The 57,671-nt window shown below is 36.5% G+C and carries 56 protein-coding genes (2 of these 56 running past the window's edge); 32 read left to right on the top strand and 24 right to left on the bottom strand.

Annotated features, from left to right (window positions below; genetic code table 11):
- The 4 genes from clpA to argC all read right to left on the bottom strand — a co-directional run.
- Window positions 1-200, bottom strand: partial view of an ATP-dependent Clp protease ATP-binding subunit ClpA gene (gene clpA / locus JGE69_RS09030; RefSeq protein ID WP_005073979.1) — the beginning only. 2,077 nt of this gene lie to the left of the window's left edge; 200 of the gene's 2,277 nt are visible here — the first part of the coding sequence; its start codon is at window positions 198-200; the stop codon falls past the left edge of the window.
- A 9-nt stretch (window positions 201-209) separates the two neighbouring features.
- Window positions 210-623: an ATP-dependent Clp protease adapter ClpS gene (clpS, locus tag JGE69_RS09025; protein ID WP_002121129.1), complete on the bottom strand. Its 414-nt coding sequence runs from the start codon at window positions 621-623 to the stop codon at window positions 210-212.
- Window positions 624-632: 9 nt separating this feature from the next.
- On the bottom strand, window positions 633-1,391 hold the full coding sequence (locus JGE69_RS09020; RefSeq protein ID WP_014206946.1) for a DUF6776 family protein: 759 nt from the start codon (window positions 1,389-1,391) through the stop codon (window positions 633-635).
- A gap of 75 nt (window positions 1,392-1,466) precedes the next feature.
- Window positions 1,467-2,522, bottom strand: a complete 1,056-nt coding sequence (gene argC / locus JGE69_RS09015) for an N-acetyl-gamma-glutamyl-phosphate reductase (protein ID WP_199112717.1) — start codon at window positions 2,520-2,522, stop codon at window positions 1,467-1,469.
- Window positions 2,523-2,706: 184 nt separating this feature from the next.
- On the opposite strand from argC, the gene JGE69_RS09010 reads away from it, so the two are divergent.
- Window positions 2,707-4,227, top strand: a complete 1,521-nt coding sequence (locus JGE69_RS09010; protein ID WP_199112719.1) for a hypothetical protein — start codon at window positions 2,707-2,709, stop codon at window positions 4,225-4,227.
- Here the strand turns inward: JGE69_RS09010 and JGE69_RS09005 are convergent.
- Together JGE69_RS09005 and rpiA are read right to left on the bottom strand one after the other, a co-directional pair.
- Complete coding sequence (locus JGE69_RS09005; RefSeq protein ID WP_199112721.1) at window positions 4,224-4,904, bottom strand: SprT family zinc-dependent metalloprotease; 681 nt, start codon at window positions 4,902-4,904, stop codon at window positions 4,224-4,226. The two genes, JGE69_RS09010 and JGE69_RS09005, sit on opposite strands and share 4 nt — an antisense overlap.
- A complete protein-coding gene (rpiA, locus tag JGE69_RS09000) occupies window positions 4,904-5,575 on the bottom strand; it encodes a ribose-5-phosphate isomerase RpiA (RefSeq protein ID WP_002046900.1) in 672 nt (223 codons plus the stop codon). Before rpiA ends, JGE69_RS09005 begins: the two co-directional genes overlap by 1 nt.
- A gap of 101 nt (window positions 5,576-5,676) precedes the next feature.
- Here rpiA and ilvA point away from each other — a divergent pair, with 101 nt between their 5' ends.
- The 3 genes from ilvA to JGE69_RS08985 all read left to right on the top strand — a co-directional run bounded on the left by ilvA (window position 5,677) and on the right by JGE69_RS08985 (window position 9,377).
- Window positions 5,677-7,224, top strand: a complete 1,548-nt coding sequence (gene ilvA, locus JGE69_RS08995; protein WP_170814121.1) for a threonine ammonia-lyase, biosynthetic — start codon at window positions 5,677-5,679, stop codon at window positions 7,222-7,224.
- A gap of 146 nt (window positions 7,225-7,370) precedes the next feature.
- Entirely contained in the window at window positions 7,371-8,021 is a 651-nt protein-coding gene (locus JGE69_RS08990; RefSeq protein WP_199112723.1) for a potassium channel family protein, read from the top strand.
- Between the two features lie 18 nt (window positions 8,022-8,039).
- Window positions 8,040-9,377 carry a TrkH family potassium uptake protein gene (locus JGE69_RS08985; RefSeq protein WP_063098971.1) on the top strand — a complete coding sequence of 446 codons (1,338 nt, stop codon included), beginning with the start codon at window positions 8,040-8,042 and terminating at the stop codon, window positions 9,375-9,377.
- A gap of 39 nt (window positions 9,378-9,416) precedes the next feature.
- Here JGE69_RS08985 and JGE69_RS08980 read toward each other — a convergent pair whose 3' ends face one another.
- The 3 genes from JGE69_RS08980 to JGE69_RS08970 form a co-directional block, all read right to left on the bottom strand.
- Window positions 9,417-10,568 carry a phospholipase A gene (locus JGE69_RS08980; protein WP_199112725.1) on the bottom strand — a complete coding sequence of 384 codons (1,152 nt, stop codon included), beginning with the start codon at window positions 10,566-10,568 and terminating at the stop codon, window positions 9,417-9,419.
- Between the two features lie 21 nt (window positions 10,569-10,589).
- Window positions 10,590-13,529: an insulinase family protein gene (locus tag JGE69_RS08975; RefSeq protein WP_199112727.1), complete on the bottom strand. Its 2,940-nt coding sequence runs from the start codon at window positions 13,527-13,529 to the stop codon at window positions 10,590-10,592.
- 251 nt (window positions 13,530-13,780) lie between these two features.
- A complete protein-coding gene (locus JGE69_RS08970) occupies window positions 13,781-15,874 on the bottom strand; it encodes a TonB-dependent receptor (protein WP_199112728.1) in 2,094 nt (697 codons plus the stop codon).
- Window positions 15,875-16,112: 238 nt separating this feature from the next.
- Here JGE69_RS08970 and JGE69_RS08965 point away from each other — a divergent pair, with 238 nt between their 5' ends.
- The 8 genes from JGE69_RS08965 (at window position 16,113) to JGE69_RS08930 (ending at window position 21,789) form a co-directional block, all read left to right on the top strand.
- Window positions 16,113-17,117: an adenosine kinase gene (locus tag JGE69_RS08965; protein WP_017480985.1), complete on the top strand. Its 1,005-nt coding sequence runs from the start codon at window positions 16,113-16,115 to the stop codon at window positions 17,115-17,117.
- Between the two features lie 16 nt (window positions 17,118-17,133).
- On the top strand, window positions 17,134-17,442 hold the full coding sequence (locus JGE69_RS08960; protein WP_002121079.1) for a Rieske (2Fe-2S) protein: 309 nt from the start codon (window positions 17,134-17,136) through the stop codon (window positions 17,440-17,442).
- A 25-nt stretch (window positions 17,443-17,467) separates the two neighbouring features.
- Complete coding sequence (locus tag JGE69_RS08955) at window positions 17,468-18,076, top strand: OB-fold-containig protein (protein WP_002121106.1); 609 nt, start codon at window positions 17,468-17,470, stop codon at window positions 18,074-18,076.
- A gap of 378 nt (window positions 18,077-18,454) precedes the next feature.
- Entirely contained in the window at window positions 18,455-18,649 is a 195-nt protein-coding gene (gene cydP / locus JGE69_RS08950) for a cytochrome oxidase putative small subunit CydP (protein WP_005073962.1), read from the top strand.
- Window positions 18,649-20,235: a cytochrome ubiquinol oxidase subunit I gene (locus JGE69_RS08945; protein ID WP_005068987.1), complete on the top strand. Its 1,587-nt coding sequence runs from the start codon at window positions 18,649-18,651 to the stop codon at window positions 20,233-20,235. The genes cydP and JGE69_RS08945 overlap by 1 nt, the downstream gene beginning before the upstream one ends.
- Window positions 20,232-21,377: a cytochrome d ubiquinol oxidase subunit II gene (cydB, locus tag JGE69_RS08940; RefSeq protein WP_199112729.1), complete on the top strand. Its 1,146-nt coding sequence runs from the start codon at window positions 20,232-20,234 to the stop codon at window positions 21,375-21,377. The genes JGE69_RS08945 and cydB overlap by 4 nt, the downstream gene beginning before the upstream one ends.
- A 10-nt stretch (window positions 21,378-21,387) precedes the next feature.
- Entirely contained in the window at window positions 21,388-21,489 is a 102-nt protein-coding gene (gene cydX / locus JGE69_RS08935; RefSeq protein WP_002120988.1) for a cytochrome bd-I oxidase subunit CydX, read from the top strand.
- Entirely contained in the window at window positions 21,490-21,789 is a 300-nt protein-coding gene (locus tag JGE69_RS08930) for a cyd operon YbgE family protein (protein WP_004791954.1), read from the top strand. It abuts the gene before it with no gap.
- Window positions 21,790-21,853: 64 nt separating this feature from the next.
- Here JGE69_RS08930 and JGE69_RS08925 read toward each other — a convergent pair whose 3' ends face one another.
- From JGE69_RS08925 to JGE69_RS08905, 5 genes are all read right to left on the bottom strand, one after another.
- A complete protein-coding gene (locus JGE69_RS08925) occupies window positions 21,854-22,525 on the bottom strand; it encodes a DUF2057 domain-containing protein (protein ID WP_125740060.1) in 672 nt (223 codons plus the stop codon).
- Between the two features lie 220 nt (window positions 22,526-22,745).
- Window positions 22,746-23,342: a nitroreductase family protein gene (locus JGE69_RS08920; protein ID WP_002121011.1), complete on the bottom strand. Its 597-nt coding sequence runs from the start codon at window positions 23,340-23,342 to the stop codon at window positions 22,746-22,748.
- Between the two features lie 189 nt (window positions 23,343-23,531).
- On the bottom strand, window positions 23,532-24,644 hold the full coding sequence (gene ftsY, locus JGE69_RS08915) for a signal recognition particle-docking protein FtsY (RefSeq protein ID WP_002121114.1): 1,113 nt from the start codon (window positions 24,642-24,644) through the stop codon (window positions 23,532-23,534).
- A gap of 120 nt (window positions 24,645-24,764) precedes the next feature.
- The gene (locus tag JGE69_RS08910; protein WP_002120920.1) at window positions 24,765-25,091 is read right to left on the bottom strand and encodes a hypothetical protein; all 327 of its coding nucleotides are present in this window, start codon (window positions 25,089-25,091) and stop codon (window positions 24,765-24,767) included.
- 99 nt (window positions 25,092-25,190) lie between these two features.
- A complete protein-coding gene (locus JGE69_RS08905; RefSeq protein WP_002120892.1) occupies window positions 25,191-25,550 on the bottom strand; it encodes a hypothetical protein in 360 nt (119 codons plus the stop codon).
- A 216-nt stretch (window positions 25,551-25,766) separates the two neighbouring features.
- Between JGE69_RS08905 and JGE69_RS08900 the strand changes: the two genes are divergently transcribed.
- The 3 genes from JGE69_RS08900 to JGE69_RS08890 all read left to right on the top strand — a co-directional run bounded on the left by JGE69_RS08900 (window position 25,767) and on the right by JGE69_RS08890 (window position 27,150).
- A complete protein-coding gene (locus tag JGE69_RS08900; protein WP_002121063.1) occupies window positions 25,767-26,000 on the top strand; it encodes a hypothetical protein in 234 nt (77 codons plus the stop codon).
- Window positions 26,001-26,199: 199 nt separating this feature from the next.
- A complete protein-coding gene (locus JGE69_RS08895) occupies window positions 26,200-26,574 on the top strand; it encodes a DUF2750 domain-containing protein (protein WP_005802084.1) in 375 nt (124 codons plus the stop codon).
- Between the two features lie 144 nt (window positions 26,575-26,718).
- Window positions 26,719-27,150 carry a CBS domain-containing protein gene (locus JGE69_RS08890; protein WP_002121094.1) on the top strand — a complete coding sequence of 144 codons (432 nt, stop codon included), beginning with the start codon at window positions 26,719-26,721 and terminating at the stop codon, window positions 27,148-27,150.
- A 54-nt stretch (window positions 27,151-27,204) separates the two neighbouring features.
- On the opposite strand, the gene JGE69_RS08885 is transcribed toward JGE69_RS08890, so the two are convergent.
- A complete protein-coding gene (locus JGE69_RS08885; RefSeq protein ID WP_002121101.1) occupies window positions 27,205-28,413 on the bottom strand; it encodes an aspartate aminotransferase family protein in 1,209 nt (402 codons plus the stop codon).
- A gap of 227 nt (window positions 28,414-28,640) precedes the next feature.
- Here JGE69_RS08885 and grxD point away from each other — a divergent pair, with 227 nt between their 5' ends.
- Entirely contained in the window at window positions 28,641-28,982 is a 342-nt protein-coding gene (gene grxD / locus JGE69_RS08880) for a Grx4 family monothiol glutaredoxin (RefSeq protein ID WP_002120913.1), read from the top strand.
- A gap of 47 nt (window positions 28,983-29,029) precedes the next feature.
- On the opposite strand, the gene JGE69_RS08875 is transcribed toward grxD, so the two are convergent.
- Window positions 29,030-29,353 carry a hypothetical protein gene (locus JGE69_RS08875; RefSeq protein WP_005073949.1) on the bottom strand — a complete coding sequence of 108 codons (324 nt, stop codon included), beginning with the start codon at window positions 29,351-29,353 and terminating at the stop codon, window positions 29,030-29,032.
- A 241-nt stretch (window positions 29,354-29,594) separates the two neighbouring features.
- On the opposite strand from JGE69_RS08875, the gene JGE69_RS08870 reads away from it, so the two are divergent.
- Complete coding sequence (locus JGE69_RS08870) at window positions 29,595-30,494, top strand: LysR family transcriptional regulator (RefSeq protein WP_002120927.1); 900 nt, start codon at window positions 29,595-29,597, stop codon at window positions 30,492-30,494.
- A gap of 44 nt (window positions 30,495-30,538) precedes the next feature.
- Here the strand turns inward: JGE69_RS08870 and map are convergent, their stop codons facing one another.
- On the bottom strand, window positions 30,539-31,333 hold the full coding sequence (map, locus tag JGE69_RS08865) for a type I methionyl aminopeptidase (RefSeq protein ID WP_032003794.1): 795 nt from the start codon (window positions 31,331-31,333) through the stop codon (window positions 30,539-30,541).
- Between the two features lie 352 nt (window positions 31,334-31,685).
- Here map and brnQ point away from each other — a divergent pair, with 352 nt between their 5' ends.
- From brnQ to JGE69_RS08850, 3 genes are all read left to right on the top strand, one after another.
- Entirely contained in the window at window positions 31,686-32,987 is a 1,302-nt protein-coding gene (gene brnQ, locus JGE69_RS08860) for a branched-chain amino acid transport system II carrier protein (RefSeq protein ID WP_005073945.1), read from the top strand.
- A 189-nt stretch (window positions 32,988-33,176) separates the two neighbouring features.
- Entirely contained in the window at window positions 33,177-33,596 is a 420-nt protein-coding gene (locus JGE69_RS08855; protein ID WP_014206963.1) for a GlcG/HbpS family heme-binding protein, read from the top strand.
- A gap of 259 nt (window positions 33,597-33,855) precedes the next feature.
- Window positions 33,856-34,110, top strand: coding sequence for a hypothetical protein (locus JGE69_RS08850; protein ID WP_005068965.1), 255 nt, complete (start codon window positions 33,856-33,858; stop codon window positions 34,108-34,110).
- Window positions 34,111-34,135: 25 nt separating this feature from the next.
- Here the strand turns inward: JGE69_RS08850 and JGE69_RS08845 are convergent, their stop codons facing one another.
- Window positions 34,136-34,591 carry a hypothetical protein gene (locus JGE69_RS08845; protein WP_032003796.1) on the bottom strand — a complete coding sequence of 152 codons (456 nt, stop codon included), beginning with the start codon at window positions 34,589-34,591 and terminating at the stop codon, window positions 34,136-34,138.
- Between the two features lie 141 nt (window positions 34,592-34,732).
- On the opposite strand from JGE69_RS08845, the gene JGE69_RS08840 reads away from it, so the two are divergent.
- The 8 genes from JGE69_RS08840 to JGE69_RS08805 all read left to right on the top strand — a co-directional run bounded on the left by JGE69_RS08840 (window position 34,733) and on the right by JGE69_RS08805 (window position 46,402).
- A complete protein-coding gene (locus JGE69_RS08840; protein ID WP_005068960.1) occupies window positions 34,733-35,593 on the top strand; it encodes an alpha/beta fold hydrolase in 861 nt (286 codons plus the stop codon).
- 316 nt (window positions 35,594-35,909) lie between these two features.
- Window positions 35,910-38,762 (top strand): phosphoenolpyruvate--protein phosphotransferase, encoded by a 2,853-nt coding sequence (ptsP, locus tag JGE69_RS08835; RefSeq protein ID WP_199112730.1) that lies wholly within the window; start codon window positions 35,910-35,912, stop codon window positions 38,760-38,762.
- A gap of 15 nt (window positions 38,763-38,777) precedes the next feature.
- Window positions 38,778-39,725, top strand: coding sequence for a 1-phosphofructokinase (gene pfkB, locus JGE69_RS08830; RefSeq protein WP_016145539.1), 948 nt, complete (start codon window positions 38,778-38,780; stop codon window positions 39,723-39,725).
- Window positions 39,712-41,430 (top strand): fructose-specific PTS transporter subunit EIIC, encoded by a 1,719-nt coding sequence (locus tag JGE69_RS08825; RefSeq protein ID WP_199112731.1) that lies wholly within the window; start codon window positions 39,712-39,714, stop codon window positions 41,428-41,430. Before pfkB ends, JGE69_RS08825 begins: the two co-directional genes overlap by 14 nt.
- A gap of 836 nt (window positions 41,431-42,266) precedes the next feature.
- The gene (locus tag JGE69_RS08820; RefSeq protein WP_002121027.1) at window positions 42,267-42,731 is read left to right on the top strand and encodes a MarR family winged helix-turn-helix transcriptional regulator; all 465 of its coding nucleotides are present in this window, start codon (window positions 42,267-42,269) and stop codon (window positions 42,729-42,731) included.
- A gap of 194 nt (window positions 42,732-42,925) precedes the next feature.
- Window positions 42,926-43,141, top strand: coding sequence for a hypothetical protein (locus tag JGE69_RS08815; RefSeq protein ID WP_002120955.1), 216 nt, complete (start codon window positions 42,926-42,928; stop codon window positions 43,139-43,141).
- A 579-nt stretch (window positions 43,142-43,720) separates the two neighbouring features.
- Window positions 43,721-45,811, top strand: a complete 2,091-nt coding sequence (locus JGE69_RS08810; protein ID WP_199112732.1) for an EAL domain-containing protein — start codon at window positions 43,721-43,723, stop codon at window positions 45,809-45,811.
- Between the two features lie 147 nt (window positions 45,812-45,958).
- Complete coding sequence (locus JGE69_RS08805) at window positions 45,959-46,402, top strand: universal stress protein (protein ID WP_002120966.1); 444 nt, start codon at window positions 45,959-45,961, stop codon at window positions 46,400-46,402.
- Window positions 46,403-46,456: 54 nt separating this feature from the next.
- Here the strand turns inward: JGE69_RS08805 and JGE69_RS08800 are convergent, their stop codons facing one another.
- Entirely contained in the window at window positions 46,457-47,893 is a 1,437-nt protein-coding gene (locus tag JGE69_RS08800; protein WP_199112733.1) for a glucose/sorbosone family PQQ-dependent dehydrogenase, read from the bottom strand.
- A gap of 393 nt (window positions 47,894-48,286) precedes the next feature.
- Here JGE69_RS08800 and JGE69_RS08795 point away from each other — a divergent pair, with 393 nt between their 5' ends.
- Both JGE69_RS08795 and JGE69_RS08790 read left to right on the top strand, forming a co-directional pair.
- The gene (locus JGE69_RS08795; protein ID WP_032062764.1) at window positions 48,287-48,919 is read left to right on the top strand and encodes an SOS response-associated peptidase family protein; all 633 of its coding nucleotides are present in this window, start codon (window positions 48,287-48,289) and stop codon (window positions 48,917-48,919) included.
- A gap of 224 nt (window positions 48,920-49,143) precedes the next feature.
- Window positions 49,144-50,598, top strand: a complete 1,455-nt coding sequence (locus JGE69_RS08790) for a SulP family inorganic anion transporter (RefSeq protein ID WP_199112735.1) — start codon at window positions 49,144-49,146, stop codon at window positions 50,596-50,598.
- Window positions 50,599-50,643: 45 nt separating this feature from the next.
- Here the strand turns inward: JGE69_RS08790 and JGE69_RS08785 are convergent, their stop codons facing one another.
- From JGE69_RS08785 to kynU, 5 genes are all read right to left on the bottom strand, one after another.
- Window positions 50,644-51,822 (bottom strand): S8 family peptidase, encoded by a 1,179-nt coding sequence (locus JGE69_RS08785; RefSeq protein ID WP_199112737.1) that lies wholly within the window; start codon window positions 51,820-51,822, stop codon window positions 50,644-50,646.
- A gap of 561 nt (window positions 51,823-52,383) precedes the next feature.
- On the bottom strand, window positions 52,384-52,665 hold the full coding sequence (locus JGE69_RS08780; RefSeq protein ID WP_005073920.1) for a DUF6527 family protein: 282 nt from the start codon (window positions 52,663-52,665) through the stop codon (window positions 52,384-52,386).
- A gap of 592 nt (window positions 52,666-53,257) precedes the next feature.
- A complete protein-coding gene (locus JGE69_RS08775; RefSeq protein WP_199112739.1) occupies window positions 53,258-54,004 on the bottom strand; it encodes an alpha/beta hydrolase in 747 nt (248 codons plus the stop codon).
- A 7-nt stretch (window positions 54,005-54,011) separates the two neighbouring features.
- Entirely contained in the window at window positions 54,012-55,418 is a 1,407-nt protein-coding gene (locus tag JGE69_RS08770; protein ID WP_199112741.1) for an amino acid permease, read from the bottom strand.
- A gap of 40 nt (window positions 55,419-55,458) precedes the next feature.
- Window positions 55,459-56,709 carry a kynureninase gene (kynU, locus tag JGE69_RS08765; RefSeq protein WP_199112743.1) on the bottom strand — a complete coding sequence of 417 codons (1,251 nt, stop codon included), beginning with the start codon at window positions 56,707-56,709 and terminating at the stop codon, window positions 55,459-55,461.
- A 147-nt stretch (window positions 56,710-56,856) separates the two neighbouring features.
- On the opposite strand from kynU, the gene gigD reads away from it, so the two are divergent.
- Together gigD and JGE69_RS08755 are read left to right on the top strand one after the other, a co-directional pair.
- Window positions 56,857-57,306: an Lrp/AsnC family transcriptional regulator GigD gene (gigD, locus tag JGE69_RS08760; RefSeq protein ID WP_199112744.1), complete on the top strand. Its 450-nt coding sequence runs from the start codon at window positions 56,857-56,859 to the stop codon at window positions 57,304-57,306.
- Between the two features lie 29 nt (window positions 57,307-57,335).
- On the top strand, window positions 57,336-57,671 hold the 5' portion of the coding sequence (locus JGE69_RS08755; protein ID WP_199112745.1) for a GNAT family N-acetyltransferase. The gene runs 201 nt beyond the window's last position; 336 of the gene's 537 nt are visible here — the first part of the coding sequence; the start codon lies at window positions 57,336-57,338; its stop codon lies beyond the right edge, outside the window.

Raw genomic sequence — 57,671 nt, 5'->3', positions numbered from 1 at the left:
GGAGTATGTTGTTCTACATATTCTTCTAATTCTTTACGCAAAGAAACTATATCAGCCCCGCATGCTTTTAATGCATTCACGGCTGAATCGTTGTCGAGTAATGCTAATAATAAGTGTTCGACTGTAAGAAACTCATGTCTCTTTTGACGAGCCATGCTAACAGCCAAACGTAATGATACTTCTAATTGACGACTGAGCATGTAACCCCCTTATGCTTTAGGCTCAATCTGGCAAAGTAATGGATGACCTTGCGATCGAGCGTAATTATTAACAAGGTTTGCCTTAGTTTCCGCGATGTCTCTTGGATAGACTCCGGCAATACCTTTACCTTCATAGTGTACTGTTAGCATTACTTGAGTTGCTTGGTCAAGATTCATTGCAAAGTATTGTTGTAAAATTTCAATTACAAAGTCCATTGGAGTGTAATCGTCATTCATTAATACGACTGCATATAATGGGGGACGCTTGAGTTCAGGAGGAGCTGTTTGTACAACAACCTCTCCATCATGATCTTCGTTTTGCGAATCACTTAAGCGTGGGTGGAAGTGCCAATCGACATAGCCAGACTGCTGAAAAGAAGCCTTGATATCTTTTAAGTTTGTTTGACGCTTATTTGTTCGCATAGGATGTTACTATTGTGAATTTGCTTCAGCTTGAGGAATTTCTGCCACGAAAGCAGAAGATGTTTCGACAGGTTTACCACGCTGCCAACTAAAACGTTTAATAATCGGTGTATCAGAACCACCAGTTAAACGCACTTCAATAAATTGAGGCGTGAAACCTTTAGGCATTGTCCAACGACCTGTTAAGCGCTCAAAGTCAGTAAAGTTAAAGTTCTTCGCTTCAAGCGGTACGACTAGAACCTCAGTATCTTTGATCAATCTGATTTCAACCGATCCCAAAGCGCGACGCTTACTTGGACTTACTTGTACTAAATCTAGCTGATATTCATAAGCATTTTCAGGTAAAGGCTTAATAGCCAGATTTTGAATCGTTAAGCTTAAACCACCGCGCTGTCTCAAAATCTCACGATAGATATTACTCATACCTTCTTGCTGAGTCTTATCGGCGTTCGCTTGGTTAAGCGCCTCAAATAGATCATTTGCATTGGTCACAGCCACATCACGCTCTTGCACCGCTGCATTAAGGCTTTTGTTAACTGCATCTAAGGCTGTTTTTTGCTTTTGCACCACTTCAACCAATTGCTCCGCATCTGCATCGTACCCAACAACAGTTAAACCTTGACGGTGCCCAATTGTATAGCCGAGCGCAAAACAACCACTCATTAAAATAGCAGCACCAATAAACAAAGGCTTATTGGTGTTTAAAAATTTTTTCTTTTGCAACGAACTTTCTGCTGAAGTCGTCTGTCCAGAGTTTTGCATCGTCATCTCAGTGTTCAAGATCAGAGTCAAGACACACATTTAAATCGAAATTTAAATGTGTGTGAAGCAAAAAAGAGTTTTTTATGGTAATAAACCAATCCCTTGTAAGCCTTCGTCTTCATTAAAGCCAAACATAAGGTTCATATTTTGTACAGCCTGACCAGATGCACCTTTTACAAGGTTATCTTGAGCCGCCAAAATAATCAGTTTATTTGGTTGTGGTTTATACAAAGCAATACGAAGCTCATTTGCACCGCGTACACTACGTGTTTCAGGTGAACTATTTGCAGGCATAACATCTACGAATTTTTCATTAGCATAGAAGTTTTCATACAAAGCTTGTAAGTCTGTCTGCTTACCAGCTTCCGTTAAATCTACATAAATTGTACTCAGCATACCGCGAATCATAGGTACTAGATGAGGAACAAATAAGAGTCCATCAAACCCGCCCTTTTGTCCTGCAATATTTTCTAAGGCTTCTACAATTTCTGGATGGTGACGATGACCTGCAACACCATATGCTTTAAAGTTATCAGCGTTTTCACTATAAATCATGCCCAAGCTTGCTTTACGGCCAGCACCCGAAACACCAGACTTCGCATCAATAATAATATTTTTGGTTTCAATGAGTGCTTGTGCTGATTTTAATAGTGGCGCTAAACCTAATTGAACAGTCGTCGGATAGCAACCAGGGTTACCAATAACTTGAGCTTGTTTAATTTTTTCGCGGTTTAACTCAGTTAGACCATATACAGAATCTTTTAGTACATCTGGGCAAGCATGCTCCATACCATACCATTTTTCAAATTGTTCAAGATCTTGTAAACGAAAGTCTGCTGCTAAATCAATAACTTTAGTTCCAGCTGCAATTAATTCTTTGGCATGTTGCATGGCAACACCATGTGGCGTTGCAAAAAATACAACATCACACTCTTTTAATGCATCAATGTTTAAATCTGAAAATTGAAGATCAGTATGTCCACGTAAATTAGGGAACATATCTGCAACTGGTTTGCCCGCTTCTGTACGTGAAGTAAGAACTCGAACCTGCGCTTTAGGATGTCGTAATAAAATACGTAATAGTTCAACGCCTGTATAACCCGTTCCACCAACAATTCCGACAGAAATCACGTGCATTACCTCAATTTTTGAATCTATACTTGGGCAGTAGTATGACAGGATGTCCAAGCTTACAAAACCATTTCATGCTTGGTAATTTTAATTTTTTTAATTTTAGCGACAATCAGATAGCACTTACTGGACTGTCATAACCACATAAATATCAGCAAATAAATACCAGATTAATTTTTGGAGAGCTAGGATGCTTCAACAATCAAAAGAAACAAAATTACGCACATACCTTGGCTTGAGCTCATTAATTTTAAGTGTAGCCCTTACTGGTTGCGGAGGTGGAGGTAGTAGTGGAGGCAATTCACCCACTACCCCAACGCCTGTTGACCCTACACCTGAAGCAACAACTGATGTCACTTTAAAAACGCCTGTAGAAATGCGTAATATTCAACTTAAGGTATATGACAACACCAACAACGCTGTTCTAGTCGATACTCCAATTGCAAGTTTAAACAGCTTTAATGTCAAAATTCCTACTGCAAAATTGAATCGTTTATATCGCGTAGAAATTATAACTCAAAGCTCATCTCAAGTGTTTGACCCCATTACTCCACAATATCAAAATTTGTCAGGTATTTATCATGCATTTATTACGCCAAACAGTGTAAGTGGCAGAATCCAATTCATTAGCCCAAGCAGTGAAGCAGTTTATCAACGAGCTGTCATACGTTCGGGACAACTCCCTCAAGAAACGGTTGACCCAACCCGTATTGAGCAATTACATGTGGATTTAGCTTCTCAAGATGTCTACAAATCGTTAATGAATGCGTTTAAAGATGGTGATATTCCAAGTTTAAGTCCAGCTAATTCCCTTCTGAATTTAACTTTGTTGCGATACTCAACTACTAAACCTAGTACATATGTAGATAGTTATCTTAGCTTTGGTTACTTACAATATTGGTCAACAATTCATGGCGGAGCAAACACCTATCAGGAACTTGTTAAAAGTTTAGCAACTGATTTAAAAGATGGCTTTTTGGATGGAAAAAAACTTCATGGGGATCAAACATCCTTCACTCCTATTTTCACACCTGCTCCAGATAATATTGATCCACTAAAAAATACGCTGTTAGATATTGCAGCTAATCAAAAAGTAACGCGCGATTACTTTGGAACCAACCTAAAAGCATCTACTTTGCAATTGGCTCAGGCTAATTCACAACAGTCTTTAGATCAGACGGGTTATGAACTTCTACAAAAAAAACAATATACAGGAATTGTTCCTACTGTAAATTCAACAACATTCATTCGCATTGACGGTGCTGGAGATTACCGTAGAGCTGTTGGGTTTACCACCACAGCGACGTGTAATGGATCAACCTACCCATGCAAACAAGGCTTAATCAGCATCAATCTATCAGATCCAAACCTACCAGCTACAGACTATTTAGTGGGTCACTATGAAGACACCTCAACTGGATGTCAGCTTAATTTTCGTGCGAACGGTCAAATCGACTTGAGTAAAGGCTCACAAATTTATCGTGCTGCTTTAAGTGCTGATAGTACCGATAATTTATTGCAAACAGATGCTGCCAGCTCAAGTTATTTACTCAATTCAAGTTCAGCCGAACCAAATAACTCGACGCAACAATACAACTTTATCCAATTATCTATTAAAGCAAATAAGATTATTAGTGCTAAAGCAGGTTTAGATAGCCGGAAAGCACCCGATAGCTTACAAACACCACAACTAGAATGTAGTTTTAGTTAGTTTGAGACATACCACCATGCAGGCAATGGATTTGATTTAAGTTGTCTGCGGTGTTTTTGAAAATATGGATCGTATTTTTCAACTTCTGCCCAAAATGCAGGACTATGGTCAAAATGTTTAGTATGCGCCAACTCATGAATAGCCACATAGCGAGCAATTTCATGTGACATAAGCACCAGCCCTGCATGTAGCATAATATTATGCTGACTACTACAACTTCCCCACCGAGTTTTCGGGCGGCGAATTGTGCATTCCCTATAAGTCAATTGAGTGTGCTCACTTAATTCTTTCAAAAGCTCTGGTAATTCTTGTTTCGCATAAGCAATAACTGCGTTTTGCAATGCCAAATATGGCTGTGTGTCTTTAATAAATAAAGAATTGTTTTCCCAGTCGAATTGAAAAACACGATGCTGCTTTTGAACAACGACTTGAAATGGCTGTTCTTTATTAAAGAAATAAATTTCTGAAGGAATATCAATAGATGCCGATTGGACGTTTTGTTGCTTATTCCATGTCTCGGTTAACCATTGTTCAGATTGTGCTAAAAAATGCTGAATTTGTTTTTTACTACAAAATAAAGGAACCGTAAGACGGATTGAAGCAGGCTCAACACGTAAGCGCAATTTTCGTGCTCTTACGTGTCGAACGATTTTAATCTCTGGCATTTTTGCAGACATTACTGTGCTGTACGCTCTTCAATACCATTATTCGTTGCAACAATTGCAATCGTTGCAGGATTTAAGGCGAAGATACCGTTAGTTACCACACCAGGAATATTGTTAATTGTTTTTTCCAGTTCAATAGCATTTAAAATATTAAGATTGAAAACATCCAAAATAACATTCCCGTTATCTGTAACTACACCCTCACGATAAACTGGGTCACCACCTAAACTTACCAATTTACGAGCTACAGCCGAACGCGCCATTGGAATAACTTCTACTGGAAGTGGAAAATCACGTCCAAGTTGATCAACCCATTTTGAATCATCAACAATACACACAAACTTCTTAGCAATTGATGCAACAATTTTCTCACGTGTTAATGCAGCACCGCCACCTTTAATCATATGCATATGACGGTCGATCTCATCTGCACCATCAACATAAGCATCTAGGCTACCTACATGGTTCATATCAACCACTTCAATACCAAGTTTTTTAAGACGATCAGCAGTTGCTTGAGAACTTGCCACAGCTGCTTCTAATTGTAATTCTGGGAGTAAATCAATTAGAAAATTTACGGTACTTCCAGTCCCAACACCCAAAATGCCACCTTTGGGTAAGTGTTTTAAAGCAGCTTTAGCAGCAGCTTGTTTCTTTTCATCTTGGGTTGCATATAGGCTCATTACATCACTCAACTATTTTTTGACATTTATGCGCCAATAAACGGCGCAAATGCACAAGGGTTTGCTACAATAATTTCCTATTTTAAACTGTTATAGGGAAGATGAACATGCTGTCTCGTGTGGTACGACAAATTTTACAAGCAACGGTTTATGATGTTGCAATTGAAACACCTCTCGAAGCAGCTCCACGAATTAGTCAAAAATTAAACAATACAATTCGTTTTAAGCGTGAAGATTTACAACCCGTTTTTTCTTTTAAATTACGCGGTGCCTATAACCGTATTAGTCAATTACCAAAAGAACAACTTGAACGCGGAGTAATTTGCGCCTCTGCTGGTAACCATGCTCAAGGCGTAGCATTGTCAGGACAAAGATTAGGAATTCCCGCTATTATTGTTATGCCGAGCACAACACCTGACATTAAAGTTCAGGCTGTTAAACGCTTAGGTGGTCAAGTCGTATTACATGGCGATAGCTTTGATATCGCAAATAAATATGCTCAACAACGTGCAGAAGTTGAAGGTCTTGTATTTATTCCACCTTATGACGATGAACTTGTCATTGCAGGTCAAGGCACAATTGCCAATGAAATTTTACGTCAATGGCGTGATGTAGAATACGTGTTTGTTGCCGTAGGTGGTGGTGGTCTTATTTCAGGCGTAGCAGCTTACCTTGGTGAAGTTGCACCGCACGTAAAAGTTATTGGCGTTGAATATGAAGAGTCTGCTTGTTTAAAAGCAGCTTTAGAAGCAAATGAACGTGTAATTTTGCCACACGTGGGCTTATTTGCAGATGGTACAGCTGTTGCCCAAATTGGTGCTTTACCTTTTGATATTATTCGTTTGCGCAAATCTGATAACTCAGGCCCGATTGTTGATCCTGATATTGTCACTGTAAATACAGATGAAATCTGTGCAGCAATTAAAGACACATTTGATGAAAACCGCAGTATTGTTGAACCTTCTGGAGCAATGGCTTTAGCGGGTATCAAAAAATATATTCACGAACATAAAATCAGCAATAAAAATATGGTGTCGATTGTGTGCGGTGCCAATATGAATTTTGACCGCCTACGTTATATTGCTGAACGCACCGAGTTAGGTGAGCAACGTGAAGCGATTTATGCAGTTACCTTATCTGAAGAAAAAGGCGCATTCTTAGGCTTCTGCCGTGCTTTACAAGGTCGCAATATCACTGAGTTTAACTACCGCGCAAACAATACAGACGAAGCGCAAGTATTCGTCGGTATTAGTTTAAAAGGCGGAGATGCAGAGCGTCATGAAATTTTGGAACAATTAAAACAACAAAATTATGTAGTTGATGATCTCTCTGATGATGAAGTTGCCAAATTACATATTCGTTATTTAATTGGTGGTCACGCAAATCTAGATGATGAAAGATTGTTCCGTGTTGAGTTCCCTGAACGTCCAGGTGCGCTCTTAACCTTCTTAACTCGTTTAGGTCCAACTCACAACATTACCCTCTTCCATTACCGTAACCACGGCGCTGCTGAAGGTCGTGTACTAGTTGGCTTACAAGCAACAGATGCTAAACAAAACCCTGATGGATTGATTGAGACACTCGAGCAGATTAATTATCCGTATGCAGAAATTACTGATAATGTTGGCTATAAACGTTTCTTGAAATAATCTTTAGTTTTGATGAGGAAGCCGACATAGTTGTCGGCTTTTTTTATACAATTCTTTTTATATTTCTAGCATCTTTACATTGCTTCTCTTTATCTTAAAGAAAATATCCTTAAAAATAATGATCTAACTCGGAAAAAAGGAACAACATGGCACAGTTTGCAGTCATTGGCTTAGGTAGTTTTGGAGCAACAGTTGCTCAAGAACTCACAAAATTGAATCATGATGTTATTGGCATCGATACGTTAAAAAAGAATGTCGAAAATCTTGCCGACGTTTTAACTCATGCCGTCATTGCTGATGCTACTGACGAACATGTGCTTGATGAATTAAACATTCAGAACTGTGATGCGGTCGTTGTTGCAATTGGTGAAGATATTGAAGCCAGTATTTTGTGTGTACTGAACTTAAAAAATCTCGGCATTGATAAAATTTGGGTAAAGGCAAAAACCAAAGCTCATCACACCATTTTGTCACATCTCAATATCAATAAGATTATTCATCCTGAAGAAGATATGGGGGTAAGAGTTGCTCAAGCCCTGAATTACCCAATGGTAAGTCGCTATATGTCTTTAGAAGATGATCATTACATTATCAAAATTGAGATCCCAGATAAGCTTAATGGCATCAATTTATATGGCATTATGCAGCAAGCTCCTCAAGTCAAAACATTGCTCGTGAAAAGACAGCAACAAATTTTGTTTGAGACTGAAGAAAATTTCACTTTGCAAACACATGATATTCTTATTTTAGAAGGTCATTTATCACAGTTAAAGAAACTTTCTAATTGCTTCTTATAAGAAAACGAACTCTAGAATATGTCCATATATCCCAAGCCTCATAAAACGTTAAATTTAAGCCCTCCTTCACTTTTAGCGCTAGGGTTTTTAGGCTTTATTACTTTTGGCACTTTATTGCTTAAATTGCCATTTGCGAATACAGGCAATGTCAGTTGGATGGATGCGCTTTTTACAGCCACCTCAGCAGTTACAATTACCGGTCTATCTGTTTTAAATATTCATGAATCTTTTACCCTCTTTGGGCAAACTATTATTTTATTACTGATCCAGTCTGGCGGTTTGGGCTTTATGACTTTTGCGATATTGGCTGCATTAAGTTTGTCACCAAAAGTTGGTCTTAAACAGCAAATGATGGCTCAAGATAGTCTCGGGCAAACAAGCCTATCAAAAGTTACTTTTGTTGCTAAAGGAGTTGTCACTTACACCCTTATTTTTGAGCTGATTGGTACAGTTATTCTTACTGCCGCTTTTGCACCAACATATGGGTTTGCACGCGGTTTATATTATGCAGCTTTTTACAGTATTTCCTCATTTAACAATGCTGGTTTTTCATTGTTTTCAAATAGCTTAATGAATTTCCAAAGCAACTATATTATTTGTATTACCATTAGCATCCTTTATACCTTAGGTGGTCTTGGTTTTTTAGTACTCATGGATATTAAGCAAAACAAAAGATGGAAAAAACTAACACCTAATAGCAAGCTTATTCTTACCACCATTGCAATTATTAACCTCGTTGCGTTTATTTTAATATGGGCTTTAGAAGCTCAAAATCCCGCGACTTTAGGGATGTTAAACTCAGGTGAACAAGCATTAAATGCTTGGTTTCAGGCAACAGTTCCACGATCTTCAGGCTTTAATACTATTGATACAGGTGCAATGACCAACAGTAGCTCACTACTGATGATGTTACTAATGTTTATTGGTGGTGGCTCACTGAGTACAGCGGGTGGAATCAAAGTTGGCACCTTTGTCATTTTAGTGCTTAGTGTAATTTCATTTTTACGCCGGACAGATGAAATTAGGATATTTAATCACTCTGTATCTCATGAAACGACCTATAAAGCATTAGCGGTAACTGCTATTACGAGCATCCTCATCTTCATGGGCTTCTTTATTCTTTTACTTTTAGAACCTAAAGCAGATTTTATGAATTTGCTTTTTGAGGTTGTTTCTGCCGCATGTACAGTGGGTCTCTCTCGTGGAATCACACCAGATTTACATAACGGTAGTTTATTTATTTTAAGCCTACTCATGTTTGCTGGAAGGCTTGGACCTTTAACACTCGCCTATTTAATCGCTACTCCTAAAAAGAGCCGGCTTAAACATCCTCAAGCCAACATCCAAATTGGATAATAAAAAAGCCGCTTTAAAAGCGGCTTTTCTTATAGCGTCTTAGTACCAATTCAAGAGCGATACCCCCAAACCAGCATAAGTTGCTCGATGGTTATAATCAATCAAGCTTTCACCATAACCATTAAACAACTGGAAATGTCCGCGTAACTTGCCACTGATTGGAAAAGCCCAATCAAATTGCACAGCACCATGAGAGTCATCACCACCTTTCAATGAATGACGCAGCATTAAAGAGAAGTCATTCTGCTTCCACTTATAAAACGCTGTTAAATCACCACGACCAATGTAATCTTCCATATCCGGATTATTATCATCTTTACTATCTTCTTCAAGACGAATCCATGGACGAAGCATTAAAGCAAAATTACCACGCTCCAATCCAACATTAAAAATTACACGGTTCCAGCTACGAGATAATGGATCTGAACGACCATTTGACTGATGGTTTAACGTAACTCCAAGCAAACGCCCATCTAAACCAAGCAACTCGTAGTTCGTTCTAAACATTAAACTTGCTTCTGGCTCATAGTTCGTTTCACGGAATGGGCGAGATTCTTCAGCATTGAACGTCTGCCAGCGTGAAGATTGTGTATACCCTACCCACAAATCACCATTATTTCCAAAAATATTTTCCCAAGCTTTGGTTTTCAAAGAAATCTGAAACTTACTTTCTGTGGATTTCAGGTTTTGGGCGGTATTTTCTACATTGTTTGGATTTGGACTAGTAGGTAATTCATTCTTGTCACTGGTCCAAAATACAGGTAGTAAATAGACTGGCTGATAAGCACGAATATTCCAAACACCGAGTTTACTTTTTTCAGATAATTCCCAACGTTGATCAAGCAAAGAAGTAGTAGGCTCAAGTGTAGGCGCTTTACCAATCACTTTAATATTACTAACCGTATCTACAACCTTCTCTTTAAATGTTTCTGGTTGAACAGCGGGCTGATCGATTTTTTTAACAGGCTCACGTACTACCGCGGCTTGTACAACAGGTAGAGTTGCTGGCTTAAATACAGAGTCGTAACAAGCCAGACGATCGGCATTCGAAGCAAGAGCAACACATGCATCAACTGTGGCAGGGGTTGCTGGAGCTAAGGTATCAGCATATGTTACAGACGCACATAAACAGCTAAGCACGATTCCCATGCTTAGCTGTAAAGATGTGCGTTCAAATTGTTTGAACGCCATGTTCAATCTCCAATTTTTATTTTAATTAACTTGTTGAATGGTAAAACCTAATTGCTGCAATTCATCACGTTTAGCAAATGGCGCAACTACAGCTTTTACAGGAGTTTGCTCTACTAAATATTGACGAGCAACACGTTTTAAATCATCCAATGTTACATGCAATAATCTTTCACGCAAAGTACGGCGGAAAGCTGGAGTTCTCGCATGCAACAATGCATAACATGCTGTAATCGCTTCACCTGCTGGAGAGCCTGGTTTATCCATGCTTGCCACTAAACCAAGAATTGCTTCTTCAAGCTGATGAGGTTGTTGCTCTGTATTTAATAACCATTGCACGCTTGCTTCAAAGTCTTTAAACGTCTCTGCTAAACGTGGGTCACGGTAGCTAAAGAAACGGAATGAACAAGCATTTCCATCATAACTAGCACCGCCGCCATAAGCACCACCTTTTTCACGGATAGCACTGTGCAAGAATCCGTTACGTAAATAAGCTGCCAATACCATTAATGGAGCCGCATCTGGATGTGATACTTCTACGGCTTGATATGCAGACGCACAGAATTGAACGTTTGCCTGAATTAACCATGCTTCATGATTATTATCATTAGCTTGTTCTACTTGAGTTAACTCAGTTGTAGCTGTATCAACATTCAACTTATCCCAAACATTCTGGATTTCTTCAACCAAACGTTCAGATTGATGTTCTTCACACACTAATAAGAACTGTTTAGGTGCTTGCAACAACTTACTATGAATACGTTTTAATTCTGCAATCAGCTCATCGTAAGCGGCATCATCTTGGGTAATTTTAGTAACAAGCTCACCCAACCAATTCAATGCACCTAAACCCGTGTTTTGATAGTCACGTTGAGCCAAGGCACTCATGTTACGAGAAGCAATCTGCATCGCATAGCTGTGACCTGAACCAGATAAACGAGATTGCCAACGTGTTTTACGTTGTTGCAGTAACTCGATAATTCGTTCTTTCTCATCAAATCGGAGCTGTTCAAATGCTAATTTTAATAAATGAATTGCATCAAATTTCTGAGTCAACGATTTAGTCGTTAAAGTCAGCCAAGCACTAATTTTATCTTTATCATCAACTTTACTACGTAAAGAAGCGCCCATTCCTAAACCACCACTTACAGCGGTTTGCAAGTTTTGTAGTTCAAGATAGCCATATTCGCCTGCACCCACTTCACCCATCAAAATAGAAAGCAAATTGAAGTAAGGTGACTTCACAATATCTTCAGGGATCTGGATAAGTACTTGTTGATAGTAAATGCCGTTAGTACCCGCATGGTACAAGTTCAACGGCGTATCCATACGATTACAAATAATTTCGCGTAACTGACCTTGCACAATATGCAAGTCAGCAGGTACATCTTCCAAACCTACTTTTGGCAATAACTCAAGATTATCAGGAGTGTCCTGACGTTCCTCTAAAGCCTTAGTCTTAGCAATGATTTCAGCCTTATCAGCATCAGTTAGCTTTTCACCAATAGCTGCTAAGCGTGCTTTTTCAGCTTCTTGCTCTTTTACAGACTTGGTTGGGTCTGGAACTAAAGTCATCTGTACGCGATGAGGGTTGTCGAGCAAATGTGTTTGAATCAGATTTGATAACCACATTGGGTCCTTCAACTCTTCTTTAACTTGTGCAATTGCGCTGTCAACATCCCAAATTTGGATTGGATCATTATGGTGAATCGCACCACTTAAGCCATTTAAAATTAAACTTAAGCCATAAGGTGTACCGTCGCCATTAATTTCACGTTGATGTAACTCGATTTGATGCAAAATTGCATCGACTAAATTACTATCAATTGGTTTAGCAGCAACATCACGCAGAATATTTAAAACACCCTCTCTAAAGCTTTGCGCATGTTCAGGATTTGAACCTTGAACACCACAGTAGAAAGTCATTTCAAAATTACTATCGTCTACGCCCATTAATGGACCTGTAGATTGAGCATAACCACAAGTTTCTAAGTAATGACGGAGTGGCGAAGCTGAATTTTCTAATAAAATTCCTTCAACCAAACGCATTCCTAAACGCAATTTCACATCATTTGCTTCTGGTAATAACCAAGATAAAACATGATAAGTTTTATCTTTTAAATCATCACTATCAACACCATAGTTTTCTGTTACTTCAATTGGTGCAGCTAAACGTTTTTCAGGCTTAGAATATAAAGTTGTTCCTGCCGAAAACTTATGTAGAGCTAGTTTTTCAAATTGCTCTTGTAGTTCATATGCTGTCTGATTACCAAAGGTCATGAATACAGCATTACTTGGATGGTAATGTACTTTATAAAAATCGACTAACTGCTCATACGTTAAATCAGGAATATCTTTCGGGTCACCGCCTGAGTTGTAATGGTAAGTCGTTTCAGGAAATAAATGATGGGCCAACTGATGATAAAGTTGGTCAGACGGCGCACTCATCGCACCTTTCATTTCATTAAAAACAACACCTTTATATACAGGTTGACCATTTTCAAGTTCAATACGAATACCTTCTTGAGCAAAATCAAGTGGATTCAAATTGGCAGCAAATGCCGCATCAAGATAAACAGAAAGTAAGTTTTGAAAATCTTTTTTGTTTTGAGTAGCGAATGGATATGCTGTCCAATCTGCTGCTGTAAATGCGTTCATAAAAGTATTTAAAGAACGACGAATCATTAAAAAGAATGGATCACGTACCGGAAACTTTTCAGATCCACACAAAGCCGTATGTTCTAAAATGTGTGCCGTGCCTTTAGAGTCCATAGGCTGGGTTCTAAAAGCAACAAGAAATACATTTTCATCATAATCAGTTGCCAAGTGATAATGCACCGCACCTGTGACTTTATGCTTATATTCAGACACTAAAATATCTAATGCTTCTACATGGTGCTGTCGTAGCAACTGAAACGCAGGGTGAACAGTTTGAGAAATGGTTTCAGTGACATCTACAGTCATGTGATCTCCTAACATATCGGATAAGTGAATAAGTCTCATTATAGCCTGAGTCAGCTTGAGATTGGCGAACAAAAGCCAAGTAAAATACTATGTTTTTGTTGAGTATTAGTTTTCATTGGCACAGCTTTGATATCAAGCACATAGCCATGAATGTTTTATCCTAACAGAACAAAAGCTTTTAATTCTATTTATATATTAACCAATAAATAAAAAAGCCCATCAAGTTGATGAGCTTTTAGAAAAACGTTTACTTAAAAGCGATAACGAAGTGCAATTTGAGCATTCAGTGGATCGCCCATCATGTTTGAATCATTAGCATTACTATGACCTGAAACAAAGTAATCGCGATCAAACAGGTTATTTAAGTTGAGGTTCACATCGTAACGTTCACTTTGATAACCTAATGCTGCATTTACAACAGTATAGCCTTGTAAAACATTCTTGTTATCTGGCGCACTAAAACGTGATGATTCACCACGACCACCTACAGCCGCATACCAATGATCATTAATTTGATATTTTAACCATAGGTTAGCGGTGTTATTTGGCGTAAGCGCAGAACGATTGCCTGTCAGTCCAATAGCGGATTTTTCAATCTTACCATCCATATACGAATAACCAGCTAATACAGATAATTGATCAGTCAATTGGCCAGTTAATGAAAGCTCAACACCCTTGGTTTTTTGCTCACCTGCTAATACTGCTAGGGTTGAATCTGTAGGGTCTTGATTTTGAATATTTGTTTGGCTCATTTCAAACAAAGCCAAAGTTACATTCAATTGATCACTTACATCCCACTTTGCACCAACTTCAATATTTTCAGTTTTTGTTGGGCTCAAATCATCACTATTTTTATATAAAACAAATGAATCAGCCAAAGGCTGGAAAGATCGATTATAAGAAGTATAGAGTGAAATATTGCTTACTGGCTGATAAACCACCCCGATTCGTGGAGAATAAGTGTTATCAGTTCTATTTAATATTTGAGACTTCACTTTATCATTACGATCTTGCGATAAATTATCATAGCGTAGACCAACTAAAACTTTCAGCTGATCTGTAACTGTCATTAAGTCTTGTAAATAGATACCGTAGTTTTCAAAGGTATTACTATTATTGTTACGTGCAGCTGTTGAGCCTGTATTAATCGGTGCCCAGTATTCTAATTTAGGATTATACAAATCAGTTGTGGTTTTAGTACCTTGCCAAAGTATTTCATCTTTGTGCTGCTTACTATACTCCGCACCAATCAAAGTATTGTGCTTTAAAAATCCTGTATTAAATAAACTACTTAATTCTTGCTGAACATATACGCCATCTTCATTACGCAAACGCTTATTTTGAGTCAATTGAATCTTATCAGCTGGTAAGTTTTGATGTGAATCAACACTATATTGGCGGTCTAATGAATAGTTATAATGACGAACTACGCCATGATATTTTAGATTATCATTAAACTCATGATCTAAACTTATGGTTTGGCTTGAAATTTCAGTATCAACATCACCAACCTCTTTACCGTTTAATGCACCATAAAAAGTTTTAGGGTTGGTTTTAACTGGTTTACCTGTAATTGGATCTGTCGGAAAACCTTGATCTGCTAAACGGTCATCATGCAAATAGTCAGCCTGAATTAAAAGCTTCGTCTTGTCTGAAATATCCCATTGTAAAGATGGAGCAACCGCTTGGCGTTTTAAAAAAGCCTGATCACGATAACCATCTGAATCTTCAACTGCGCCAGTTAAACGAACCTTAATATTCTCTGCTACTTTTTCATTCACATCGACTTCTGCACGGCGTTGCCCTGTTGTGCCGCCAATCAGACTGACTTCGCGCAAAGATTCATCCATTGGTTTTTTATTAATTTTATTAACTAAACCACCAGCCGAGCCACGTCCATATAATACAGAAGCAGGCCCTTTTAAGACTTCAATCCGCTCAACATTCGACATATCGCGAAAATACAATGCATCATCACGAATACCATCTACATAGTTATCTGTGATTGCAGAGAAACCACGAATCATGACCTGATCACGTTGTCCATCACCCACACTAAAGCTCAGACCAGCAACGTTTTGCAAGGCACCTTGCATAGAGGTCACCGTTTGCTCTCTCAAAACTTGTTTAGGCACCACATTTACGATTTGAGGAACATCTTTTAATTGCACAAGTCCTTTAGTTGCAGTTGATGCTTGTCCCACTTCTTGTTTTAAGCTTTGTTGCTTTTCAGCTTTTACTGAAATTGTTGGAAGGTTGGTTACAGCCTGTTGCTCTGTCTCTAAGGCATATACATGGCTTGTCATAACCCCAACTGATGAAATAAATAAAATTGAACGCTTCATGTAAGTTCGCTACGAAAAATTTCAGGCGAAGTTTCGATGAAATACGATATATTTGTAAATATTAGCAAGAATCATTATTAATTGATAATTTTTATTAAAAACATTATTTCAATAGCTTAATTAAACAATCTTTTTCCACTAATTTTTGATTTAACTGAATTTTATTCAACAAACTACAGCAAATCCAAGCAATGGTGTAAACTTAGCAACCTGATTTTTTTATTTTGTGACAACACATATGGCAACTGTAGATCTTTTTGCAATTGGTAATGCATTAATCGACCAAGAATTTAAAGTGTCTGATGATTTTCTTAGTCAACAAGGTTTGCAAAAAGGCACCATGCAGTTGTCCGATGGCGACACTCAATCTGCTCTTTATGCAGAGTTAAAACAGCATCAAGATTATAAAGGTCAAGCAAGTGGTGGTTCTGCTGCGAATACTACTGTAGCCTTTAGTGCATTAGGTGGAAGTGCTTTTTATGGTTGCCGCGTTGGTAACGATGATTTGGGTTCAATTTATCTACAAGGTTTAAATGAAGCTGGCATCCAAACCACTCCAAAATCAATCAGTGAAGGCGTGACAGGTACCTGCATGGTACTCATTAGCCCTGACTCTGAACGTACAATGCATACCTATTTGGGCATCACTGCTGAACTTTCTCAAGATCAAATCGACTTTGAACCATTAAAAACAGCAAAATGGCTTTATATTGAAGGTTATCTTTCTACAAGTGAAACAGCGCGCAAAGCTGTAAAACAAGCCAGAGAAATTGCAAAAGCAAATGGCGTTAAGATTGCTTTATCTCTTTCAGATCCTGCCATGGTGCAATACGCTCGCGAAGGCTTAGAAGAGCTCATGGATGATGGCGTAGATTTACTATTTTGTAATGAACAAGAAGCCTTAATGTATACAAATACAACAACTGTTGAAGATGCTCTTGCTCAATTACGTTTTAAAAATCATACAGTAGTCATTACACAAAGTGCTAAAGGTGCTTTAGTTTCTAACTCTACTCAACATTTCCATGTGGCAGGCCGTCATGTAGAAGCCGTTGATACCAATGGTGCTGGCGATGCATTTGCAGGTGCATTCCTATATGCCCTAAATCATCATCAAGATTTGAATGCTGCTGCACAGTTAGCTGTCTTAATTTCTAGTGAAGTTGTTTCTCAATTTGGCCCACGTTTAGCGATTAATGATTATGCTAAACTTCTTGAAAATTTTCAGAAGGAATGTGCTTGAAATGGAAAGGATCTGTATGACGGAAGAAGTTCCTGAGCGTGAAGCTAGAGCTTTTGACACTTTACAAGGAACTACTATTTTCATTACGCAACGTGATGGCGCATTCTATGCTTATCAAAACTTATGCCCTCACTTGCAAACAGAGCTTGAATATTTAGAAAATCAATTTCTTGATCAAGACCAAGAATATATTCAATGTTCTACCCATGGTGCTTTATTTACTGTGGAAACAGGCGAATGTATCTCAGGACCATGTTTAGGTGATTTTTTAAATAAAGTTGAGATTAAAGTACATTCAGATGGCGGTATCTATATCGTAGACTGAAGCGATCAACATTAGAGTTTCTGCCATGGCTGATTTCTTTTTCAATTATTATCTTATGCCATTTCACTTAAGTGTAGTGGCTTTGATATTACTCAGCGTGGTAGAAACCATTGGTATGTATATTGGACTTCGTCCAAGTCAATTACTCAAAAAAATTGCGCCTGTTTGGCTTTCTAACTCGCCACTACTTAACGTTAAATTTTCTAAAGCTTTAATTTTCGTTTTTTTACTTATCAATTTTAGTTTTGCAGGCTATTTTTTACAGCTCTCTTTCTTTGCAATCCAGCATTATTTTATTTCACCATTTTATTTAATCGTCCCAGCCCTTGTCATCGCAATCTTTTTTACTGTATTCATGATTCACTGCCTTGACCAAGTAATTAAACCAAAGCTTACTCATACAAACTATAATCTTTTAGGACGTTTAGCGACAGTTTCCAGTGGTAATGCTAGACCTGGGTTTTCTGCCCAAGCGCGTGTGCGTGATGAATTCGGCCAGCTACATTACGTTCAAGTCGAACCAGAATACGGCGAACTCGAATTATACTCTCAAGTTATCCTTGTGAGAGTGCATAAAAGCCATTATGTAGCCAAGAAAATTTCTGTATCAAACGATCTTTTCGCCCCCGATTAAACTCTTACTACTATTCTATTTACTTACTGCTTTTAGCAGGCTTTATTACGCCTATATTTTATTATTTTCTTTTTAATTAATTATTTATTATTCCAACCATTTTAGTTTGGAATATAACTTATAAATATAATATACAACCATTTTAGTCGGTATTAAATTAAAACAAACTATTTTAATCAACTTAATATTTTTATTTACAACTGTTTTAGTAGGATTTAATAATCAATTCAAACTATTTTAGTATAGTATTTATTTTAAAATATTAAGTAATTGTTTTATATAAATTAATTATTTAAATATTCATTTAAAATATATTTAATGTTTATTTTTATTATATTTTGATTAATAATAAAATTAATATCAAATGAGGTTTAATTTATGAGCCTTAATTTTAAAAATCTTAATGGTCGTTTAGTTAAAGAAATCACTATTATTCTAATAATAAAAATAGTGCTTCTCTTAACGATCAAACATATTTGGTTTGATGCTCCCACCATCCCCAAAAATTTTGACAATCAGGTCGCCGAGCATATTGCTGGCGATAACATTTCCCACATTAAGGAGACACGTTGATGATTTCTGAAAGCGTGGTTGATCTTTCGCGGTTTCAATTTGCGATGACCGCAATGTATCACTTTCTTTTCGTCCCTTTAACTCTAGGTTTGGCATTTATCCTTGCCATCATGGAAACCACTTATGTCATTTCCGGTAAAGAAATTTACAAGGATATGACTAAATTTTGGGGAAAATTATTTGGTATTAACTTTGCTTTAGGGGTAACAACTGGCTTAACAATGGAGTTCCAATTTGGAACAAACTGGGCTTATTACTCACACTATGTAGGTGATATTTTTGGTGCTCCATTAGCAATTGAAGGCCTTATGGCATTCTTTCTTGAGTCTACATTTATTGGTTTATTCTTCTTCGGATGGGACCGTTTAAGTAAGGTTCAGCATCTAGGCGTAACATGGTTAGTCGCTCTCGGATCCAATATGTCAGCGCTTTGGATTTTAGTGGCGAATGGATGGATGCAGAACCCTGTAGGTGCTGCATTTAACTTTGAAACAATGCGTATGGAATTAGTTGATTTCGGCGCGCTTATCTTTAACCCTGTAGCTCAGGTGAAATTCGTACATACCGTTTCTGCGGGCTATGTAACTGGTGCAATTTTTGTACTTGCCATCTCAAGCTATTACTTACTTAAAAAACGTGATCTTCCTTTCGCACGTCGCTCATTTGCAATTGCTGCCATTTTCGGTCTTGCATCTACACTTTCAGTGATTCTGTTAGGTGATGAATCTGGCTATGAACTCGGTGATGTTCAAAAAACTAAACTCGCAGCGATCGAAGCCGAATGGGATACTCACCCTGCTCCTGCTCCGTTTACTTTGTTTGGTGTACCAAACCATGAAGAAATGCGGACAGATTACGCAGTTAAAATTCCATATGCATTAGGTTTAATTGCAACTCGTTCAACAACCAAAGAAGTTACTGGTCTTAAAGATCTCATGCAACAGCATGAAGTTCGTATTCGCAACGGTATGCTTGCATATGCCGAACTTGAAAAATTACGTGCAGGTGATCGCTCACCAGAGTTATTAGCCTCTTTTGAAAAAAATCAAAAAGATTTAGGTTATGGCCTACTTCTTAAGAAATATGCACCCAATGTAGTTGATGCAAGCGAGCAAAATATTAAAGCTGCTGTAAAAGATACTGTTCCAAATGTTACAGCGCTATTTTTCTCTTTCCGCGCGATGGTTGCCTCTGGCTTCTTAATGCTATTACTTTTCATTTTAGCGACTTGGGCTGTAGCAAAAAGAAATGCTGAAAATAAACCTTGGCTCCTAAAATATGCATTGTTTGCTCTTCCGCTTCCTTGGATTGCTGCACAAACTGGTTGGTATGTAGCTGAAGGCGGTCGTCAACCATGGTCAATTGGTGAAATTCTACCAACCCACCTCTCTACTTCTAGTTTAAGTACTGGTGACGTATGGGGTTCAATTATTGCGCTAGCAGCGTTCTACACCGCTCTTTTGATTATTGAAATGTATTTAATGATCAAATTTGCTCGTTTAGGACCAAGCTCTCTACACACTGGCAAATATCATTTTGAAAAGCAAGAACCGAAAGCAGCGGTTAATGGGGAGGCCTTATCATGATTGAATATGAATTATTGAAAATCATTTGGTGGGTGTTAGTCGGTGTACTACTCATCGGCTTTGCTCTTACCGATGGCTTTGATATGGGATCTATGGCTCTCATGCCTTTCGTTGGAAAAACCGATAGCGAACGCCGTGCTGCAATCAATACTATTGCCCCACACTGGGATGGTAATCAGGTCTGGTTTATTACGGCAGGTGGTGCATTATTTGCTGCATGGCCAATGGTTTACTCAGTCGCTTTCTCAGGCATGTACTGGGCACTCTTGTTAGTTCTATTTGCACTTTTCCTAAGACCAGTAGGTTTCGATTATCGCTCTAAACTTGAAAATACCAAATGGCGTAACTCTTGGGACTGGGGTCTATGCATCGGTGGTGCTGTTCCAGCGCTTGTGTTTGGTGTGGCTTTCGGTAATTTGTTTTTAGGTATTCCTTTCAGTTTAGATAGCACATTACGCTCTGAATATACAGGCAGCTTTTTTGCCCTTCTTAACCCCTTTGCTCTAGTTTGCGGTGTGGTAAGTCTGTCTATGCTGTGTGCACATGGCGGTGCATGGCTCATGCTACGTACTGATGAAGCTTTAAAACAACGCTCTGCCAAAGCCACTCAAATTATGGCAATTATCTTTTTAATTTGTTTCTTTGTAATTGGAGCATGGCTGTATTTTGGGCAAGTGCCAGGTTATAGCTATGCTGTTACTATAGATCCAAATGCTGCGCTTAACCCTTTAGCTAAAGAAGTGGTTACCAATAGCAATCCAGGTTGGATGAACAATTACAGTACCTATCCAATTACTAAAGTTGCCCCTGTTCTTGCCATATTAGGCGCGATCATTGCAATTTTTGCATCTTCAAAAGCAAAAGCGGGCTTAAGTTTTACTGGTACAAGTTTAATGATTGTAGGAGCAATTTTAACTGCCGGTTTTGCCCTATTCCCATTCCTACTTCCATCTAGTATCAATCCTAACTCTAGCTTGACGATGTGGGATGCTGTATCAAGTCACCTTACTTTAGGCGTTATGACGGTCGCTGCCTGCATTTTTGTTCCTCTTATTTTGATCTATACCAGTTGGTCTTATTACAAAATGTGGGGAGTCATCACTAACAAACATATCGAGTCAAACTCGCATAGCTTGTATTGAGGAGAAAACTATGTGGTATTTCGCATGGATCCTAGGCATTTTGATGGCATGTTTTGCGGGTGTACTCAGCGCGCTTTATATCGAACACCATCAAGATTTAGATGAGGAATAAATGATGGCAAAAGCAATGACAGCATCAAATCATCGAAAAGCTCAAGCATTTGCAATGGCCCTTTCTTTTCTGTTGGCATTGCCCCTTGCTGCAATTTTGTTGGTTTACCCTTCACTCATGCTAGATGCTAACGGACACTACAATCATAGCCAGCTTATGCTGGTGATGATTGGTATTTCTGGTGGATTTATTTACGGAGTGGGTTTCGTACCCAACTTCTGGTTATGGAAGTGGTTATTTAGCCCATGGGTGGCTTGGCCTCTCATGCTTTTAGGCTATTACATCTGGTTTCTAACCTAAATCAAAAAGACCTCATCTGAGGTCTTTTTTCATTTCGATTAAATTAATAGGTACTAATATTAAATTAATTTGATTGTTCAGCTAACCATGCCATAAATTTTTGACGCTCAGCTTTAGAAGCTTTCTGCCAAGTTTCAACTAAACGTTGATCATTTGTTTGGGCTACGCCTGTTACAGGCATAGATGTTGGAGCTGGTACAGCCACCTGAACAGAAGTAGGTTTAGCAGAGGCATACACTGCCTCAGGCTGCGATTTAGATGATTTAGTTGTAAAGTCAGTGACTTTTCCTAATAAACCCGTTGCAAACCATGGTTTTGCCTCATTGTTTGCACCAGTTTGTTGTACGATTAATTCATTATTTGCGCTGTACAAAGCCACAGTTGGTTGCTCAGCATATTTCTTTGCTTGTTCAAATTGCTTTGGTGCATCTACCATCGAAAGCTTATAAGTTTGCCCATCTTTGAGAGCCGGAGTTTGAATTGTGACTACTCCAGATTTAACAATGTCATGCTCCCCGCTTAAATGTTCAAAGTATTCTTGATAGCGCACACTTAAACTTGTTTCACCAGCATCGACTTTATAATTATTTTTAGATGAACGAAATAACCCAGAGTTGACTTCCTGACCATTCACCGCAAGGATTACAATTTCCTCTGGTGCTGTAATTGTAACTGCTGAAAATACCGAACCGCTGAGTAATAAACCAATTGCAGCAACACCTAATCTTAAAGTCATCTGTCTCTTTCTCTGTGTTTGATAAGCTATTAAATCATGAGCAATATGCAATATGATTGTGACTATTTTATGACAAAGCATTTATCGACTAATTTCTTGATTTATTATTTTGAAATATGCATTTGAATTTCATAAATTTTCGTTTTATATATTCTTCCTATTCATTCTAAAAATATAAAAAAAGCACCTAAAATAGGTGCTTTTTTTAATTTCAATTAAATTAATTGAAAGTTTTGAAACGATCAGCATCATTAATAAATGCTTTTTCACCTGCTGGTGCTTCAACCGAACCAAATACTAATTGAGCACGTAATTTCCAAGTTGCAGGAACATCAAATGCTTCAGCTGCGTCTGCATCGACAATTGGGTTATAGTGCTGTAAAGAAGCACCTAAACCAAGCTCTGAAAGCGCAGTCCAAGTTGCAAATTGAGCAATTGCACTTGAGTGTTCAGACCATACAGGGAAATTGTCTGCATATAGTTCGAATTGCTCTTGTAAGCTTTTAACAACAGCTTGGTCTTCATAAAATAAAACCGTACCAACACCAGCTACAAAGCTATCAATTTTTGCATTTGTACCAGCAAAAGCTTCTGCAGGAACAATTTTACGCAAAGCTTCACGAACTAAATTCCAGAATTTAGCATGAGATTCACCGTATAGTGTCACTACACGTGAAGATTGTGAGTTAAAAGCTGAAGGACTATGTTTAACTGCTTCACGGATAGTTTCTTCAATTTTAGTGCGATCTAATGCAACGTTTTTACCAATTGCATAAATTGTACGACGGTTTTTAATTTTATCTAAGAAAGTAGACATTTTGTTATTTCCTACCTATTGATTTGACCAAGGGTCGTTGTTTGGGAATGAGTACAGTGTATTAAAGTCATTTTTCATAATCAGCATTAAAAATATGACAGTTCGTTTTATTTTCGCAACAATAATAAAAGATATACATATAAAAAAAGCTTCACGATTTAGTGAAGCTTTTTAGGGTTACCAAGCAATTTACTTATCAGTTTCAAACAGCGCAGCAACAAAAGATTTAGCCGAGAATGGTCTTAAATCATCAATTTTTTCACCTACACCAATAAAACGAATTGGCACATGGGTGCGACTTGCAATATTAAAGAGCACACCGCCTTTCGCAGTTCCATCCAGTTTGGTAATGGTAATACCCGTTAAACCTACAGCTTGATCAAACTCTTGTACTTGGTTAATCGCGTTTTGACCTGTTCCTGCATCTACCACCAACATAATTTCATGAGGTGCAGTTGCATCAATTTTCTGCATAACACGTTTAACTTTTTTGAGTTCTTCCATCAAGTTACTCTTATTATGTAAACGACCTGCCGTATCCGCAATTAATACGTCAATTCCTTTAGCACGAGCACTTTCAAAGGCATCAAAAATAACAGAAGCACTATCAGCTCCGTGACCTTGAGCTACTACAGAGATATCGTTACGTTCACCCCAGATTTGCAATTGCTCAGTTGCTGCGGCGCGGAATGTATCACCAGCAGCCAACATCACTTTTTTGCCTTCACCTTGTAAACGTTTCGCCAACTTACCAATAGTTGTAGTTTTACCCACTCCATTTACCCCAACCATCAAAATCACATACGGTGATTTATTAGGGTCAATATGCAATGGCTTAACACGTGGAGCCAACAAAGCAACCAACTCTTCTTGTAACGCTTTATATAAAGAGTGGGAATAGATCAAATCACCACGAGCTGTACGCTCTGTTAAATTGGTAATGATGGTTTTAGTTGCTTCAACACCAATGTCTGCAACCAATAATTGCTCTTCGACTTCTTCAAGTAACTCATCGTCAATTTCCTTTCCGCCAATCAAAATATTGACCATACCATCAGCGAAATTACGACGAGTTTTGGTTAAGCCTTCTTTCATCCGGCCAAAAAAACCAGTTTTTGGTTGTTCAACCGGTGTTTCTGTAGAAGCCACTTCGTCTTTGGCTACTTCAATATTTTCTTGTGATTTAGCAGGAGATTCAACGATGGGAACATCGATAGCAGGTAAATTAGGTAATGTGACATCGTCATCACCGATCTCAGCATCTATCAAGAATTTATTTTGCATATTCGATTGTTGCTCCATGCGGATTCCTTGAAAAGCAGCGCGTTTAAAAAGACAAAGTTTAGCATAAATTCAAAATTTTGCCTGCCACAATAGTGCTCAAAAAGCTTTGGAAACCAAGATTTAGCCGAATTAACCCATTTACTGAGTATCTTCCTGAGCAAGTGCTGGATATTGTCTAATATGAGCACCTTCAAATTGATATGCATGCATTAACTTTAAATACTCTGCTCTATGAATTTCTGATTGAGCTATTAACAGCTCAGCCATATCCTGAGTTTTAGGATAAGTAGCTTGATGAGAGAGTTGTATAATTCGTTGATATTGTTCCGGACTAATAGGCCGAAGTAATGCTAAATATGACAGTACAAAAATACAGCCAATGACAATAACCACAAATAGGTTAAAACATTGATCAACTTTTAACTCAGACTTTAATTTAAGAAAATTTTGTTTGAATATGAGCATGACCTACCTCGAATTAGTGTAGTGTAGGGTTCAATACTCATAAGCACAAGATCAAACATCCAGTAAGGCCAAGAATCGTACCTTACTGGATAATAATACTTAGCTTATTAGTGAACGAATGACGGAAAAGTATAAAATTGCTGCAATAATCACCAAGACTAAAAACATCGCAAAAATACTTAAACCTTCTTCAGCATCGGCTGGATGCAGTTCGTCTTCGTCGGCAATTTTTCTCAGTTCACCATCATAAACTTGATAAAACCAGTTTTTTTGTGCAGGTTCCAAATGCCTTGCAAAGTCAAATACTCTTTTGCGCTGAGCAAGACAATAATCCCCTAAATGGATCTCTTGATGAAAGATCGCTTCGTCTAATAGTTTACGATGATAATGGGCTAGTTCTATGATTTGTTCCTCTCTAGGTGGAGTATCAAAAACAAAGCCATCGATAGTATTTGTCATATTTTATTCTCCTTGTCTTTTATTCTCATATTGATTTTACTCAAAATTATTTGTGAATAATGTTTAATCATGTATCCTAATAGTGAATTAACTGGTATGCACCAATAGTTGACAAATCCATTAATTTGTAATATTAGTTTAATAATTCTAAGTTAAATTAATTTAAAGGCAGTAGCCTTTAGAAAAAGTAATCATAATTACAATAAGGAGTTTTCTATGATTCAACGTATCTCTCATCATGATTTAGAACATGTGTACGCAACTGCAGTAAACACAATTCACTCTCAAATGAATTTTCAGGATGCAGTTGCACAGTTAGAAGAAGTTGCTCGCGCTGGGCACGGTAAAGCTGCTCTGTTTTTAGCTGAATTGTATTATCAAGGTTTCCGTGTTGAACGTGACTCACTTAAAGCACAATATTGGCAAAAGTTAGCCACAATGCAAGCATAAAGAAACGTCACCTAGGTGGCGTTTTTTTACGTCTGGAAATAAGTAAAACTAGCAATTTATCTAAAGCTTTAGCCACTTTAAGTAAAGGATATGAATTTCACAGCTGGAATATTTGTTTACGATTTGATACCTGTTTAAACTGAAATGTCATCTGATTTTTTTATAATAAGCAAGACAAGTTAGAACCTTTAAATTCACAATGAAAAGTTTAAGTAATCTACAACCGGTTTCAAGAGACTTGATGATTAAGATTTATATTTTAAGAACCATGATGTATTGCGGGGTTCTTTGGGGATTATTTCATCAGGGATGGGCAATTAAATCAGATCAGGAAGACTTTATTTTTCCTTTTTGGCTTAATGGTTTGCAGGCACATCGCTACGCAAAAGAGCATTGGCCACATTACAAACCAAGAAGAATTACACCTAAAGATTTCCATGAGTCTTTACTACCAACTTTAACACGACTCAACGTCACTCCTGCTTTGTTTAATTCATCTCATAGAAAATTAAAGTTATCTACTCAGCAAATGCAACATTTCTTTTTCAAACATCCGAATTGGCAAGGAGCGTAAACTTTTCTTTAGGTTCTTAACCTCTATTAGAATGCTTTTTGAACGCTTGAATGTAAAACTTGTATTTGAATGACTATCCAGTCTTTGCATTTTTATAAAATCAAGCTAATTTAAAACAAAATGATAAAACACAGGACAGAAGAAATGACAATCGTTGCACAAGTAATCAAGAACAAAGCAGAACAAGATATTTTTACAATTTCTCCAGAAGCCACTGTCCTTGAAGCAATTAAGATTATGGCGGATAAAGGAATTGGTGCGCTCGTCGTAGCTGAGGGTGAAAAAGTTGTCGGAATTTTGTCTGAACGTGACTACACGCGAAAAGTAACGCTTATGGAACGTTCATCATATAGCACTACAGTCGCTGAAATTATGACATCCAAAGTACTTACGGTAAGCTTAAATAACACGGTTGAAGAATGTTTGCAGCTTATGACAGATCGTCATTTACGTCACTTGCCTGTACTAGACAATGAAAAATTAGTTGGTTTTATCTCTATTGGTGACTTGGTAAAAGCTGCAATGGAAGACCAGAAAAATCTCATTGAACAATTAAAACAGTACATCTCTGGTTAATTATTTCATATAAAAAATGGGCATTTCTATGCCCACTTTTTATTGATATAAAACTTAAAGATAGTTATTAATTAAAGCAACTAAACGCTCTAGCAAGTCATCAGCCTGTGCTTGAGTCATGTTAATTGGTGGCAATAAACGCACTACTGAACCAGCTGTAACATTAATAATAAGCTTATGTTGATCACGAGCAATTGCAACGAGCTCAGCACAGTCTTTAGGCAATTGAATACCAATCATCATACCAAAGCCACGTACTTGCACATTTTTATCTGCCAATTGCGCACGTAATTGATCAACAATATAACCACCAACAACTGCCGCGTTTTCTACAGCATTCTCTTTTTGGATTGTATCAATTACTGTATAAACCACACGAGAACCTAGCACTGTGCCACCATAAGTAGACCCATGGCTACCAGGTCCTAATAAGCCAACAGCTTTACCTTGGGTCATTACCGCGCCTACTGGAAAGCCATTACCAAGTCCTTTCGCAGTCGTCAAAACATCAGGCACAATGTTTGTATGCTGATAAGCAAAATACTTACCAGTACGGCCGTTACCTGTTTGAATTTCATCTAACATCATTAGCCAGTTATGTTGATTACATATGGTGCGGACTTCTTCAAGATAGCTAAAGCCTTGAGGTGCTGTATTAATACCACCCTCACCTTGAATAGGTTCAATCAAAATCGCAACAATATCTGGGTGCTGCAAAGCAGCTTCTTGAATTGCTTCTACATCACCAAATGGCACACGAATAAAATCATTGGTTAAAGGAGCAAAACCATCTTGTACTTTCTTATTACCAGTAGCTGAAAGTGTTGCTAAAGTACGACCATGAAATGATTGCTCTGCCACAATTATCTTTGGGGAGCTTACACCTTGTTGAGTACCAAATTTACGAGCAATTTTAATGGCGCCTTCATTTGACTCAGCACCACTGTTTGAAAAGAAGATCTCTTCCATCCCTGAAACTTCAGCAAGCTTCTGAGCAGCAGCCGTTTGCCAAGGAATCTCAAATAAGTTACTTGTATGCACAAGTGTTGCAGCTTGTTCAGCAATTGCTTCTGCGATGACTGGATGCGCATGACCTAAACCACATACAGCAATACCGGTTAAAGCATCTAAATACTCTGTACCATCTTCGGTATATAGATATGCCCCTCGGCCTCGTACAAAACTGATCGCTTGGCGACCATAAGTAGCCATTAAATGTGATGGTTGATCAGGTTGTATTGGAGCTAGGGTAATATCATTCATAACGAACTCTGTCTGTATGAGGTTTTAAGAAGGGTTTATATAAGCAAAAACTGGCTCTGATGAAAAGTCTCATCACTCATTTATCTAAAATTTCGTCCGCTTTTTGCTATCGCTTCGGTTTATACAATAAAATATTGAATATTCAATGCAACTTTAAGTAATCAGGTGGTTTGCAAAGCGATGTAAACACCCCCTATAATGCTGCTAGATTAGTTGAGGATCTCTTTATGACTGAACAAGCACGTGATACTGAAGCGTTAATCCGCGATCAAATTGCGAAGCATCCCGTTTTACTTTACATGAAAGGCACTCCACAGTTTCCACAATGTGGTTTCTCTGCACGTGCTGTAGAAGCGCTCAGTCAAATTGGTCGTCCATTTGCATATGTAAATATTTTGGAAAACCCTGATATTCGTGCAACATTACCAAAAATTGCGAACTGGCCTACTTTCCCGCAACTTTGGGTAAATGGCGAACTTATTGGCGGTAGCGATATCATGCTTGAAATGTTCCAAAATGGCGAATTAAAACCATTAGTTGAACAATACAGTGCAGCGCCAGAAGCGTAAATAATAAAAAAGCCAATCAATAGATTGGCTTTTTTATACTCTCAATTTTAACGATCACTTACCCCGACATAGCGAAATAAATTTTCCACACCTAAATCAGATTTTAAAATAATTAGATTTTCATAAGTTGTTGTCGTAAGAGCTTCAAAAATATTCATATTCGGATCTTCGTGCAACTCATCCACATTTTGATCCATACACTCTTCAAATCGATCAGCAATAAATTCAAACCCCAAATCCATAGCAATAAATAAAGTATGTTCACATGGCTGAACATATTGTTCTTGCGCCCAGTCAATTATTGCTTGTTTGCAAAATGGACATTCAATATTCGCAGAAGCATCGTTAAGTTCGATCAATTGATAATGCATTAGATTTGAGAAGAATAGAAAATTATAGTGTAAAAGAAATTAATTGAAAGTTCTAGAAAAGGCTAGAAACACTAAGCAAAAATGCACATTAAAATTACATTGTAATGACAATATAATTTCAAATTCTCATTTAAAGGAAATACATTAGTGTATGTTTTAATTACAAAAAATTTAGTTTAAGAATTATCGTTGCAAAATTAATAATGTAAAATCATGGTTGTTGCAGAAATAGGATATTTTAATGCTCACTGATCTTGATGATTTTTATTGTTTTGCTCTCGTCGTTGAGCATGGTGGTTTTAGTGCCGCTGAGCGTGTAACGGATATACCAAAATCAAAACTAAGTCGTCGTGTATATAGCCTAGAAGAAAACTTAGGCGTTCGCCTGATTCAACGCAGCTCTCGTCATTTTGCTGTTACAGATATTGGGATGGATATTTATAGACATGCTCAAGTCATGATGAATGCTGCACAGGCTGCTCATGATTTGGTTGATCATTTAAGCATTCAACCTAGAGGTGTTGTAAAGGTTAGTGTTCCTGTTGATATTGCTCAAAATCAACTGCCTAAAATTTTGCCTGCTTTCTTAAAAAAATATCCAGAAATTCGTTTGCAACTTATGGTTAGCAATCGTCGAGTAGATGTCATTAATGAAGGAATTGATATTGCTTTACGTGTTCGCTCAAAACTAGATGATGATCCAAGTTTAGTTCTTAGACAGTTTGCACTTATTGAACAGAGTCTATTTGCAAGTCAAGCATATCTAAATGAATTTGGAGATATAAAAAATCCAGAACAACTTAGTGAGCATCGCATTTTAAGTTTGTCAGAAGAGCATCTTGATCAACAATTCCTTTTGCATGGTCCAGACAATCAGCAAAAGAAAATCAAAGTCAGCCCTATCGTAATGGGTACAAATATCCATATGTTGGCGCAATTAGCGAGTCAAAACTGTGGGATCGCTTTACTACCAGAGAGCGCAGCAGAAGATTTTCTAAAATCCGGACAGCTTGTACAAATTTTACCGGAATGGAAAGCTCCTCACGGTATATTACATGCCGTATATCCATCACGCCGAGGGTTATTACCTGCTGTACGAGTATTTATTGATTATTTGGTAGAACATCTTTCTGAGCATTAAAATGAATTTAAAAAAAGTTCGATAATTATCGAACTTTTTTATTTTTAAATTGCAGGATAGTTTCCTACACCTTCAGGCCAAGGTGTTAAGAGTTCAAAGCCAGTGTCAGTTACAGCAACCATATGTTCCCATTGCGCAGATAACGAAAGATCTTGAGTAATAACTGTCCAACCGTCATTTAATTCTTTAACCTGTGGTCTACCCGCATTAATCATCGGTTCAATCGTAAAGACCATACCTTTTTTTAATACTAAGCCTTGGCCGCGCTGCCCATAATGTAAAACATTAGGTTGTTCATGATAAACCTTACCAATCCCATGACCACAATATTCTCGAACAATGCTATACCCTTCTCGATGAGCAACTGACTGAATAGCATAACCAATATCGCCTAGTGTAGCTCCTGGCTTAACAGCATGAATCCCAGCAACCATCGCTTCATAAGTTGTATCAACAAGTTTTTTTGCTTGCGGGTTTACATCACCTACAAAATACATGCGGCTCGTATCACCAAAATAGCCATCTTTAATAATTGCGACATCAATATTAATAATATCGCCATCTTTTAAAATCTTATTCGGTGACGGAATTCCATGGCAAACTACTTCATTTACTGATGTACATATTGTTTTAGTAAAACCATGATATCCCACATTCGCAGGAATAACTTTTAAAGTATTTACAATATAGTCATTACACAGGTTATCTAAATATTCAGTAGATACACCCGGTTTAATATATGCCCCTATCATTTCTAAAACTTGTGCAGCCAAGCGTCCAGAAACTCTTAACTTTTCCAGATCTTGTTCAGTTTTTATTGTAACAGTAGAAGCTCTCATTCAGTTTTATCCTCGTAGACACTGCTTTTACCACGCCTACAAAAATGTAAGTTAATTTAGAATATTCTAGAACGGATATAGGATAGGCTGGAAGCATTAAATGCCCAAATATTCAACATTCATAATAGAAATTCATACTTTTATTTTTGCATAATTTCTTTAAAAAGTCAGAGGCAAAAAATGATTTCCTAATTTCTTTCAATGGTTTTTCAAATACATACCTTAACCAATTGATATTTTTAATATCTACTAAAGGTTTTTATGCTCTGAAAAAAATCTTTTTCACATAAAATACCGCTTGATCATGCTCTCGTTTGCTCTAAAATTCCTTTTTTTTTATTAATTTTAATTTATGCAACATCTTCGTACTGGAGATATTATTGCCCTAGGTTTTATGACCTTTGCTCTTTTTATTGGAGCTGGCAATATTATCTTTCCTCCCATTGTCGCTCAACAAGCCGGTGATCATGTATGGCTAGCCGCTATAGGCTTTTTGATTACTGCAGTTGGTCTACCTGTAATTACCATCATGGCACTCTCTCGTATGCAGGGTTCCATTGAAATTATTAGCTCTCCTCTCGGTCGAGTAGCAAGTCTGATTTTAACTGTTGTTTGTTATTTATCAGTAGGCCCTTTATTTGCTACCCCACGTACAGCTACTGTTTCTTATGAAATTGGTTTTTCATCTTATTTTGGAACATCAAGTAGTAGCCTTTTAATTTACAGCGCAATTTATTTTTCATTTGTAACTGTAGTTTCACTTTATCCAAACAAGTTATTGGATACTGTTGGTCATGTGCTTGCTCCGCTAAAAATTATTGCTTTAGCAATTTTAGGTATTGCAGCAGTTATGATCCCAGCGGGTTACGTCCCTGCTCCAATCAACCATTACGTTGAATCTCCAGTTTCGGAAGGTTTCGTAAATGGTTATCTCACTATGGATACTTTAGGTGCACTAGTATTCGGTATCGTAATTATTCAAGCGATTTATTCGCGTGGTGTTACCGATAAAAAATTAGTCACTAAGTATGCGATTATTGCCAGTCTTATTTCTGGTGCAGGTCTTACTTTAGTCTATTTAAGCTTATTCAAATTAGGTGTAGGTAGTCATGAAGTAGCACCAAATGCAGCAAATGGTGCAGTAATTTTACATGCGTATGTTCAACATGCTTTTGGCAATATGGGTTCATTATTCTTAACTGGACTAATTTTTCTAGCATGTATGGTGACAGCGATTGGCTTAACTTGTGCTTGCGGTGAGTATTTTGCTCAGTTAACTAAATTGCCTTACAAACTTTTAGTATTCATTTTAGTTGGTTTCTCTTTCATTATTTCTAATCTTGGATTAACCAAACTTATTGCTGTATCAGTACCTGTTTTAAGTGCAATTTATCCACCAGCCATTGTTGTAATTATGCTGAGCTTCTTTTGGAAATTTTGGCACAAACCCTCTTTTATTGTCGGTTCAGTAACAAGTATTGCTTTAATTTTCGGTATTATTGACGGTATTAAAGTTGCTGGTTTTGGTGATTATTTACCTGCATTTCTTCAACATTTACCTTTAAATGAACAAAATTTAGCTTGGTTGATCCCATCTTTAGTTGTTCTAGCAATTACCGTAATTATCGACAAAGTTAAATTTAAAAACATTTAATCTAGTGTCTTTTTTGAAATCGAGTTTTACCCAAACATGATTTTATATATTGAATAAAATGCTGAGTTTACCCAACCGGCATTTTATTTCCACACTACTTTCAATGACAAATCAACTATAGATATAATCAGTTTTTACTGTAAAATTACACTAAAATAATTTTTAGCTTACTAGGAAAGAAGAGCAACAATGAAAAGTAAATATTACCTAACACAAGCAGACGCAGAGTTTTTAATGGAAGAAGCTCAAAAATATGCAATTGAACACAACTTTAAAGTCAGTATCGCTATTGTTGATGAAACAAGTTCTCTACTGTTGATGAAACGTTTAGATGGTGCTTCACCTTTATCCTCACATTTATGCTTAGAAAAAGCAAAATGCTCTTCAATATCAGGTAGACCTTCAAAATTTTATGAAGAACTTCTACAAAGTGGACGCTTAGGTTTTTTAAGTATGCCTAGTGCTCAAGGAATGTTAGAAGGTGGAAAACCGATTATTTATGACGGGCAAATTTTAGGGGCGATTGGCGTTTCTGGTGTTCAATCTTTTGAAGATGCAGAAATTGCTCAACATGCGATTGATACATTTTTAAAAAAACAAAACAGCTAACCTGAAATGATAGAAAAGAGAAATTATTACACTTTTCATTAAAATATTTTCTCTTTTCTAAAACATTAAGTATTTTATACAAAAATATTTAATATTTACTTTTTTAATACCTTAACCTTTTATAAACATAGAGTTTTTTATAAAACTGTTCAAAAAATTTTCTATTCACTATTGAATTGAATTAAAAATAGAAGTACAACATTAAACTTATTCTTGACTAAAACATTCGGTTTTAGCGCAACCACAAGGAGGGATGGAGATGTTATCATTACATTTCAACAAACAAGTCTTCATTAACACTCTGAACAGCAAAGATTCAGTTGTTTATGGAGTAACACCGCTTGCTCTTATGCTGACTTTACTGTTTCAAGGTATGATTAAAGGAAATCTGAAACCCGAATACTTTATGTATGCGATGGTTGTTTCTTTCATATTTTGTGTGTGGGCCTTTGTCGACCATAAGATGCGAAAACTAGCTAAAAGACGTCTTAGTCAACAAAACTCGAATACTTAAAAAATGGATGAGCAATCATCCATTTTTATACATCCAAAAATAAAAAAATTGTTCCGATAACTAAAATAGCTGTAGCTACTAATTCAGTCAAAATTAATCCCACCATCATTAAAGTCATCATCCATGAAGGTAAGCTAAAACGACCTAGCTTGTGAGGACGTTTGAATTGATTTGTTGTGTCCTGTAAATAGCCATGTATGATATAAACCAGAATTGAAAAACTAAAAAATAGAATATTTGCGAACACACACCATAAAGTAATATTTTCATTTAAAACAGTAAAATAACTTAATACAGCTAGAATTAAGCTAGCAGCTGCATATAACAAACTACTTCGATGAGCGATATCCACATAATAATGAGCACGACTTAATTCTGAATGGCGTATTTGCCAATATTTCCATACCCCAGTTAACATTCCTATCCATAAAAATATGCCACTAAACACAATTGCGAGCTGTACAGCTTTTGGTAAATCCATCTTTTTTCCAATTATTTGTTTTATTCAAATTTAATGAGCTATATAACATAAATATTGACTTTATAGTCACATTTTAACCAAGTTTCATTTCGGAACTCCTGTAAATTAAAGATATCAATAAACCAATCACTACGAAATATTATGGATAACACTTTTGAATCATTTTGGATGACCTGTAAAGATGGTTATCAACTTGCTGCACATTTTTATCCAGCTCAATCCCCAAAATCAGCAAATCCCGTATTGATCTGTCCAGCAACAGGTATTACTAAAAACTTCTATCATTCTTTTGCTACATGGTTAAGCGAACAAGGATATGACGTATTAAGCTTTGATTTCCGTGGAATTGGAGGCTCTTTACACGGGTCTTTGAAGCAAAGTACAGCAAGTATTAATGATTGGGGAGTTCTCGATATTCCTTGTGCAATTGATACGTTATTAGAAAAAACTAAAGCAGAACAAGTTACCCTTCTTGGCCATAGTGCTGGTGGGCAGCTATTAGGAATTGTTCCTAATTTTCATAAAGTAGCAAAAGTTATCGCGGTCGCAGGTTCCACTGGCCATGTAAAAGGTCTTAAAGGTAAAACCAAGTTTTTAGCACCGGTAATGTTCAATGTCATCTTTCCAATTTCTAGTGCTTTTAAAGGTTATGGTGCTACTCAATTTATTGGAATGGGAGAAAACTTACCTAAAAAAGTCGCCCAACAGTGGCGAGAATTTTGCAGCCATCCTGGCTATGTGAAAAATGCTATAGGTAAAACAGTCCATCATGATTTTCATAGTGAAATTATCTGCCCTATTACTTCAATTTGGGCAAGTGACGATGAAATTGCAACCGAGCGTAACGTTGAAGATTTATTAAAACTTTATCCTAATGCGCCCACAAAAATGCTAGAGCTAAATCCCATGAAACTTGGGCATAAATCAATTGGGCACATGCTAATGTTTAAAAAATCACATCAAAACTTATGGTCACTTTTAGAACAGGAAATCCAACACTAATCTATTGATCTTTTACTTTTGCCTCTATACCCGTAATCCGGTATAGAGGTTTTTTTTAATATTAATACCCACTTCTTTTATAAAGTTAGTTTATTAACCTAATAATTATCATAAGAAAACAAAATATATTAATCACCTATTCCTTTGTATTAAAAACAAGCATTATTTACGTAAATACGTCGATATAGCTTTAAAGTTCTGCTATCGTTATTTATACGAAGCTGTTGTTTAAAAACGGTTAAACTAACCTTTTTTTAATACTAACAGCTTCTTTTTTTCTGTTTAGCTAAACCAAAGAAATTGTTCAAGGATAAGTATGCTAGCACTAGAGCCTCGACATATTCATATGAATCAACATGCTGTTGATAAAAAGCATGCATTACAGTGTCTAGTAGATATATTGGTAAAAGATGGGTTAGTTACACCTGACTACATTACAGGACTCATTAATCGCGAACAACAAAGTGCCACCTATTTAGGTCAAGGCATTGCTATTCCCCACGGTACAGCCCAATCTCGCGAATTTATTCTAGAAACAGGTATCCGTTTAGCTCACTTTCCAGAAGGAATTATATGGGATGGTGAAAACAGAATTTATTTAGCTGTTGTTATTGCAGCAAAATCTGATGAACATTTACAAGTTCTACAAATATTAACTCGAGCTTTAATGCATGATGTAAGTGAACAGGTAAAAAATGCTAAACAACCTGAACAAATTATTGAAATCTTACAAGCTCAACCATTATCTTTAACTTTACATGAGAATTTAATTCAAACTGAAATTGAATCTCAAGATATTGAAGATTTATTTTGGTCTGCATCTCAGATTTTAAAAAAACACAATTTCGTAAAGTGCGGTTTTCTAAGTTCACTTGACCCTGATCAAGTTATTCAACTACAAGATCAGATCTGGTCTATTTCAAGTAGTAAGTTTGTTCAACAACCAGCGATCAGCATTGTAAAACCTCGCCATGCTTTAGAGCTAGGTGAAAAAAAGTTAAATACTCTCGTGTGTATCGCTGCCAATGAGCAATTAGATAGTCAGAGATTTAATCGACTGATTGATATTCTGTTTAATCCAGAGCAAGTTGCACAGTTAGATCAAACACAAGCGCCAAATGAAATTGCTAAAATCATTGGTGCAGATGTTATTCCAGATTGGCCTCACCGTTCGGTTGTATTAGCCAATGCCCATGGATTACATGCTCGACCAGCAACTCATTTAGTGAACTTAACTAAAAGTTTTCAAGGTGATATTCAAGTCGCAGTAGATGACGGAAATTTTGTTTCTGCTAAAAGTTTGACACGCCTCTTGGCTTTAGGTTGTAAACGTGGCCAAACTTTACGTTTCATTGCCGAACCAGAAACGGATGCAGTTGAAGCTTTAGATAAAGTTATTTTGGCAGTGCAACAAGGCTTAGGTGAAGAAGTTGAACCTATACAATCTTCAGACATTAAAATTGAGCAATCTAGTGAAATCCCAAGCCATTCAAAACCACTTAGCTCAAATACAGGAATTGCTGCTTCAAGCGGTTTAGCTTTCGGACCTGTACATGTAATTAAGCCAAAGGTTTACCAATATGAACGTATGGGCTTAAGTGTCAAAATAGAAAAAGAAAAACTTGATATTGCGCTTCATGCTGTTAAAAACAATATTCACCAAGTTATTGCAAAATCTGAAGTGGCTGAGATTAAGCAAATCTTCCAAGCACATTTGGAAATGCTTGACGACCCAGATCTGATTAATGGTGTTTATCAAAAAATTAACTTAAATCTTTCTGCCCCTGCTGCATGGCATGAACATATTGAGACAGCAGCCAAAGAGCAAGCAGCTTTACCAGATCGATTACTGGCTGAGCGTGCTACAGATTTACGTGATATTGGTGATCGCGTTTTGGCTCAACTTTGCGGTGAGGTCATCATAGAAGAACCTAAAGAACCTTATATACTGATCATGTATGACGTAGGACCAAGTGATGTAGCCCGACTTAATAAAGATCGTGTAGCAGGTATTTTGACAGCTGTAGGTGGTGCAAGCGCTCATAGTGCTATTGTTGCTCGTGCTTTAGGTATCCCTGCAATTGTTGGGGCTGGTGATCAAGTACTAGATATTGAGCAAAAAAATTCTCTTTTAATTAATGGAGATACTGGAGCTTTTATCTTAAATCCCAATGCTCAACAAATCGAACAAGCAAAACAAGAACGAGAGCTTCAGAAAAAAATTCGTGAAGAAGCTGAACGTCATAGCCAAGAACCTGCAATTACTTTAGATCAACATCAAATCGAAATTGCTGCCAATTTAGGAAAAGTTCAAGCAACAGCCCATGCGGTAGAATGTGGCGCTGAAGCAATTGGCCTACTCAGGACTGAGCTTGTTTTTATGGCGCATAGTAGCGCTCCGAGTGAAGCTACCCAAGAAGCAGATTATCGTATTGTTTTAGATGCTCTAGCGGGCCGCCCTCTCGTAGTACGTACGCTAGATGTAGGTGGTGACAAACCGCTTCCTTACCTTCCAATTGCTGAAGAAGAAAATCCATTTTTAGGTCTAAGAGGTATCCGTTTAACGCTAAGACAGCCTGAATTGTTGCGTCAACAAATTATTGCTTTGCTTAAAGCTGCAGATGACCGCCCTCTAAGAATCATGTTTCCAATGATTGGCCGTGTGGAAGAATGGCGTGCTGCAAAAACTATTCTTGATGAAGTTAAAGCTGTACATCCATGCACCAACTTACAAGTTGGTATCATGATTGAAGTTCCTTCTGCTGCTTTACTTGCACCTATTCTCGCGAAAGAAGTGGACTTTTTCAGTATCGGAACAAATGACTTAACTCAATATACTTTAGCTATTGACCGTGGTCACCCTATCCTCTCGGCTGAAGCAGATGGCCTCCACCCAAGTATTTTGCAATTGATTGATCAAACTGTAAAAGCTGCACATAAGTATGGCAAATGGGTTGGTATATGTGGTGAACTCGCAGCCGATCCAAAAGCTGTACCTATTCTGATGGGCTTAGGAGTGGATGAGCTTAGTATGTCACCGAATAGTATTCCTTTGGTTAAAGCCCAAATTCGTACACTTAACTACAGTAAAGCTCAAGTGCTTGCAAAGCGTGCACTTGAATGTGATAGCGCTACTGCTGTACGTCAGTTATCCGAACAAGAAATGTAAAGATTAGGAATGGTAATGGCTAAAGTTTTAACAATTACTTTAAATCCTGCAATTGATGTGACTATACAACTCAAAGAGTTACAGATAGGTCAAGTAAACCGCCAAGAATCTGTAGAAATACATGCGGCAGGCAAAGGTTTAAATATTGCACAAGTTTTAAAAGATTTGGGGCATGAGGTTGTTGTTTCTGGTTTTCTAGGAGCAACAAACAGACAGATTTTCGATGACCATTTTAAAGAAGCTCAATTTCAACCTGAATTTATTTATATTGAAGGTGAAACTCGCCAAAATATAAAAATTGCTGAACATTCGGGACGTATGACTGATTTGAATGGAAAAGGTTTTTTCATATCTGAACTAGATAAGAAAAACCTCTTTCAAAAAATCGAGATGATTTTGCCTCAGGTAGATGTGGTTGCTATTGCTGGAAGCCTACCACAAGGTTTTAGTGCTGATGAGTTACAACAACTTATTAAACTTATTCAAGAGCAAGGTAAAAATGTTGCACTTGATACAAGTGGTAAAGCGTTGGTTGCTGCAATTGAATGTCAACCTTGGATGATTAAACCAAATACAGATGAGTTAGTAGAAAGTTATCAGCTTCCTGCTACAACCTATGCTGAACAAAAAAAACTTTTTGCAAACTTAGCTAAAATTGAACATGTCGTTATTTCGATGGGTGAAGACGGTGTAAACTGGTTACATGACACTCACCCACTTCATGCCACAGCACCTAAAGTGATAGTTAAAAGTACAGTTGGTGCGGGTGACTCTCTTTTAGCAGGTATGATTCATGGCTTATTAAGTGGCTTCTCTGCCGAAGAAACATTAAAAATTGCTACAGCAATTGCAAGCCACGCTGTAACACAAATAGGCTTTCGTATTCCTAATGCTGAAAAGCTAAACCAATTAAAAGCCCAAACAACAATCAATTCATTGAGTGAATCTGATGCCAACTGCTAAACGTTTATTATTTGTTATTAATAGTCCGCAACAGCAAGTCAATGCTTTGATTTTAGCTCGTAAGCTTGCACAAGTCGCGTCTCAACAGGGTTATCAAAACAGCATTATTTCGCTTGATGAATTCGAGGTGAATGAAAGCTTTGACCAAATTATCGTTGTTGGACAACGCCCGAAAAATCTTAATATTTTTGGTACACACCCTTTATCTTTCATTAACATTGAAGAGATCAAAAGTGATACTGATTCAGCTCTTCAAACTGCTTTAGATCATTTTAAATCTGCTCAAGACTGGCAAAATGATAATAACGTATCAGCACCTACAGCTAAAAAATTTGTTGCGATCACTGCGTGTCCTACGGGTGTCGCGCATACTTTTATGGCCGCCGAAGCTTTACAGCAAGGCGCAGAAAAGCTCGGTTATGAGATTGAAGTAGAAACTCAAGGTTCCGTTGGCGCAAAAAATATCTTATCACCTCAAGCTATTGCTGATGCGGACATCGTCATTCTTGCGACTGACATTGAAGTTAATACAGACCGTTTTGTAGGTAAACGTGTTTATAGATGTAGTACAGGTTTTGCTCTAAAGCAAACAGATAAAGCTTTTGCTGAGGCAATCAGCAATGCGCAAGTTTTAGAACAAGGTAAGCAACAAACATCTGCAGAAAACAAAGATAAAACCGAAAAAGTTGGTGTATATAAACACCTCTTAACAGGTGTCTCTTATATGTTACCTATGGTGGTGGCGGGAGGTCTTTTAATTGCCCTCTCTTTATGCTTTGGTCTCAATGCAGCTGAGCAAGCAGGCAGCTTACCAGCTATATTAAAACAAATTGGGGCCGCAGCATTTATGCTTATGGTTCCAATGTTATCTGGTTATATCGCCTACTCGATTGCTGATCGTCCTGGCCTCGCACCTGGTTTAATTGGCGGCTTACTTGCTTCTCAGTTACAAGCAGGTTTTTTAGGAGGTATTGTCTCAGGTTTTCTTGCTGGCTATATCGCGCTTTTTATTGCAAAAAAACTCAAACTTCCTACAAGTTTAGAAGCACTTAAACCGATTTTAATTATTCCTTTATTAGGCACATTATTTGTTGGTCTTATTATGTTTTACGTGGTGGGTCAGCCAGTAGCACATATTTTTGAGCTAATGAAAGACTTCTTAAACAACATGGGTACAACAAATGCTGTGTTAATGGGAATTATATTAGCAAGCATGATGTGTATTGATTTAGGTGGACCAATCAATAAAGCGGCCTATGCTTTTACTGTTGGGTTGCTGACAACAAACACGTATATGCCTATGGCAGCTACAATGGCTGGCGGCATGGTTCCTGCTATTGGTATGGCTATTGCGACTTTCATTGCAAGGAATAAATTTAGTACCGGAGAGAAAGATGCCGGAAAAGCAGCTTTCGTATTAGGTTTATGTTTTATTTCTGAAGGTGCTATTCCCTTTGCCGCTAAAGACCCAATGCGTGTTATTCCAACTTGCATTTTAGGTGGAGCTGTGACTGGAGCACTCGTTGCCCTATTCCATTGCGAGCTGGTTACTCCTCACGGCGGTGTATTTGTTCTTTTAATTCCTAATGCGATTAATCATGCTTGGTTATATCTTGCTGCAATTGCTGCTGGTAGTATTGTTACAGGGATAAGCTATGCCATTGTTAAGAAAAAAATAGAAGAAAAAATAGTGACTGTTTCATAATTAAAAAGGGAGAATATAAATTCTCCCCTTTTTTATAAATTATATATGCCTGATCTCATAAAAATTTAAACTGAAAACTATTTAATTCACTTTCTTTGAGACTTAAATCATTTAATCTGAATAGCTCTTGCCATAATCTGTGTTGGCACTTCTTCTGCGAGCATTACGGTTAGATTGGCTCTTTTAAGATTTAATGGATAAAATTTATTAAAATTATAATTTATAGACAAAAATACCTCTATTTCAAAAGCTTATTATTTAAAATAATGTTCGAAATTTATTAATAAAAATCAGTTATTTAATATAGAAAGCTAATTTTATTTTACTAAATAATAGATGTTTCATGTTAAATGTATGGTAAATTTCGGCAACATCAAAACAATACAAGTGATTGATACAAATAAATATTTTTTATTTAAATATCTTAATTTTTCATAGTTATGACTTTAGAGACAAAAACTTTCTCGTTCAATGCCACGTTCAAATCATAATTTTTTTTCTACGATGCCCTTGCAAGCAATATCGTTCAATTAACGATCAAGCAAGCTTAGATGCAATCTTACATATCCACTCAAAGAGTTTCAGGTACGGCTTTGTTAAACAGTTTTTACCTTTAATAATCTTTGATTATAGCTGAAGAGTATTTAAAGTTCGCAAAGTTATAGGAACGCTTTATAAAGATAAGGACAATTAAACCATGTCATTGTTAAATGAAGCTATATAACTTTTGCTCATCAAGTAAAGTCCTGCTATAACTTGCTTGATGAAACTATATTTTTCAACTATTAAAGATAGTTCACCAGGAATGCGATCCACCAAGGTATGGGGAAAAGTCAATGACAAAGAAGTATGCGCGTTTTTTACCTACAACAGAATCTTTTACTCTTGAAGATTTTCCATATTATTGGATTACTCAAGTACATGCTCAATATGTACAAAACATTGATAATGCTTTAAAAAAATATGGTTTAGATAACTCACGTCGACGCATCATGTTGGCTTTAAGCAGCAAGCCCCATGCGAGTGTTTCTGAACTTTCAGATATGATTATTTCAAAAATGTCGACTACCACAAAAATTGTTTATCGTTTGAAAGATGAAGGTTTGGTTGAAACTTACTCTTGCCAAACTGATGGTCGTATCACTCGTGTAGTACTTACAGAAAAAGGGACTGAAATGATCAACAAGATCAATGATCTTACAAGTGTAGTACTTGAGCAGTCTTTTGAAGGTATTACTCCCTTACAACTAGAAAAAATGATGGAAAGTTTAAAATTACTTTTAAAGAACCTTTCTCGCTAAGATGAAATAAGAATCTATTTATACCCAATAGTTAAGCTCTCATTATGAGAGCTTAACTATTTTAATGTCTCTACTTTAATATTGAGAGAAATGGCATCCCACATAAAATAATCAATTAACCTTCCATCTGTTGACTTGAGCTCTTAACTCCAGTAGAAATTCTCTTTCAATAACTGAATAGCAAATTTCGGAAAATGGCTAAAAGAAAATACAAAAGTGACAAATTTCAGGTACGTCGTATTAACCGTAGCTGGTGGGTACTTGAAAAAGATCTTGAATCAAACTGCTATTTAAAACATGAGCAAGTAGCAACAAAAACCTTGGCAAACAACTATGCTGATGATTATATCGAACAGTACTATATGAATCTGTACATACAACAACAGTTGAACAAGCCAGAAACTGTATAAAAAGCCATTTTGGCTTTTTTTATTTTTATAATTAAAATCTATAAAAATTATGCATAAAAAAAACCTACATCTTGGGGAAAATGTAGGCTATAAAATGCACAAAAAGGAAATATATATCCTTTTTGACAAAAAGAATTTTACGATAATACAAGCTATTATTTTATATTACTTTTGTAAACTTAATAGCGATTATTGTATTTAATTAACCTCTTTTGAGAGCTTCTTTGTTTATATTATGAATAAAATTTGATTTATCAAATTCTTTATTTTTTATCTTTACTCCTTCTACTTTCTTAGTTTTATTTTTAATATGACAAATATATATAGATAATTATAAGCTGCTGTTTTAATAAGTTTTTTACAAAAATAAGCATAAATATTTTTTTAAAGAAAGATAAATAAAAATTAATAAATAACAAAAACATAAATTAAATCTTTAGTATATATTAGTTTTAACAACTCAATTTTAGTTCAAAAAAAATACACATAAAATTTATTATTTGCTGTTTTGCTTACTACAGAAAGATTACAATAATGGCTAATAAATAGATTAATCAACACAATCTTTCTAGGCATGTTATGACTTCAATGTCGAACAACACCCAAAAGCATTTTATTGTTGAGCAAATTCCACTCCCAACTTGGGTAAGTGATGAAAATGGCTTGATATTATATTGCAATATAGAGTGTACAGAATATTGGTTGGATACTTTTTCTCCATTGCCAGAGCAATGGCTAGATTTTATTTATCCTGCCGATTTAGATGAAGTCAAAAACAAATGGCTCGAAGCAATTCGCCTACAAAAAAGAATCGAATTAAAATGTCGACTTTTACGAACTGGAAATCAATATAGATGGTGCAAACTATCGATTCAAGCATCTAAGTATCGTAGCTCCTCACAAACTAACGAATGGTATGTTAGCTTTTTAGATATAGATCACGATATTCAAGAACAACAAAACTTGCAAAAGAACATTGAAATACAAAATCAGATGTTAGATATCAGTGTAGATTGCATTAAAGTTCTAAATGTAGACGGCACACTTTCTCATATGAACAAATCAGGATGCCTCGCTTTAGGTGTACCTGTTGATGAAATAGAATTTGGAATGAAATGGCTCGAACTATTACCACCGCACATTCGTAAACGCGGTCGAGTCGCTTTGAAAAAAGCTCTTCAAGGTAAAGTTGCTAGATTTGCAGGAATGAGCTGCTTACCAGATCAGGATCCTGAGTATTGGGATAATATGCTTACCCCAATTCATCGGGAAAATGGTGAAATTGGACAAATCCTTTGTGTCTCACGTAATGTTACTCAACAACATTTGGCAGAAAACCAGCTTAGGAATATGAGTGAAAGAGATGAACTGACCGGATTATATAATCGGCGTTCATTTAAATTTCAACTTAAGCGTACTCTCTCATATTCAAAAGACACTCAAACAAGTGTAGGGTTACTTTTAATTGACCTCGACCACTTTAAACATATTAATGATACTTTAGGGCATAGCGCGGGCGATCATCTATTAAAAGTTCTCTCCAAACGCTTTAGTCATTGTGTAGATGATGAAAAGTGCTTTGTCGCGCGGTTAGGCGGAGACGAATTTGCGGTTATTATTAATAATCTTAATTCTGAAAATGATGTCCGAGAGTTAGCAGCCATTTTACTTCAACAGTTAAATCAGCCGATTACCTATTTAGGAAATGTCTTAAATGGTGGGATGAGCATTGGCTGCGCAATTTACCCGCAAGATGCCGTAGACCAGTCAGGTTTGCTCAGTTGTGCCGATATGGCATTGCATGATTTAAAAGCGCGTGGTCGTGGTGGTATTCGCATGTATGATCCATGCATGATGCAAATGACCGAAACAGTCGCTTCTCAGCTTAATTTAGCTCGTCAACTAATTCGCCATCATACAATCCAGCCTTATTATCAACCTAAAGTAGATTTAAGAACCCATCGTGTAGTGGGGTTTGAAGCTTTATTAAGATGGCATACAACCTCAGCTCAAAGAGGCTACCCTGCACAAATTGCGGAAGCGTTTAAAGATTATAATTTAGCGAGTAAGATCGGTGAAACGATGCAACATCAAGTTTTACGTGACATTGCCAAATGGATAACTTTTGGTATTACCCCTCTCCCTGTTTCACTAAATGCTGCACCAGTTGAGTTCTTAAGAGATAATTATGCTGAGAGACTTTTGAAAAAGATTAATCAATTTCAAATACCGATGCATTATATTGAAGTGGAAGTCACCGAACACATGCTAGGCGATCGAGGCTCGGAATATGTGATCCGTGCACTTAATAAATTAAAACAGCATGGGGTACGCATTGCACTTGACGACTTTGGTACTGGTTTTTCCTCGCTAACCCATATTCGCGATTACCCGATTGACAGTTTAAAAGTAGATTGTAGCTTTATCCAAAAGATGCAACATGACCCATCAATTTATGCAATTGTCCAAGCAATTGGTTTACTCGCTCCAAATTTATCACTCGGGCTTATCGCTGAAGGAATTGAAACTCCAGAACAAGAAGAACTGCTTCGACAATTTGGTTATAGCATAGGTCAAGGATTCTTGTTTGAATCTGCTATAGATGCTACTCAGGTTATTTCCATACTTAAACAAAATCAGCCTTACTTAGAAAGTCATTACAATTTTTGAAAATAAGAGGTTTAATAAACCTTTTAGTTTTTACTCATACTAAAAATAAACAATAATTTTTTAAAAACTGTTCATAATATAAACATAAAGATAATAATTTCGGTGTTCCCGCACCATACATTGTCACAAGACAATAAGGAGCAATATATGAGTTATCACCATATCTTGGTTCCAGTCGATGGTTCTCCTACTTCACTTATTGCCGTCAATCATGCAACAGCAATTGCAAAGGCCTTTGGCAGTAAAGTGACTCTAGTATATGCGCTTACTATAGATCCTTTCATTTCTGTAGAATTCATTGATAGTACAGAATTAGCACAGGATTATTTTAATAAAGCTAGAGCATCGATTCAGAGCATTTTAGACCAAGCTAAAGAACAATTTAGCCAACATGGAATTTCTGTTGAAACAAAAATTGTTGAGGGTCAAACAATCCACACAGAAATTATTAAAGCAGCTAATGAGCTAAAAGCAGATTTATTAGTGATTGGCTCGCATGGGCGAAAAGGGTTTAAAAAGTTCTTCTTAGGAAGTGTGACTCAAGCCCTTTTAGGAGAAATTCATTTACCAGTATTAGTCGTAACTGAATAGTTTTCTAAAGCTAAAAAACCGATCTTTAATAGATCGGTTTTTTAATAGCCTGTATTACTTAGCCTTATAGGTGAACTTAATGAGAGATCCTGGATTTTCTAATGTATTTGTTACTGAGCCATCATCTTTTTGAACATTTCCGGCAGTGTCAGTTAATACATATAAAACGTTCCCATCTGGACTTGCAATCACATCACGATAACGGTTGTTGCTTTTAAACATTGGCACAGCGTCATCATAAGTAGTGCTATAAGTTGGATCTAACTTAATACGGAAAATAACACCGCGTTTTAAAGATGGAACCAATAATGTATTTTCCCAACCAGTAATTGCTTTTTTACCGCCCTTATAGACATAGGCAGATGACGGCGCAACTGTTGGCCAACAAATATAGGTCATCTCTCCACAAGTTGGATCGTTATAGTTGTAGGTATCTTGAACGGTATATAAAGTTTTTAATGGTGGGACAAAGTTTTTACCAGTCCATTCAGATTCTTTCGTCACAGGAACCCCTGCGGCTACTTTTACTCCATTCTGAGCTAAATCCTTAATTGACTTATTGGCTGCTGCTGAATAGTTTGCATAAGCATAGCCACTATCATCTTTATAACCTGCTACATTCGGCCAACCATAGTTGCCACCTTTGACAATGAGGTTAATTTCATCGTCAGAGTTTGGGCCTTGTTCAGACTGCAACAATTTACCATTTGGAGTGAATGCTAAGCCCTGCGGATTACGATGTCCAAGTGTATAAATATGGCTAACCACCCCGTTAAAACTTGGATTATCCTTTGGAATACTTCCATCAAGATTTAAACGTAGTACTTTACCCATATAGGTGTGATAGTCTTTGCCATTCAGTTCTTGTTGAGTTGGCGTATGTTGTGCTTGATTTGGCAAGAACAAATAAGCAAGCTGGTTACGCCCTTGGTCACCAATCGTATAATAAATCTTTTGATCTGGACCAATGACAAGACGACCAGACTGATGGTCTTTCGATGATGGTAATCCCGCCAATAAATCTACTGGCTTCTCGAGCGTATCTGTTAATTTATTATAGGTATAACGACGAATAATAGTTTGATTAGGCAATTCTTTATCTGTAGATTTCGGATTTTTAAATGTACCTGAAATATAGATATAAGGATTATTTTTAAAGTCAGGATGGAAGGCAAAGCCTAATAAACCATTTTGCCCATCAGCATCATTGACAATCTCAGGCACCTGAAAAACTGTTTTTACACTACCCGACTCTGGATTCACTCTTAAAATCTTACCTGTTGCGCGCTCTGTTAACCAAATTTGATTATCAGGTCCCCACAACAAAGCATGTGGCTTATTTAAATTAGATAGAATAACTTTCTTGTCAAAGTTTTCTGTTTTTGCTTTAGCAAATTGAGATGGAGTTAGAGGAACATCAGCAAATGCTGAGAGTATAACTAGCTGAGCAGCGCCTAATAAAGCAATTTTAGCCAATAAATGTTTATTCATGTGTCCACCTTATAAATTGTCAAAATTTTCCGAGAATTTTTAAACCTCTAATAAAGGGTTTGTACGAGTTCTCTATATGATTTGTATTATGATGAATAACGAATCTATTAAAATCTAAATTTCTGAAAGGCTCTGTTGCATAAAAGTAGCTATTAAAACAGAATAAACTCTCTTTAAGATGAGCAACTTAACTATACGATTTATCTATTCTATTAATTTTATATCTGAAACTTTTTTGAAATGGCCATGAGTTAAATAAATATTTATTAACGAAGTAATTGATAGTTAAAAATTAATACTCAAAGAGACAATTCTAATTATAAAAATATACATCACTAAAGACTAAAAGTTAGAAGCTGTAATTGAGAGCTATTTTTACAACGAAGGTGTCTTATGTGTGCAAACTTTAAACCTATTAAGAGAATACATGCCAATCAATTAGACTTATTTGAACCAACTTTTGAATATAAGATGGATATTTTTCCGAGTGATGATTGTCCACTCATTTTATCTCATCAAAATGAGCTTGAGTGGAGAAAAGCTAAATTTGGAATGCTTCCCCCTTACGCTAAAGAAATCGCATTCAAATATGCAACGTATAATGCCAGAACAGAGACAGTACAACAAAAGCGCTCTTTTAAACATGCTTGGTTAAATGATCAGTTCGCACTTATTCCTGTTGAAGCCATCTATGAACCTAAATACATTAATGGAAAAGCTCATTGGTATGGTATTTTCCGTCAAGATCGACAACCTTTTACCCTTGCTGCAATCTATGAAGAAACACTTATAGATGAACAGAAAGTTAGATCAATGTCGCTATTAACAATCAATGCTGATCATCACCCTTTCATGAAACAATTTCACAAACCTGATGATGAAAAGCGTTCGGTTATTGTGATACCTGATGATCTTAGAAATGATTGGCTCAACTGTACTCATTCTGAAGCAAAAGACTTTTTCTTAGATATGCCTGCGAATGAATTTGCCTCAATGCCAAAAGCTGAAATGAAAAATTATGATTAAATCGATTTAGTCGACTTAGGTTAGTCAGCCTTAAAAACTTATGCTATTCTTCGGGCACTTTTAAATGCCTCAAACTCTCTATACCTATGACACTTACGCCACCTTAAGTTTATTTACCCTTATCTATTGTAAATAACTCATCACTGTTTAGTGATGTGGTGTAGTCGCTTGTGTTGGTATATCACATCACTAGCCTTTTAAATTTAGAACTTAGGCTATTTCTCATGTTATCCAATGTCCGAGAACAATGGTTCTCTAATGCCCGCGCAGATATTCTTTCTGGTCTTGTGGTTGGTCTTGCTTTAATTCCAGAAGCAATTGCATTTTCAATTATTGCGGGTGTAGATCCAAAAGTTGGTTTATATGCCTCTTTTTGTATTGCCGTTATTATTTCTTTCGTAGGCGGTCGTCCAGCTATGATTTCGGCAGCTACGGGTGCCATGGCTTTGGTTATGACAACGCTCGTAAAGGAACACGGGCTTCAATACTTATTCGCTGCGACAGTATTAACTGGCGTCATACAGATTTTGGCAGGATATTTCAAACTCGCTAAACTCATGCGTTTTGTTTCCAAATCGGTGGTAATTGGATTTGTTAATGCCCTTGCCATACTCATCTTTATGGCTCAATTACCAGAATTGGTAAATGTGACGTGGCATGTCTACTTACTAGTAGCAATTGGTTTAGGAATTATTTACCTTTTCCCCTATATTCCAAAAATTGGAAAGTTCTTTCCCTCGCCCCTTATTTGTATTGTAGTAGTAACATTACTCGCTATTTTTTTAGGGTTTGATGTTCGAACTGTTGGTGATATGGGTTCATTACCAGATACGTTACCTATATTTCTAATTCCGAATATTCCTTTAAATTTAGAAACCCTCCTTATTATTCTTCCATATTCTTTAGCCCTTGCCGCGGTTGGCTTACTTGAATCAATGATGACTGCAACAATCGTCGATGAAATGACAGATACATCTAGTGATAAATTTCAAGAATGTAAAGGTCAAGGCATTGCAAATATTGCTTCAGGTTTTATGGGCGGCATGGCGGGTTGTGCCATGATTGGTCAATCAATGATTAATGTAAAATCGGGTGGTCGCACACGTTTATCCACTTTCTGCGCAGGCATATTCTTACTTATTCTCGTGGTATTTTTAAGTGATTGGTTAAAAGTAATCCCTATGGCTGCTCTGGTTGCGGTCATGATTATGGTATCGATCAGTACTTTTGAGTGGAGCTCTCTGACTCAATTTAAAAATAATCCTAAAAGTAGTAATGTCGTTATGATCGCAACCGTTATTGTAGTGGTTGCTACCCATAACTTAGCACTAGGTGTATTAACTGGCGTATTACTTTCAGCACTTTTCTTAGCAAATAAACTTGAAAATGATATTCGTATTGAAACTTCATTCGAAAATCAAGCTCGTTTATATGAATTAAGAGGCCAAATATTTTTCAGTTCATCTGAAAAATTTATGCAAAGTTTTAACTTTAAAGAAAAAGTTAAAGAAGTCATTATTGATCTCACCCATTCTCATATTTGGGATGTGACCTCAGTTGCCATGTTAGATTCTGTTGTGAATAAATTTCAAAAGAACGGTATTCAGGTAACGGTTCGCGGTTTAAATGAAGCCAGCTCAATCATGATTGATAAATACGGTACTCATGCAAAAATCTAAAAAAGGTCCTTCGGGACCTTTTCCAATTTCAAGACATACTTCTTATTAAGGTGATTTATATAACAATCGATTTGGGCTACCAGAAGGATTTTTTACCACATTACTACTTGCTTGATTTAACAGATTAGTTGAGATTGTCTGAGGTGTTGCTGTAGGTGTACTTTGCAACATTTCAGCTACGACTCCAACAACATGTGGAGTAGCCATTGAAGTTCCATTTAAAACTTTAGTTGCTGTATTGCTCCCAATCCATGAAGAATTGATCTGGCTTCCTGGCGCAAAAATATCAACGCAGCTTCCATAATTAGAATAACTCGCTCGAGTATCTGTACTATCTGTAGCAGCAACAGTAATTGCCTTACTTACTCTGGCAGGAGAAGAACTACATGCATCTGTATTCGAGTTTCCTGCAGCCACAACCATTACATAACCATTATTAAATAAATTTTCTACTGCACTATCTAAAGATGTGTTTGCTTCACCACCTAAAGACATATTTACTACAGCTGGCTTTTTACCATTTTTTAATATCCAGTCTAAACCAGCAATCACATTACTCGAAGCACCAGAACCATCACATCCTAAAATCCGAATAGGCACTAAGCTTACATTCTTGGCAACCCCATAGGTACTACCACCAACTGTTCCTGCCACATGGGTACCATGACCATGACAGTCACTTGTTCCATTACCATCAGATATCGCGGTATAGCCACTTAATACCCGTCCAGAGAACTGTTGATGTGTAGACAATATTCCTGTATCAACAATATAAGCAGTTGTACCTGAACCTGTTTGTAAGTACGAATAGGCTGAATCTAGAGGTAAGTTTTTTTGGTCAATACGATCTAGTCCCCAATCTGGGTTACTTTGGGTAGTGGCATCAACTTTCATGATTGTGTCATTTTCTACTGAAACGACTTTCGGATTTTTTTTCATGGCTTCAACAAAAGCAGTACCGGCAACATCGGGTAAATAAATTGCAAATCCCTTAACTACAGCATCATAGGTCTGTAATACCTTCCCACCATGTTGTTTAGCAATACCTTGTGCAAACTCGTTAGAAGAACCCACATCCTTATTAAGAATAACAATATATTGATTTTTAATAATTCCTTTTGCTTCAGATGAGCCTAATACAGAATTTGTTGTAGCAGGTGCAGCATAGGTTAAATGGCTCAGCGCTATTGTTAAAAGAAAAGTCGAAACTTGACAAAACTTCATAGAAAATCTCCATATTTTTTACTTTAGACATCATTGTTATGATCAGTACAGTCTTTATATTTAGGGATTAACATCTTTTGAAAGGAATTTTAATTATATTCTCCATATATTATAACCACGTCATGTTTTCATAAAACTTGGACCTATACAATGCTATTATCTTTTTTCATTTAAAATTGAGAACCAATTCAAATAAACCAATACATCAAACATTTTAGAATAAATAATTATCTTACTTTATTTATAATTTAGTTTAGGTAGGATGTATAATGTAAAAATATATAATCATTAAAAATAATATAAAAGTAGAAATAATGAGATATGTTCCAGTTGTATTAAAGCTTTTTAAAAATTTCCAGATATCCATAAATAAAAATATAAAACAGTAAGTTATGAAAATTCTTGCAAATTATAATATAGCCTTCAACTAAAAGAGATTTACAATTTTTTAAACTATATGTGTTCAGTATCAAATATGTAAAGATATATTGCAAAAATATGTGATAATTAAGGAAATGTGCAGTCCTTTAAATGGTCATAATTAATAAATACCAAAATCAATTATATTCTATAGTTTTTTAATTTTAGTTCTGGCAGCTCAACCTTACAACCAGCTAAATGATGCCTACAATTAACGCTATATTCGATAAAGCCATCTTTAATAAAGTAATTACAATATTCATTTATACTTATGATGGGATCAAATGTCGGTTTTTCCAAGTTACCATTAAAAAACCATTGGTTGCCGTTAGAGAAAGGATAATGTACAGGAATATAATGAAGATATCCGCAAGCAGGACACATATGTTTATACATGCCTCCTTCAAAATACTGTACTTTCATTAACACTCCTTTAAAAATAAAAGAGCCGACTAAACCATTTATTTACAGATGCTATATATTATTAAATTATGTGCTATAGCCTTCTCTCTTTTATTTTTCTGTTTTTAATTTATCTCACCTATATGACAAATTCATGAAGTTCCGAGTGTAATCTCACACTTTGTTAGTTTGGTAAAATATATTTTATATAATCCATTAATTAAATGATAATTCCAGTTAAATAATGAAAAGCAAATACTAGTTTGTTTCTTATTTGGCAGAGGGCTATGTGATTAACTCATATTAATCATTAAATAGATATTACCGCCATATTCAAGAACAAAATTCGATTTATCTTATTGTTTTTAAAAATCAAATAAAAAAGTCCGCATCTTGGGAAGCTACGGACTTGAAACTCAACTAAACAACAGCTAAACATTTTGCCGCTTAGTGAGAAAGCACTATCTTTTTAATCTAATTAAGTTCTATAGTCAGGTCAATAAGGATAATTAATTTTTATAAAAATTAGGTTGAGTTGTGATTTATCTCACATTTTATCTTCTAATGAATTTAATCTGTTTTTCTTTACTCAGTTACATTCTATTTCAAACACTTAAACTAAAATATTATTAAAGTAATGATTTAAAATAGAATAATGGTTAATTTCAGGAATAAGCTTGAAAGAAACAAAATGCTGATCTTGCCTTTTCTTCATTTCAAAATAATTTTGGCTTTGCCATTTCAACTCGTCAAGTTCGAGTTCACCACAGAAAATTGAACATGAAGTAGTAATTCGTTTTGACTGATGAACAGGGCTATATTTTAAGATATCTTCGCTTGAAAGATTGAGAGCATGATTTAAATGTGTACTTTGTATAGGTTCCAGATCATAAATTCCACTTAACAAAACCATCTCAGATATGAGTGGATGGCCTAATGACAAAGCAGCCAGATGCGCCCCTGCCGAATGACCAACCAAAACTACCTCATTAGTTTTCCAGTCTTGCTCTCGAATAAAATCGAGAGCTTGATTAACTTGAGAAGCAATATCTGAAATTTTGCTTTGTGGCGCCAGATCATATTCTAAAAGAATACACTGTGCACCCTTGGCTAGAACATACGGTACGATGAATGCAAAATCTGATTTATCACACCATTGCCAATAACCACCATGAATAAAAATAACAGTCTTTTTGGCTTGCTCTAATGGGAAAAAATCTAAAGTTGACCGTGAGTGCGTACCATATTGGATATCTGCAAGATGGGTAAATTTTTGATAGCTCAACAAGCTTGTTCTTTTAAATACTGCCAATATTTCATGTTCATTCGCTACGGTTCTAGAATTATCATATAGTCGCATAGGTCTCTCACTTCAAAGATTCTTCATGATTATTTAAAGCAAGCTTGGCTGATGAACGTTTTAAATAATAGAAAAATGTAAGAACAACAACTAATGGGACTCCAAACTGTAAAGTTGACTTGAATTCATTGGTAAACCATGTCGTGACAGTGATACTTAAAATTGCGATTAATCCCAACAGTGAAATTAACTGGCTCGCTGGAACCTTAAATTTTAACTGTTCTCCTTTTCGTGCCATATTCCTTCTAAAAAACATATGGGTAACAAAAATACTGCCCCAAGTGAACAACGCACCAAACATAGATAAAGCAATCATGATCGGGAAAGCCGAAGCTGGGTTAATCGTATAAACAATACTCGCGACTCCAATACCCACTGCTGACAATAGCAACGCGTTAATTGGTACGCCATTATGACTAATACGACCAAATAGTTTTGGTGCATCTCCTGCTCGTGACAAGCTAAATAGCATACGTGTTGAGATATACAGCATACTATTCATAGCTGATAAGGCTGCGACAATTACAATAAAATTTAAAATACTGTCTGCATATGGAATCCCTACAATTTTCATCACCATCACAAAAGGACTGGTCGCTTCGGCTCCAATTAAAGTTGTCCAAGGAACGAGTGCCACAATAAGAAATAAAGACAGTAAATAAAATAGAATTAAACGAATTGCAGTACTTTTAAACGCTTTCTTAACGGCTCTTTCCGGATCTTTAGCCTCACCTGCTGCAACAGCGATCATTTCAATACTTAAATAACTAAATATTGAAATGATTACTCCAATCCAGACTCCACTAAAACCATGAGGAAAAAAGCCCCCATGATCAGTTAGATTAGAGACAACCTGAGCTGTTCCTCCATGACCTTGAGTCAAAATACCAATTGCTAAAAGAATAAATACAATAATTGCAAAGACTTTTATTGTCGAAAACCAATATTCAACCAATCCAAAAGCTTTAACACTATATGCATTAACAACAAGTAAGGTTAGCGAGAAAAAGGCTATCCAGACCCAAGAACCTACATGAGGAAACCATAATTTCATATAGTCAGCAACTGCTGTAATTTCTGTACCGACCGCTAATACAATACATGCCCAATAACAATAACGGACTAAAAACCCAGCAAGCGGACTTATATAATGCTCAGCATATGCCCCAAATGAGCCTGACGTAGGGTGCTGGACAGTCATCTCAGCCAAACAAGCCATAATAGCAAATGCGATTAAGCCTCCAATGGCATAACTTACGATGACAGCTGGCCCAGCAAAGCTAATTGCGAACTTGCTTCCCATGAACAGCCCTGTACCAATCGCTCCACCAATTGCAATCATTCCCATCTGTTTTGCGGATAATTTTTTATGTAAACCCGCTTCTCGATTTTGTATTTCATCAAAACTGCTCATAGGCCCTCCTAGCCATTTTTCTAATGTTGATCTCTAACGATCAGGTCACTTCACTGCGCACCAGATAACGTTCATTTTTCCATTCGCTATTCAGCATAATTTGCTTAAGTTGTTGTACGGCATTCCAAATATCTTCAAATCCTAAATATAAAGGTGTAATTCCAAAACGTAATACTTCCGGCTCTCGATAATCCCCAATTACCCCACGAGCAATGAGAGCTTGAATAATTTCATAACCGAACTCATGTCTATAACTGACATGGCTGCCACGATATTTATGGTTTAAAGGTGTAATCAGCTCAAAACCAAACTGAGGACATTCTTGTTGAACAAGTTGAATAAACAAATCAGTTAATTTGAGGGATTTCTCACGTATTTGTTGCATATCAGCTTGTAAGAAAATATCGATACCACATTCGATTAGACTCATCGAAATGATGGGTTGAGTTCCACACAAATAACGACGAATACTGTTAGCTGGTTCATAGTGCTGAGCCATATCAAATGGTTTTTTGTGCCCCCACCAGCCTGATAAAGGTTGCCAGAACTGATCACGATGCTTTCGATTTACCCATAATAATGCTGGAGAACCTGGGCCGCCATTTAAATATTTATAAGTACAACCAATCGCAAAATCACTGTTGCTCTGATTAAGATCCATAGGCACTGCACCAACCGAGTGACATAAATCCCAAATAATCAAAGCATCCTTAGCGTGAATTTGTTGATTAATAGATTCCATATCATAGAAATATCCAGTCCGATAATTCACATGAGAAAGAACAACGACAGCCACATCTTTTGCTAAAATACGAGATAAATCATCTGCGCCATCAATCAATTCAACTTGATAACCCTGATGAATCAAATCGATAAAGCCTTCAATAATATAAATATCGGTTGGAAAGGCATCTTTTTCAGCAACAATAATTTTACGTTCCGGAAATTTTTCAGCTTGAATTTTTACCGCTGCTGATAGAACTTTGAATAAATTTAGGGTCGTTGAGTCTGAAATAACCACTTCACCTTTTTCAGCACCGATAAGCTGCGCGACTTTATCTCCGAGTCTAGTCGGTAGTCCCCACCAATCTGCTTTATTCCAACTATTAATCAGGTCCTCACCCCACTCTTTTGCAATAATATGCTGAGCAACCTCTAATGATTTTTTTGGTCTTGCGCCTAAAGAATTCCCGTCTAAATAAATGATATTTTCTGGCAGTGCAAATTCATCTTTAAACTTTTTGAGTTCATCTTCCTGATCCCAATAGCAGCATTGTTCGTGAGTAATCATTTGTTATTTCACCTTTTTTCAACATTTCCTTTGTATTCGAATTTTATCACGTCAATTCTTTCGATTTATTCGATAATATTTGATTAAAATTTGCCATTTTCGTATAAAATTCGAATTAAAATTAAAAAACATGGATGAAATTCGAAAATGAATGTAGATGCAATTGATCTTAAAATTTTAAAATATTTACAAGATAATGCTCGGTTAAGTAATCAAGAACTGGCCGATCTGGTTAACCTTTCGGCTTCAGCTTGTCATCGGCGAGTTAAAATTTTAGAAAGCAATGGTGTAATTGAAAAATATCAAGCGAAAATTAATTATGAAAAACTAGGTATAAAAATTGAGGCAATTGTCGAAATAAAGCTTGCCCAACTCACAGAAAATGATCACAACTTCTTTTTAAGTCAGATCAAAAATTTTGATGAAGTCATTAATGCATATATTATTACTGGCGAATCTAATTATGTTTTACACGTTGCGACCAAAGATTTGAGCTCTTTTTCTCATTTCGTCATTAATACCTTAAATAAAATAAAAGGTGTAGTGAGCATCAATTCCAAGATCATTTTACAAAAGATTGTGCAAAAACCACTTTGATCCTTTATTTTTAATTAAAGAGACATGTCATGATCGAAACTCAGCGTTTAATTTTAAGACAGTGGAAAGAAAGTGATGTTGAGCCTTTTATAACAATGGGCTTAGATCAAGATGTTATGCAATTTTTCCCAAATCTCTTAACGCCCCAAGAAAGTGTTAATTTAATCCAAAAAATTTCATCTCTCATTGATAAAAATGGTTGGGGCTTTTGGGCAGTAGAATTAAAAGAAACCCATCAATTTATCGGGTTTATTGGTTTACACAGCCAACCTGAACAATTTGACTTTTCTCCATGTGTAGAAATTGGGTGGCGACTTGCAAAAGAATTCTGGAAACAAGGTTATGCTACTGAAGCAGCAAAAGCA

It is taken from the genome of Acinetobacter sp. C13 (assembly GCF_016809775.1).
In the GTDB taxonomy this organism is placed as follows: domain Bacteria; phylum Pseudomonadota; class Gammaproteobacteria; order Pseudomonadales; family Moraxellaceae; genus Acinetobacter; species Acinetobacter pittii.
Note: the sequence above shows the minus strand (reverse complement) of the source record. Positions and strands in the feature narration are given on the sequence as shown.

Excerpts from the sequence above, each read along its gene's own strand:
- gigD (WP_199112744.1), top strand. The coding sequence starts at position 56,857 with ATGAATGTAGATGCAATTGATCTTAAAATTTTAAAATATTTACAAGAT.
- JGE69_RS08805 (WP_002120966.1), top strand. The coding sequence starts at position 45,959 with ATGAGTTATCACCATATCTTGGTTCCAGTCGATGGTTCTCCTACTTCA.
- brnQ (WP_005073945.1), top strand. The coding sequence starts at position 31,686 with ATGCAACATCTTCGTACTGGAGATATTATTGCCCTAGGTTTTATGACC.
- JGE69_RS08825 (WP_199112731.1), top strand. The coding sequence starts at position 39,712 with ATGCCAACTGCTAAACGTTTATTATTTGTTATTAATAGTCCGCAACAG.
- JGE69_RS08925 (WP_125740060.1), bottom strand. The coding sequence starts at position 22,525 with ATGACTTTAAGATTAGGTGTTGCTGCAATTGGTTTATTACTCAGCGGT.
- argC (WP_199112717.1), bottom strand. The coding sequence starts at position 2,522 with ATGCACGTGATTTCTGTCGGAATTGTTGGTGGAACGGGTTATACAGGC.
- cydX (WP_002120988.1), top strand. The coding sequence starts at position 21,388 with ATGTGGTATTTCGCATGGATCCTAGGCATTTTGATGGCATGTTTTGCG.
- JGE69_RS08770 (WP_199112741.1), bottom strand. The coding sequence starts at position 55,418 with ATGAGCAGTTTTGATGAAATACAAAATCGAGAAGCGGGTTTACATAAA.
- JGE69_RS08775 (WP_199112739.1), bottom strand. The coding sequence starts at position 54,004 with ATGCGACTATATGATAATTCTAGAACCGTAGCGAATGAACATGAAATA.
- JGE69_RS08955 (WP_002121106.1), top strand. The coding sequence starts at position 17,468 with ATGGCTGATTTCTTTTTCAATTATTATCTTATGCCATTTCACTTAAGT.
- JGE69_RS08800 (WP_199112733.1), bottom strand. The coding sequence starts at position 47,893 with ATGAATAAACATTTATTGGCTAAAATTGCTTTATTAGGCGCTGCTCAG.
- JGE69_RS08910 (WP_002120920.1), bottom strand. The coding sequence starts at position 25,091 with ATGCTCATATTCAAACAAAATTTTCTTAAATTAAAGTCTGAGTTAAAA.
- JGE69_RS08990 (WP_199112723.1), top strand. The coding sequence starts at position 7,371 with ATGGCACAGTTTGCAGTCATTGGCTTAGGTAGTTTTGGAGCAACAGTT.
- JGE69_RS08905 (WP_002120892.1), bottom strand. The coding sequence starts at position 25,550 with ATGACAAATACTATCGATGGCTTTGTTTTTGATACTCCACCTAGAGAG.
- clpS (WP_002121129.1), bottom strand. The coding sequence starts at position 623 with ATGCGAACAAATAAGCGTCAAACAAACTTAAAAGATATCAAGGCTTCT.
- JGE69_RS08840 (WP_005068960.1), top strand. The coding sequence starts at position 34,733 with ATGGATAACACTTTTGAATCATTTTGGATGACCTGTAAAGATGGTTAT.
- ftsY (WP_002121114.1), bottom strand. The coding sequence starts at position 24,644 with ATGGAGCAACAATCGAATATGCAAAATAAATTCTTGATAGATGCTGAG.
- cydB (WP_199112729.1), top strand. The coding sequence starts at position 20,232 with ATGATTGAATATGAATTATTGAAAATCATTTGGTGGGTGTTAGTCGGT.
- ptsP (WP_199112730.1), top strand. The coding sequence starts at position 35,910 with ATGCTAGCACTAGAGCCTCGACATATTCATATGAATCAACATGCTGTT.
- JGE69_RS08895 (WP_005802084.1), top strand. The coding sequence starts at position 26,200 with ATGAAAAGTTTAAGTAATCTACAACCGGTTTCAAGAGACTTGATGATT.
- JGE69_RS09005 (WP_199112721.1), bottom strand. The coding sequence starts at position 4,904 with ATGTCTGCAAAAATGCCAGAGATTAAAATCGTTCGACACGTAAGAGCA.
- JGE69_RS08785 (WP_199112737.1), bottom strand. The coding sequence starts at position 51,822 with ATGAAGTTTTGTCAAGTTTCGACTTTTCTTTTAACAATAGCGCTGAGC.
- JGE69_RS08870 (WP_002120927.1), top strand. The coding sequence starts at position 29,595 with ATGCTCACTGATCTTGATGATTTTTATTGTTTTGCTCTCGTCGTTGAG.
- grxD (WP_002120913.1), top strand. The coding sequence starts at position 28,641 with ATGACTGAACAAGCACGTGATACTGAAGCGTTAATCCGCGATCAAATT.
- JGE69_RS09010 (WP_199112719.1), top strand. The coding sequence starts at position 2,707 with ATGCTTCAACAATCAAAAGAAACAAAATTACGCACATACCTTGGCTTG.
- JGE69_RS08850 (WP_005068965.1), top strand. The coding sequence starts at position 33,856 with ATGTTATCATTACATTTCAACAAACAAGTCTTCATTAACACTCTGAAC.
- JGE69_RS08790 (WP_199112735.1), top strand. The coding sequence starts at position 49,144 with ATGTTATCCAATGTCCGAGAACAATGGTTCTCTAATGCCCGCGCAGAT.
- pfkB (WP_016145539.1), top strand. The coding sequence starts at position 38,778 with ATGGCTAAAGTTTTAACAATTACTTTAAATCCTGCAATTGATGTGACT.
- JGE69_RS08810 (WP_199112732.1), top strand. The coding sequence starts at position 43,721 with ATGACTTCAATGTCGAACAACACCCAAAAGCATTTTATTGTTGAGCAA.
- JGE69_RS08875 (WP_005073949.1), bottom strand. The coding sequence starts at position 29,353 with ATGCATTATCAATTGATCGAACTTAACGATGCTTCTGCGAATATTGAA.
- ilvA (WP_170814121.1), top strand. The coding sequence starts at position 5,677 with ATGAACATGCTGTCTCGTGTGGTACGACAAATTTTACAAGCAACGGTT.
- JGE69_RS08985 (WP_063098971.1), top strand. The coding sequence starts at position 8,040 with ATGTCCATATATCCCAAGCCTCATAAAACGTTAAATTTAAGCCCTCCT.
- JGE69_RS08945 (WP_005068987.1), top strand. The coding sequence starts at position 18,649 with ATGATTTCTGAAAGCGTGGTTGATCTTTCGCGGTTTCAATTTGCGATG.
- cydP (WP_005073962.1), top strand. The coding sequence starts at position 18,455 with ATGAGCCTTAATTTTAAAAATCTTAATGGTCGTTTAGTTAAAGAAATC.
- JGE69_RS08965 (WP_017480985.1), top strand. The coding sequence starts at position 16,113 with ATGGCAACTGTAGATCTTTTTGCAATTGGTAATGCATTAATCGACCAA.
- JGE69_RS08960 (WP_002121079.1), top strand. The coding sequence starts at position 17,134 with ATGACGGAAGAAGTTCCTGAGCGTGAAGCTAGAGCTTTTGACACTTTA.
- JGE69_RS08820 (WP_002121027.1), top strand. The coding sequence starts at position 42,267 with ATGACAAAGAAGTATGCGCGTTTTTTACCTACAACAGAATCTTTTACT.
- JGE69_RS08780 (WP_005073920.1), bottom strand. The coding sequence starts at position 52,665 with ATGAAAGTACAGTATTTTGAAGGAGGCATGTATAAACATATGTGTCCT.
- kynU (WP_199112743.1), bottom strand. The coding sequence starts at position 56,709 with ATGATTACTCACGAACAATGCTGCTATTGGGATCAGGAAGATGAACTC.
- JGE69_RS08900 (WP_002121063.1), top strand. The coding sequence starts at position 25,767 with ATGATTCAACGTATCTCTCATCATGATTTAGAACATGTGTACGCAACT.
- JGE69_RS08975 (WP_199112727.1), bottom strand. The coding sequence starts at position 13,529 with ATGACTGTAGATGTCACTGAAACCATTTCTCAAACTGTTCACCCTGCG.
- JGE69_RS08885 (WP_002121101.1), bottom strand. The coding sequence starts at position 28,413 with ATGAATGATATTACCCTAGCTCCAATACAACCTGATCAACCATCACAT.
- map (WP_032003794.1), bottom strand. The coding sequence starts at position 31,333 with ATGAGAGCTTCTACTGTTACAATAAAAACTGAACAAGATCTGGAAAAG.
- JGE69_RS08920 (WP_002121011.1), bottom strand. The coding sequence starts at position 23,342 with ATGTCTACTTTCTTAGATAAAATTAAAAACCGTCGTACAATTTATGCA.
- JGE69_RS08795 (WP_032062764.1), top strand. The coding sequence starts at position 48,287 with ATGTGTGCAAACTTTAAACCTATTAAGAGAATACATGCCAATCAATTA.
- JGE69_RS08815 (WP_002120955.1), top strand. The coding sequence starts at position 42,926 with ATGGCTAAAAGAAAATACAAAAGTGACAAATTTCAGGTACGTCGTATT.
- JGE69_RS08890 (WP_002121094.1), top strand. The coding sequence starts at position 26,719 with ATGACAATCGTTGCACAAGTAATCAAGAACAAAGCAGAACAAGATATT.
- rpiA (WP_002046900.1), bottom strand. The coding sequence starts at position 5,575 with ATGAGCCTATATGCAACCCAAGATGAAAAGAAACAAGCTGCTGCTAAA.
- JGE69_RS09020 (WP_014206946.1), bottom strand. The coding sequence starts at position 1,391 with ATGACGATGCAAAACTCTGGACAGACGACTTCAGCAGAAAGTTCGTTG.
- JGE69_RS08980 (WP_199112725.1), bottom strand. The coding sequence starts at position 10,568 with ATGGCGTTCAAACAATTTGAACGCACATCTTTACAGCTAAGCATGGGA.
- JGE69_RS08855 (WP_014206963.1), top strand. The coding sequence starts at position 33,177 with ATGAAAAGTAAATATTACCTAACACAAGCAGACGCAGAGTTTTTAATG.
- JGE69_RS08970 (WP_199112728.1), bottom strand. The coding sequence starts at position 15,874 with ATGAAGCGTTCAATTTTATTTATTTCATCAGTTGGGGTTATGACAAGC.
- JGE69_RS08845 (WP_032003796.1), bottom strand. The coding sequence starts at position 34,591 with ATGGATTTACCAAAAGCTGTACAGCTCGCAATTGTGTTTAGTGGCATA.
- JGE69_RS08930 (WP_004791954.1), top strand. The coding sequence starts at position 21,490 with ATGATGGCAAAAGCAATGACAGCATCAAATCATCGAAAAGCTCAAGCA.